The sequence below is a fragment of the Salipaludibacillus daqingensis genome (assembly GCF_029891575.1).
GTDB classification, from domain to species: Bacteria; Bacillota; Bacilli; order Bacillales; family Salisediminibacteriaceae; genus Salipaludibacillus; species Salipaludibacillus daqingensis.
Genome location: NZ_JARZHF010000004.1, coordinates 230687 through 288357 on the forward strand (window position 1 = coordinate 230687; position 57671 = coordinate 288357).

Below are 57671 nucleotides of genomic sequence, written 5' to 3' on the forward strand. Positions count from 1 at the left end.
CCACACAAAACGGCTTGAGTCTTTTGAAAAAACTGCATCGTGACAACATTATTAGGCTTATACTTTTCGGCAATCTCTTTTGTTTTCAAAAAATAAACAGCGGAAAACCAACCTTCTCCAACTCTTTCATCAAACTTAAATGTTTTATTTGTTAATCGCTTTATTTTCCCCTGTAGCTTCAAGCTAATTTCCTTCATTTTTTATCTCCTTGAACTTCCCTGTTCCATTTAATGGTAGAGGGTTTCTTTAGCATGCTCTTGAATCACAGCTTCCATAATTTCGGCAACATCATCTTCATTAACTGTCTGTATCCCATTTTTCAAAACAATAAATTGGGACCTTTCTTGTACTCTTAATAGGTGAATCCACTGCGGAGATACATGTTGAACCAAATTTTCCAAAGACATCTGTTGCATGAGAACATCCCTCCCTGGTTTTAGTTCGACCTCGCGTGAAGCGTGAAGCAAACGAAATCGATGTGTTTCATTGAACGCATGTAGATTCTTCGTTTTTCTCTTCATCACCTGAAAAGTAATCGCGGATCCCTATGAAATTTTTAATGGGCGATAAAACGGAATACCACTAACATTGTATATAAAAAAAGGAGAGATGTGTAGTCTAAATACTCCTTTTATCTATTTTGTTCCTTTTATTCATGTTTTGTCAAATAAACATCCCTCGGTTTACTCCCTCGAGAGGAAGAAACGATACCTCGAGATTCCATCACATCAATCAATCTGGCCGCTCGATTATAGCCCATGCGAAACCGCCGTTGCAACAAGGAAGCGGAAGCCGCTTGCTCTTGAAGAACAAATTCACACGCTTCTTCAAATAAATCATCTTCTGCTTCCGTAGCTATTTTTTCTTTTAGTTCTTCTTTTTCAAATAAAAATGGAAGTGTTGGTAATTCTTTAACATAATCAACCACTCGGTCTATTTCATCATCTGATACGAATGTTCCTTGAATCCGAACAGGTTTAGATGAGCCACTCTCTAATAGAAGCATGTCCCCTCGCCCTAATAATCTTTCAGCACCACCGGCATCAAGAATTGTACGGGAATCTGCTTGTGATGACACCGAAAAGGCAACTCTTGTTGGGATATTTGCTTTGATTAAACCAGTTATGACATCCACCGAAGGACGTTGGGTTGCCACAAGTAAATGGATCCCACAAGCTCTTGCTTTTTGGGCGATACGACAAATGGAATCTTCCACGTCTTGAGGAGAAACCATCATGAGATCCGCTAATTCATCCACTACGATCAATAAGTAAGGTAATTTCTCTTCTGGCTTTTCTGCTCTCTCCATTTTCTCGTTATATCGAGCAATATCTCTCGCACCTGCATTGGCAAAAGATTGATAACGCCTCTCCATTTCTGTTACAGCCCATTTCAACCCTTCTGTCGCCTCTTTTGGGTCTGTAATGACTGGAGCTGCTAAATGAGGCACATCATTAAATGGCGCTAACTCAACCATTTTCGGGTCAATTAATAATAACCTTACCTCTTCAGGAGATGCCTTGTACACAATACTTGTAAGGATCGAATTCACACAAACACTTTTCCCTGATCCGGTAGATCCTGCTATCAGTCCATGGGGCATCTTCTGTAGATCCGTAAGAACAGGATCCCCAGATATACCCATCCCCATCGCAACCGTCAATGGAGATTCAGCCTGATTAAAGGACGGATGCTCTAGGATCTCCCTTAAAAATACAGGCTCAGCCACATCATTTGGCACTTCGACTCCAATCGTATTTTTCCCTGGAATAGGTGCTTCGATTCGAATGTCTTTAGCTGAAAGACTTAACTTTAAGTCATCTGTTAAGTTGACGATTTTACTCACTTTCACTCCTGGTTCAGGTTGAACCTCAAACCTAGTGACAGATGGTCCTTTTGTTACCCGGACAACCTCTGCACGTATGTGGAAATATTCAAATGTCTCATTTAATTTTTCCGTCTGCTCACTAAGCCATAACTTGTCATCTTTTTCTGTTTTTACCGGTTCATTTAACAAGAGAAGAGACGGAAAAGAATAATTACCTTTCTCCTGATTATCAGTGCTTATCCTCTTTTCATCTGTCGCTCCATCCATCTGATTGTCCATAAAAATAACAGGAGACTCTTTTTCTTTCTCTTCTTCCTTTTCTATTTCCGCATGTTTTTGTTTCATCGTTTTCGATGGTGATTTTTCATTCAAATTCTTTACAAGTTGTTCCCCTTCGTTTTCAGATTTATCAACTTCCTTTTCACGTTTAAAAGGAATAATATTCTGTTTGGTTTCACTTGGTTGGTTGACAGGAGTGTTTTCACTTTTCTCCCGTCGAGTTAATCGAGGTACCTTTCCTTTCGAAACTTCAGGAACGTAAGTTGATTTTTGCTCCTTATTTTGATTTTCTTCCTTCTCACTGATATGAGAAGCTGTTCGCATATGTATTGGTTGGTAACCATGTATCGGAGATGGAATCTCTCGAACAGAAAAGCGATGACCTGTAAATTTTTCCTTATTAACTTCCTTTTTTTCCTTTTCTACCGTTGTTTGTATTTCTTTTTTATCATCTGTCGCATTTGTTTTTTTTGACGCCGATGGTTGTGCTTCCTTTACCTCATCTTTGATAAGTGGGAATCGAAACGATCCTTCCTTCGGATACTTACTAATCATTCTTACATTGTGTTCTTCTATATAATTTTCATTATTTCTAAAACCTTGTTTTGAACTTTCATAAAGCGGTGGACTATCTTCTCGTTTTCTTTCTAACGGTTCAGTATCCTCATCTGGAAATAACCATTTTTTTAGTTTAGAAAAATAATTTAATAACCGTGTTTCTTTCATTTATCATCACCTAATCCTTATCATGTTATCAATATACGTTCCACGTAGGTTCAACCCATAAGCTCTAAGCATTGTTCATTGAAACAATGAACAAGAAAAAAGAATCACCAAAGAGGCGATTCTTGAAATACTCTATCTTTATATTAACTTGCTAAGTAAAAAAATACATCAATCTTTTTTCGTTTCTTTTGGTTTTTTTCGGGCTAAAATAAAGATCGGTTCTAGTTCTCCGTTCTCATACATGAATGGCAAAGCTGTCAAAGGTATTCGTCCTTGTGAAAAAAATTGAAAAACCATTTGCGCTAGCACATCGTACCCTGTTTCATTTTGAATATCACCAAAGATAAGCACATCATGGTGAGGAATAGCGACGGTTAATTGACCTAATGTTTTTTCATCCATTTTTTTCAATAACACGTCATCAAGGATTCTACTCGCATCATAACCATCGTTCATACTTACAAAATAGAAGGTATTCCCTGCCACTTTATCTTCTCTCATCGTATGTGTTAGTGAACGAACATTAAATTGACTCATTTCTTGAATTTCGGCGAATGTTTTCCCTGCTTTTTCAAGCATTCCTTCATCTATAAGAGAATATGAATTGCCTTGGTCAACAGCGTAAAAGATTTTTGTTTCTGCCGTATGATCGGAATGAAGAAGCTTACGACCATCATTTGTTTCTGTTTCAAAAGAAGTCGTTCGGATGACAGGAAAAATATGTTGTTCATTCCCTGTAAGACTTACTTCAGCAGTTAATAACCTTAATCCTTCCGTGATCATTTTCATTGTTTCTTCCAAAGCTTGATCCTTATTTTTCTCAAACTTTGGTGTTAAATTATCTAAGTTAATTGTTACTCCTTTATCAACCCGCTTATCTATGATCCTCAATGTACCTTGTTCTCTATCGAAGGATGTAACCCAGTTTTCATTAGTAAGTTTTGCCTCAATTTCCCGTTTCATTTGGATCGGTTTCATTTTATTCCCTCCAGTTCATTCATTATTTTAACATGATGACAGTTAATCACCAATTCCTCTGCTTATAAAAATTGAAAAAACAGGGACACTGATGTGGCACCCTGTTTCCCTTTTTTATTGTTTTGCTTTTGTTAAGAAAGAATCAATTTCTTCCATTGTTTTTCGATCTTTACTCACAAATCGATCCACTTCATTACCTTCTTTAAACACAACAAAACTTGGTATTCCAAAAATGTCTAGTTCTTGACATAATTCAATAAACTCATCCCGATTAACTTTATAGAACTCTAATTCACTATGATTTTCCTCTAAAACTGGTAACAACGGTTCGATGATTGTACAGTCGGGACACCACCCTGCAGTAAACATTACTACTGCACCTTCACCTTCTATTACTTCATTGTATTGATCCATTGACGCTATATTTTTCATCGTGATTCCTCCTATGATTTATCAATTGTCATATCTCCATATTTAATACGATTCGTTTTTCGTAACCATTCTGAAAGGATGAAACTTAAGATAGCAGGTAATAAAAAATGTAACAATAAAATGCTTATAAGTACAGAAATATCCGTCCCCATTGTTCGGATCGTCATGATTTGTCCAACAAAACCGCTCGTACCCATTCCAGCCCCCGCATCATTGTTTTCCATATAAAAAACCATCGTCGATAAAGGACCTAAAATAGCTGCTGTGACAGTAGGGGGAATAAGTATATAGGGATTTTTTAAAACATTAGCAATTTGCAACATTGAAGTTCCTATTCCTAAAGCTAAAAGTCCAGACCAGCCGTTTTCACGAAAGCTACTTGATGCAAAACCTATCATCTGAGACGCACACCCAACGGTGGCAGCACCTGCTGCTATCCCTTCCAAACCAAGCATAATTGCAATTGCAGCGCTTGATATTGGAGCAGTTAAAGCAAGACCCATAAAAACTGCGACTAAAATCCCCATCATAAATGGTTGCTGTTCTGTCGCCCACATAATGAAAAGTCCAAACTGCGTTACAGCACTCGCAATCGGCGGACCAATTAACATCGCACTTCCTACGCCTGCGATAATCGTCACAAGTGGCGTAACAATGATATCTATTTTCGTCTCTTTCGACACCATTTTTCCAATTTCTGTTGAAATTAATGCAGCTAGAAAACTTCCAACAGGTCCTGCCAGCTCTCCTCCAGATGCACCGCTTATTACTGCAGCAAACAACACAAGTCTAGGTGCCCCTAGTCCGTAAGCGACAGCAACACCGATCGCTGGCCCCGATAAACTCATCGCCGTTTCTCCCATCTTTATAAGGACAGCAGATCCAGGTACTCCAAAACCAAGCATCTGTGAACCGATTGTTTCCATAATCAGTCCGATAATTAGCGATGAAAATAATCCAAGGGCCATATAACTCAACGTATTGATGATGTAATTATGAAACGTTGGTTCAATGCCTTTTCTTTTAAAGAAATCTCTCATCTCATACTCCTTACTTTTCAAGTTTAAGTCCAAATACTAAAGATTATAATAACACATCTCAGCATGTCATTTGTGCCGCTGATTCATTGGTTGTAAAATGGAAACATATAAATGGAGGGATTAATTTATGAACTTAACAGTATACTTAGCAGGACAAATTCACGATGACTGGCGCACAGAAATTAAGAAGAAAGCAAAAAACTTACCAATTCAATTTGTTGGACCAATGGAAAACCATGATCGTTCTGACAATATTGGGGAAGAAATCTTAGGGGAACAACCAAGTTCCATTTATAAAGACGAGGCTGCTTCAAAATTTAATAATTTGAGAACTCGTATTTTAATGGAAAAGTCAGATGTCGTTATTGCATTATTTGGCGAAAAATATAAACAATGGAACAGTGCTGCCGACGCTGCATCAGCAGTTGCTCTTAACAAACCACTTATTTTAGTTCGCTCAAAAGACCTTCATCATCCTTTAAAAGAATTATCTGAAAAAGCACAAGTCACTGTAGAAAATGTTGATCAAGCGATCCAAGCTCTTTCTTACATTTTTGAATCATAATACATCGACGTCACTAAATGGTGGCGTCTTTTTGTTATTAAAGTGATAAAGTTGGCCCAATAACATACTATTTATTTGGCTGAACATCGTCGTACGATCCAAAAGACCTTCGGTAAAAACTCCAATCGCCCCTTCATTACTTCGTACATTATGCTTTTTTGTCCAGACCTCCATTACCTCTCCTAACTCTAAACCATCATTCATTCTATTTTGCACGAATGATGGGAGAGGTATCCTTGCACCCGCTGCAACGAAAATATGCCCTTGTTTTGTTGCAAGCGCCCCCCAATTGCATAAATAAAGTTGGTCTTCTATCGTCATAACACCTCCCTCAAGTCCAATGCCTATATCAACAAGCTTATGCTCAACGAGATAGGTTGCGCGTTGAACTGCCCCTTGTTTTGTTTCCTTATCTGACATTGGTTGATTGGAGACATGAGAAGGTGCATTACACCCTTCCACGTTATATTTATGACCGAAAACAGTTTCAACGGATTTTATTTTAGCTGGATTCATCGAACCAACATAGATTTTTTGCAAAAATGTTCACTCCCTTATAAATAATGATCTTATAGTTATCGTGTTGTGCGCGGGAATAGCCATTTTGTGCGCGGAATTCCTGGTGTTTCGCGCGTTAAATGACGTTTGGCGCGCATAAATAGCCAATTTGCGCGCGATAAACCCTAATATTCCCATTATTAATCCAAAAAAGAGAAAGCCTCATTAACAAAATGAGGCTTCCAAAATCACTTAAACATTGTCACGAATGGTATTCAATGTCGTTTGATCAGTGTTTCTTACGAGCGTAGTGATCAATTCTTTCGCTGCTGCGTAATCATCGACATGAATCATAGATGCCGCTGTGTGGATATACCTTGAACAAATACCAATGACTGCTGACGGAACACCACTATTGGATATATGTACCCTTCCCGCGTCCGTTCCACCTTGAGAGACAAAAAATTGATAAGGTATATTATTTGTTTCGGCCGTATCAAGAATAAATTCACGCATCCCCCGGTGCGTAATCATCGTTCGATCAAAGATTCTTAATAGAGCCCCTTTACCTAAATGTCCAAACGCGTCTTTTTCCCCAGAAGCATCGTTCGCAGGACTTGCATCCAACGCATAAAAAATGTCTGGTTGAATCATATTTGCTGATGCTTGAGCGCCTCTAAGTCCAACTTCTTCTTGGACAGTGGCACCAGAATATAAGATATTGGGTGTTTTTTCACCTTTTAATTCTTTTAATAACTCGATCGATAGACCAACACCATATCGATTATCCCAAGCCTTCGCTAAAATCTTTTTTTCATTTGCAAGCTTTTCCATAGGGCAGATTGGCACAATCTGTTGTCCAGGTTTGATTCCAATCTTTATCGCATCTTCCCGATCATCTGCACCAATATCAATATACATATTTTTAATTTCCATTGGTTTGCTTCGTTTTGCTTCGTCAAGTAAATGAGGAGGAACAGAACCAATAACCCCAGTAACCGGTCCATTTTCTGTCATAATCTTCAGCCGCTGTGCCAAGAGGACTTGACTCCACCAGCCCCCTAGTGTTTGAAAACGGATCAACCCTTTTTCATCAATGGAAGTAACCATAAATCCGACCTCATCCATGTGGCCTGCTACCATCACTTTTGGTCCTTGTGAATCACCTCTTTTGATACCAAAAACTCCACCTAAACGGTCTTGAATCACTTCATCGCTATATTTTTCTAATTCTTTTTTTACGTAAGCCCTTACTTCATGTTCAAATCCAGGAGCTCCTGGAAGCTGTGTCAATGTTTCAAACATCTTATACGTTTCTTGTCTCATCAAAAATCTCCCTTCCATGGTTTTTCTATGTACTCATTCTATTTTAACGAAATGTCTGATCAGTTTCCACTTTTTTCGAAAACCGAAAGATCTCCCCACTCTAAATAAGTCTATTTATTTGCGGTTATAATAAATATTAGCCTCATTCTACCTCTCGATTTTAAGATTAGAAAACAAAAATTAAATCCTCCATCAAATTCTGTTAAAATGAAGGAGAGATAGTTGGTCATTTCTATGATGTTTCGCTATACTTAGTTATAGAAACATGTACTGATTTTATTTTTAATAATCGAAAGAAGGTGTCTTTCATGGGTTGGAAAAAGTTCGCAGCTGGCATGGGGGCTGGAGTTGCAGTAACCATTCTAGCAAAAAATCAGTTAGAAAAAACAGATGGAAAATTATCACCAGAAAAAGCGCTAAAATTAGTGAAGCGTAAAACAACTAACCTTGGAACGATTGAAGGCTCTTGGGTACATATGGTTACGGAAGAATTTGAACAAGATCATCTTTTATACGATGTGTATCGCGGAGGTATCACTTGTTCAGATGAATCAGGTAAAATGCACGCTTACGAATTTTTCGTAGACTCTTCTACTGGAACAGTATTGGCATTGAATGAACAAGATGCATAATGAATCCCTTACGGAAATCCTCCGTAAGGGTTTTTTTCGTTTTTATACCCACATTAAGTCAGACCTTTTTTCCTATTCATTAATTATTCACCTCATGTATAAAACGCTATTTTTTTACTCTTTTACTAGTATTTATTAATATTTATTTATTTTTAAGAAAATTCATAACTAAAAGTCAAACTAAATACCTGTATTTTCAAGTCGTTTTTTGTAGAATATTACATCCCAAAGTCCTAATCCTTTGATTTATCAGTACTTACGTTCTTAATTTATATTTAGAATATTATGAATAATGATTCTATAGTTTCAAGGGAATAACATATCGTAACTCGAAATAGTTTACTAGAGCAATATATTCAGTTTTGTTCTGAGATTAACTGAAAGAAGGAGGTGAGTCTACGTTTTAAGTTGCATGATTGTTTAAAAATGATTAGGAGGGTTTTACTTGAAATCTAGCGTCCATAAGAAAAGCATGTTATTTTTACTTAGTTTACTATTATTTGTATCCACTTTTGCATCAATGGGTTTTTCAAATGAAAAATCGTTTGAAAGTGTAACTGATATAAAAGGATCATTTGACTTTAACTCTGATGATGAAATTACCGTGATGGTTGAATTACATGAACCATCTGTAATTCAAGCAAAACATAAAGGGAAATCTCAGTCTAAAGGAAACATAAAAAAAGTTCGCGACGAGATTACTAACGAAATTCTTGAAAAGATTCCAACTAGTGAAGTAACTAGAGAATATGATTATTTATTTTCGGGGGCTGCTGTTACTTTAACAGAAAAAGATGTTCTTCAATTAGAGAGAATAGATGGGATTAAAGCTGTATACCCATCAGTGGAATATGAAGCAAATGAATTCGATCCAGAATTAATTTCAGATGAAGCATTTTCTCCTGCCATGATGGATAGTGCACCATTTATAGGTGCCAATGAAGCTTGGGAAAGTTTAGGGATAACAGGTGAAGGTGTTACTGTTGCTATTATCGATACAGGTGTTGACTATACTCACCCTGATCTCGCTCATGCATTTGGCGACTATAAAGGGTATGACTTTGTCGATAATAATGATGATCCTCAAGAAGGAGATGGACAATACCACGGAACACACGTTGCAGGTACTGTTGCTGCTAATGGTTCCATCCAAGGTGTCGCTCCAGATGCTAGTTTACTAGGTTACCGAGTTCTCGGTCCTCAAGGCGGAACGACAGCAGATGTTGTCGCAGGTATTGAGCTAGCAGTCGAAGATGGAGCTGATGTGATGAACTTGTCTTTAGGCGCTAACGTGAACGACGCTGACTGGGCTACATCTATTGCGCTAGATTGGGCTATGGCTGAAGGTGTTGTAGCTGTTACTTCTAACGGAAATAGTGGACCTAATAACTGGACAGTTGGATCACCAGGAACAAGCCGTGATGCGATTTCCGTAGGTGCGACTCAACTACCTTACGACTTTTATACCTCTGAGATCTTCACATCAGAAGGTGTGGAATATCCATCTGCTAAAATTATGGGTTACCCAAATGAAGAAGAATTACTTGCTTTGAATGAAAGTGAGTTTGAATTTGTTGATGTTGGTCTTGCTGGACCATCCGATTTTGATGAGGTTGACGTAGAAGGAAAAATCGCTTTAATACAACGTGGTGATTATCCGTTTGTCGATAAAGCAACGAATGCTAAAAATGCTGGCGCTGTTGGTGCCGTAATCTACAATAACGTGGATGGAGAGCAGCCTGAAATCCCTGGCATGGCAGTCCCTACGATTATGACAACATTAGCTGATGGTGAAAAGCTCCTTGCTGAATTAGAAGCTGGAAACAACACCATTTCTTTTGATATCGAATTTGATAGAGAAATTGGCGAAACCGTAGCAGACTTCTCCTCAAGGGGACCCGTATACGATACGTGGATGATTAAACCAGACGTCTCTGCTCCTGGTGTTGATATCGTAAGTACATTTCCTGGTGAAAGTTATGCATCTCTTCAAGGAACAAGCATGTCTGCCCCTCACGTCGCAGGTGCAGCCGCTCTTATTTTAGAGAAAAATCCAGATTGGAACACGGATCAAGTAAAAGCAGCATTGATGAATACTGCTGAGCCACTCGAAGATGCTGATGGGAATGTGTATCCGTTTAATACACAAGGTGCAGGTAGTATTCGAGTTATCGAATCATTAACTACCGAAACATTAGTAACACCTGGTTCTTATTCTTTCGGTGTATTTGAGAAAAATAACGGAAAAGAAACGGAAAGACAGCACTTTGAAGTGACAAACTTATCTAACGAACGAAAGAGTTATGACATGGACATTGAGTTATATGATGGTGAAGAACACATTAATGTCAATACGAGTAACAACCTTCAAGTACAAGCCGGAAAGACGCGTCAAGTAAATATGAATGTTCAAGTGAGCACGAATCAGCTTGATCCCGGTTACTATGAAGGAATGATTACGTTAACTCATGGTGATGAAGTGATTGAAGTTCCAAGCATTTTGTTCATCATGGATCCAGACTATCCTCATTTAAGCTATGGGGGATTAACAAATGTTAGTGACGACGGCATGATCGATTTTTACGTCAATTTAAATCGTGACGTCGATTATGTTGAGACGTACATTTTCACAGCAGGCTTAGCGCCTGTCGCCTTCGTTGAGACATTTACTGATTTACCACAAGGCGAGCAAGATTTAACAGCGGATGCTTCTGAAGTTTATAATGATCTTCCTTCAGGAGAATACGCCTTCGTTACCTTTATTGGTAAAGGTGATGTGGAAGAGGCATACATTCTTGGAGAATTCGAAATAGAAGAGTAATATTGTTAAAAGCAGTCAAAGGTTTTTCACCTTTGACTGCTTTTTTTGTTTATTCATTTGTGCGATCTCTCTCCACACTATCAAGCACTTCTTTGCCTGATGCGTCCCATTTTAATAATCGATATTTGTAATCATGGTAAAACATAAACCAAGATTCTTTTTCAATAGCTGGAATAATGAATTCTTGTTTTTTGGAAATGGAATCCATCGGATAGTCATCATAAGCAAGAACCCAAAGGACATTTTGATGAGCGTGTGTCGGCATGATGTCTGCCATATGCCAAACTTCTTGATCACCACGCTTTAAATGTAGAATACAATGTCCTGCGCTATGACCTCCCGTATGAATTAACCTAATACCAGGAACGACTTCCGCCTCTTCTTTAAAGGTCTTTACTTGATCGACAATTGCTTGCCAATTTTCTTTGAAATACGTATTTTTCGAGCGAATGTTTGGATGGCGAATATCGTCCCACTCTGTTTCTTGCACCCAAATGACCGCATTCGGAAAAGTTGATACGAACTGATCATTCTCCCACATCGTTAAGCCACTCGCATGATCAAAATGCATATGAGTCATGAGTACTTCATCAATATCGTGCCGTGTTAGATTCATCTGTTTTAAATTCTCTTCTACTTTTGATTCCGACGTCATCCCGAAATTTCTTTTAGCTTTGTCAGAATACTTATTGTTACCTATGCCTGTTTCAACTAAAAGGTTTTTCCCATCCACTTGAATGAGAATAGGATCTGATCTTAGCTCAATTTGATTTTTTTCATTACATGGGTATTTTCGTGACCATAGAGGTTTAGGAACAGGACCAAACATCGCTCCCCCATCCATATTTGTTACTCCTCCATTCAGCCACGTTAGTGTCACATCTTCAGCTATTTTCCATTGCTCCAACGCCATCAAGATCTCCACCTTTTTTCTATTTTTTTAAAGATGCCTCTAAACGAAAAATTCTCATCCCTTTTTTAGAAAATCGCTCTTCATACTCCGTCATTACGTTATTAGTCATGTCGCTATTGTGGAGATCTAAGCTGATATTTTTCAACTGAAAACCATAGTGAGTTAAACTCTCAATCGAGTATTCAAACAGCCCTTGATTGTCCGTTTTGAAATGAACTTCTCCATCTTTTTTCAAAATTTGCTCATACATACTTAAGAAATATTCATGCGTTAATCGACGTTTTGCATGTCTTTTTTTCGGCCATGGATCGGTAAAATTAATAAATACTCGGTCCACTTCGGAACTTTCGAAAAAATCAGCAATATTTTTCACATCTTCTTGTAAAAAACGCAAGTTACTAGGGGCTTCTTCCATTACTCTCTGCACGCCTGTTACGAGAACACTTTCATACTTTTCTATACCGATAAAATTCACATCAGGATTGGCTTTAGCCATTTTCGTTACAAATTGTCCTTTTCCTGTTCCTACTTCAACATAGATTGGGTTATCATTAGCAAATTTTTTCTTCCAGTTCCCACGCCACTCCGTAGGTGATTTCTCTACAATTTCTGGATGTTCCTCAAGCAAATCCGCTGCCCAAGGTTTATTTCTTAAACGCATAAGTTCTTTCACACTCCAATAGTTTTTCAAATCATCTCTCAAAAACTAGAATATCACAAAATCTCCCTTCTCGTTAGGGCTTGTTTTCGAACATTAATGTTATCTAATTACTTTCATGTGTAAATTTCCTATTTTAGGGAAGAGAATGAGAAAGAGTAATTATATTTACTCCTATGTAAATGTTATTAACCGAATTGTGAAGTATTCACAATGTAAAAATAGCAGTAAAATCAATAAATAATACGTGGAGGGATCGTCTAAATGGCTACACATCAAATGTTAGAACAATTTCAATCCATTTTAAAACAACAAAAACAAAAAGGTACAGCTACTAGGGAAGAATTTAATCAACTTAGAGGGATCATCAAAGTACTTCGTGATGAAAAACTTAATGAAAATTTCGACGGAACGATTCAAGAGATTCATGCATTCATTGATAAAGCAGATGAGACTGAAAACTTAACAGACCTAATTGAACACCATAAACTAAACATTTCCCGTTGGATTGAAGAAATTTCTTTATTAATCGATGGTGGAGGGAAAGTCACAATAGATTATGAACAGAGAAAAGGAAGAGAAGTATAACCTGTTACAATCGACTAGTATAAAATTTGTTAATTTTCACATCCTGTTTCCATAAGGGTTAAAAAAACTCACTGGAAAGGATGACCTTACATGTCGATTAATTACCATCATCAACTGGAATTGTTGAACGATATTTTAGAAAATCAGCTAGATGAAAAATACGGAAGTCATGACGAATTTCACCAATTGCAAAGTACGATTCAATCTCTATGGCAAAATCCTGAAATTCCTGAAGATTTCAAACAAACGTTATCTGCCATTGAACATTATGCCACTCAACATGATCAAGAAGGACAACGTGCGACGTTACCATCTTCAGAACTATTGCAGTGGATTCAAGAAATCGATCAAGTTGGCAATCAAACAATCGACCCCAATATAAACACCTGATAAATAAGAAATGGCTCTCACCAACGGTGAGGGCCATTCTTTTTAACTGGGTTTTTATCCAAGTTTTTTTCTTTATAAAATCTAATTAATGATGCCCTGCCTCTTGAAGGATTTCACTTAATAAATCCGTCCACTTCGTTATTTCGTGATATTCATGGCGCTGCCAATACCAAATAATATTATCAACACATTGAGAAATCATATACCACTGCATTCTTTTTAGCATATCGTCATTGATATGTTGCCCGTAAGTTTCAAGCCATGAAGACCAATCTTTTCTAGGAATATATAAATATAGGAGCGGTGCAAGGTCAAGAGCGGGATCCGCAACTTGCGCTCCGTCCCAATCAATTAAGAATAAATTATCTGTCCCGTTATGAATCCAGTTATTGTGATTCACATCCGCATGACAAACAACAAAGTTATTTTCACTATAAGATGGAGCATTATCTGTTAACCATTTCAAAGCATCTATAACGAATGGATCTTGAATATAAAGTTGTGACGTTTTTTGTTTCAAATTCAACCGAATATGTTCAGGGGTGAGTGGGAGATTCCCCATTCTTTTAAACATATCTAATAAATCTTTCGATTGATGAATCTTCGATAACAAAGAGGCTACACGATCATCATTCATCTCGTATGATTTCAGTTCTCGTCCGTCCACCCAACGTTGAGCAGTGATAACATCTCCGTTTTCTAGACGTTTCGTCCATAATAACTTTGGAACGATTCCTTCCGCAGAAAGAACGGCTAAAAACGGTGAAGAATTTCTTTTTATAAAGATTTTTTGTTTGCCTTGTTCAGCAACATACGCCTCGCCAGTAGCTCCACCAGCTGGTCGAAGTTGCCACCCTTCACCCATGAAATGTTCCAATCGTTTCACCCTCAATTTTCATTCTTCGATATTTCGCCCCGATGATTCCTCTTATACAGACAGCTAGCACAAGTATAAAAGTCTTTTTCCATTGTAAATAAGTTTTCGACTTTCTTCAACTTAAACTCGGATTTTTTTTATAACTAAAAACTCATATGGCTCCAATTCCGTATATTCTCCAACAATCTTCGAACTAGAAATTGGTTTCTGTCCAACATTAGATAAGAGGGCGTCCCAATTACCGAAAGAAGGTAATTTCATTTGAAATCGTTTTTTTGTTGGATTGACATAAATGCATAAATCTTTTCCGTCACCAAGCAATGTAAATCCAAATGTTGGTGCAGGGGTGGGTAAGACGTGCACCCTTCGATCAATTTCATTTTTGGATATCAGACGAAAAACAGGGTGTTCATTTCTGATTTTTAACAATCTGCGCACAAAGTCGATATGGTCCTCATTTTTTTCTCGTTCTATCCAATTTAATTGGTTCACAATGTCACCAGAAATATAGCTATTTCCATCTCCATCTTTGGAACGAAACCATTCTTGTCCAGCATGAATAAACGGTATACCTTGACTAACAATTGTTAAACCAATAGCTAGTTTAGCCATTTGCTTACGATCATCGTCTTCCTCTTCCTCATTTGATGTTAATAGTCGATCCCATAGTGTATGGTTATCATGACATTCCACATAATTTACGGTTTGATTTACGTCGGAAACAAATGGGGGAACCCACTCGTTCTCACTGCTAGACCCTTTCACAAGCTGTGGAAGGCGTTCAATATATTTCCCCTTCCCATTCACATAACCATAATCAAATAAATCAAAGTTGTTGCCTTTCACAGAATCACGGAAAAAGTCATTGAAAAAACGAACACCAGGGAGTTGATGAGATTGGTGACTTGTTGCTTTATCCATAGAGTCTATAGCTGTCGGAAGTTCCCAGCCTTCTCCTAATAACATAATTAAACCGTCTTCTTGATCACAGCGTTCCTTTATTTTTTTCATCGTTTCAATATCGATCGCACCCATTAAATCGAACCGAAAGCCATCGACTAAATATTCCGTTAGCCAATAATCAATGGAATCCAATATAAACTTTCTTCCCATTGCCCTCTCCGATGCAAAATCGTTGCCTACTCCTGTACCGTTACTAATTTCTCCATGAGCATGGTAACGGAAATAGTACCCTGGTACTAACTTCTCAAAAGACGATTCTTCCATAATAAACACGTGATTATATACAACGTCTAAAATAATAGAAACATTCCGTTCATGAAATGCTTGGACAAGTTTTTTCAACTCGGTTACACGAGAAAATGGATCGGTTGGATTGGACGAATAACTACCTTCTGGAGTTTGGTAAAATAATGGATCGTACCCCCAATTATACTTATTGTCTGGTTGAAGATCATCTACTCTTGCAAAATCATTCACAGGAAGAAGTTGCACATGTGTGACACCTAATTCAGTTATATAATCCAACCCTGTGGAAAAACCACGGCTCGTTTTTGTATTTGGTTCTGTTAGACCTAAATACTTCCCTTTATGAGTGACACCACTCTCTGGATGGACTGTTGCATCACGAACATGCAATTCATAAATGGAACTATCCTGCAAACGATCCATTTTCACTCTTTCCGTAATTCTAAAATTATCAGGATCCGTTTTAGATAAATCAGTCACGACAGCCGCTTGACTATTCGCGGTCAATGCCTTCGCATAAGGGTCAATAACGTCCAAAACTTCTCCATTTACGTTAATCCTATATAAATAAGGTAACCCATGACAGTTTTGATTTATTTCGTATTCCCAGACTCCTTTTTCTTTCCGTTTCATTACATAGGCTTTACCATCAAGAAGTAGATGCATCGACGTGGCTATAGGACTCCAGACTCTGAAAGTGGTAGCTTCCTTTTCATAAAGAGCTCCGTATTCTAAATGTGACGCATCGTATTCCATATCAAACCACGCCGTCCGAACAACAGCCCCTGCATAAACAGGTATATTTATACCGTTATACTTAAACATTAACTCTTTACCTAACGGCAATGGTTCAGCAGAATGAAATATTACCTTTCTATCATTGATTACTTCTTTGACCGATAACTTCCATATAATATTCGTAATTTCGCTTTCAACAATCATTGCTTCTTCATGATCATTAATCTCTTCAAAAGAAAATTCTCCCTCTAATTCAACGAGATGACAATCATTTATCCAAGCCCTGCACTTTTTCATGGTGCTCCCTCTTTTCTTTATTCAAAACAGTCTTCCACTTCTCTGAAATGTCAGTAACCTTTATTTGATAAGGTCAAACCTTGTATCTATATCTTTATATTAACAAGTGAAATTAATGATAAAACTTTAATTTTTAAAAAACTCACATAAATTTAACAACTTTTTCGCAATTTAACAAGGAACTTGCCTACCCTCTAGAGAATCTATAGTATATACATCTTTATGAGATTGCAGAACAGAACAACTTAATTTCATACATCTACTAATCCTTCATACCTATTAAAGATGTCATTCCATTTTTTACACACTCTCTTAATTAATCGAATCATCTTTTCTAACCTGTAAAAAAAGCCATTTTATCCTTGCTTCTATGCATAGGACTCCTTATTCTCTATTAAAGGATGTAATCAAATGGCTGCCTTTGTCAACTCAGAAAAGATAACCAAGCTTGTCTCTATCTAGAGAGATAAACGAGTAAAGAAAGGAACTTGCATATGAATTATCCCCTCTCAAACGAAGATATTTATTTATTTCATCAAGGTACACACCACCACAGCTACGAGCTTTTAGGTTGTCACCAGATGGAATGGAACGAACAAAAAGGTTTCCGCTTCCTTGTATGGGCTCCACATGCTCACCAAGTTTTTCTAGCCGGCGATTTTAATGACTGGAATGGTGAGTCTTATCCACTCGAGCGAGTAAATGAAGAAGGGTTATGGATTGGCTTCTTCACAAATATCCCCTCTGGCTCGCCTTATAAGTATTCCATTGTCCACCCTAGTGGACAACGTCTGCTTAAAGCAGATCCCTTTGCCAAACAATCAGAGCTTCGCCCAGCTACGGCTTCGGTTACCCCTACAGAAACATATTATGAATGGGCAGACGAAGATTGGCAACATATCAAGAAAAAATACAACCCATATCAATCACCGATTAATATTTATGAGGTCCACCTTGGCACTTGGAAAAAGAAAGGGGATGAGGTTCTTTACACGTATCGAGAATTAGCAAAAGATTTAATTCCTTATGTAAAGAAACTCGGGTACACACACATAGAATTGATGCCAATTTCAGAACACCCCTTTGACCTTTCATGGGGCTATCAAATCACAGGGTATTTCTCGATTACGAGTCGTTATGGCTCGCCAGATGATTTCAAATACTTTGTTGACCAGTGCCACCAACACGGAATCGGGGTCATTATGGATTGGGTTCCGGGACATTTTTGTAAAGACGAACATGGGCTCAGGCAATTTGATGGGGAACCATTATTCGAGTATTTAGATGATCGAAAAGCTGAAAAAACTTCTTGGGGAACGCTAACCTTTGATTTTGGTCGTCCTGAAGTACAAAGTTTTCTCTTATCCAATGCTATCTACTGGTTAAAAGAATATCACATTGACGGTATTAGAGTAGATGCCGTAGCTAGCATGATCTATTTAAACTTCGATAAAAACGATGGGGAAGAGAAAGTTTATAACTCATACGGTGGCGACGAACACCTCGAAGCTATCGCTTTCTTAAAAAAGCTTAACCAAGTCGTATTCGAGTATTTCCCTACTACATTAATGATGGCTGAGGATAGTTCTGATGTGCCGTTAGTTACTGCCCCGATACATGATGGTGGCTTAGGATTTAACTTCAAATGGAACATGGGTTGGATGAATGATGTTCTTGAGTATATGGAACACGATCCTCTTTATCGAAAGTGGAATCATAACTTATTAACGTTCTCTTTTATGTATACTCATACTGAAAATTTTGTGTTACCACTATCCCATGATGAAGTCGTGCACGGAAAGAAGTCCTTATTAAATAAAATGCCTGGCGACCAATGGCAGCAGTTTGCCAACCTACGGTTATTATACGGCTACATGATGGTACACCCAGGGAAAAAATTATTATTCATGGGTGGCGAATTTGGTCAATATGCCGAATGGAAAGATAAAGAACAATTAGATTGGCATCTATTAGACTACCCTTTGCATCATAGCATGTTTGACTATGTAAAAACATTAAACCATTTCTATAAATCTGAACCTAGTCTCTATGAATTAGACCATGATCATAATGGATTTGAATGGATTGATCCACATAACATCGATCAAAGCATCGTCGCCTTTATTCGCAAAGGGAAAGAGAAAAAAGACGAAAGAATTATCGTATGTAATTTCACACCTAATGTGAATTATGACTATAAAATCGGTGTGTCTGAACCTGGAGAATACGTTGAGATTTTCAATTCAGACAAAAAATCGTTCGGCGGATCCGATCAATTGAACAACGAGAAACACTTTAGTTTTGCTGAGAAATGGCATAATTTTGAACAACATATCAAAATTATGGTTCCCCCGTTAGCTATTGCTATATTCAAAAAAATAGATCAAGACACAACAGAGGAGGACAACTAAATGAAAAAAGAATGTGTTGGAATGCTGCTTGCCGGTGGCGAAGGGAAACGATTAGGATTACTGACGAAAAACTTAGCTAAACCTGCCGTCCACTTTGGTGGGAAATACCGAATCATTGATTTCACTCTAAGTAATTGTTCCAATTCAAGGATACACACGGTTGGTGTTTTAACCCAATATTCTCCGATGGTACTTAATAAACATATCGGAATTGGTAAACCTTGGGATTTAGATCGTCAAGAAGATGGAGTCGCGATTTTATCACCTTATACAGCTAAAAAAGGGGGAAGTTGGTATAAAGGTACCGCTGACGCCATTTCACAAAACATCCATTATATTGATCAATATGACCCTGAATTTGTTCTCGTTATTTCTGGGGATCATATTTACCAAATGAACTATGACAAACTCATTGAGCATCATCGAGAAAAACAGTCAGAAGCAACGATTTCCGTTATTGAAGTTCCTTGGAAAGAAGCTTCTCGATTTGGCATTTTAAATACGAAAAGTAATTTAGAAATCTATGAATTTGACGAGAAACCTGAAAACCCTAAAAATAACTTGGCATCCATGGGTATTTATGTTTTTAATTGGAAAACACTACGAAAATATCTCATAGAAGATTCTAAACTCAAAAACTCTTCTCATGATTTCGGGAAAGATGTAATCCCAGCTATGTTAAATGATGAGTTACCTTTATTTGCTTATCGTTTTGAAGGATACTGGAAAGATGTTGGAACGATCCAAAGCTATTGGGAAGCAAACATGGATCTCTTGGAAGAAGATTTATCTTTATCATTAAATAACAAAGAGTGGAGGACTTATTCACACGATACTAACTATCCTCCCCACTTTATAGATAAAAACGCGGTCATAGACAATTCCTTAATTAATTCAGGCTGTTGGATTTCTGGTAAAGTAACGAATTCTGTCTTGTTTGAACGAGTGGATGTAGGCGATGAATCTTCTATAAACGAATCTATCCTTCATCCTGCTGTAAGAATCGGAAAAAACTGTGTTGTTAATCGTGCAATCATTATGGAGAATGTCTCTATTCCTGATGGCGTAACAATTGATGGCTCCGAATTCGATGAACCCGTCGTCATAAACGATGAAAACATTTATGATTTCACGAACTAAATACAACGATTAATTTATGATACTGTTCTTTTCTTAAAAGAGTAATTGAAAGAGACTTTTATTAAGTAAACAAACGAATGCCAAAATAAAAACTGAGGGTGATAAAATGAATTCATTAATGGGTTTGATCAACTTAGAACATGAATACGATTTTTTAGAAGAACTAACCTATTTCCGCTGTGGAGCTGCTGCTCCTTTCGGAGGAAGATACCGTCTCATAGACTTCACTCTGTCTAACATGGTGAACTCAGGAGTAGAAGAAGTCGCTGTTTTCACAAACCATAAATACCGTGCGTTAATGGACCATATTGGAACAGGGGCAGACTGGGAGTTAGCAAGACGACACGGAGGACTTTTTATATTACCTCCAGACTGGAATGATCCAACCGATATTTCTCGCGGGGACCTTCGTCACTTTCACAACAATCGAGACTATTTTAAACGTTCAAAAGCAGACCATGTGATTATTAGTGGTAGTCAGTTTATTTCTAATAGCAACTATAAAAAAGCGTTCGAATACCATCTCGAACGTGATGCTGATGTCACGTGTGTTTCTACACATGTCGAAGAATTCAAACCTGAACATGTCTCTCAACTACGTATTGAAAATAATGACGAAGATTGGGTAACGAATTTTACAAATGACCAACAAAATCCTCACCTGTTTACAGGTGTTTATATTATTAAAAAAGAGATATTAATGAAACTTGTGGATGAATGTATTGCTTATCATAAAGATCATTTCTTTTTTGATGGGATTAAAGCCAACTTAGATAAATTAAAAGTTCAGTTTTACTCTTACGAAGGTTACTCGGCATTTATTAACTCCGTTGAGAGTTTTTATCGACATAATTTAAATCTTTTAAACCCTGAAAACTATAAATCATTATTTTTCAAAAATCAGTTTGTCCTAACAAAAATTAGTAATGAACCACCTGCAAAATATCGAAAAGGGGCAAATGTATCAGGGTCTATGTTCGCAAATGGATGTGTCATAGATGGAGAAGTCTCTAACAGTGTTATCTTTCGAGGCGTAAAAATTAATCAAAGTGCAAATGTTAAAAACTCTGTAATTATGCAACGTTGTACGATTGAAAAAGATGTATATTTAGAGAACGTTATTCTTGATAAAGACGTTCACGTAACTGCCGGACAAACGTTTATTGGCTCAAAAGAGAAACCTTTTGTTGTTGCTAAACGAAAAACTATTTAAAAATGTAATATGAGGTAAATACTAAATAGATGGCTCTGTTGTTGGTGAATACTATCCATTTTAGATCGAAGGTAGTTCACCAACCAGAGCCAAATAAATAAAGGAGAAGAGATTCTATTATGAAAAAAATATTATTTACAGCTTCAGAATGTACCCCTTTTGTGAAAACAGGAGGTCTTGCCGATGTCATTGGGTCTCTTCCCCAAGCATTGATAGAAGCTAAATTAGCTGAGGTACGAGTCATTTTACCTTTATACGATGAAATACCAGCTCAGTGGAAAGAAAAAATGGAGAAAGTAGCTACTTTTGATGTAAAAGTCGGCTGGCGAGACCAACAAGCAACGCTTTACACGCTGAAACACGAAGGAATCGTTTTCTATTTTCTAGCCAATACTTTATATTTCACTAGAAAAGGAATTTACGGTTACTATGACGATGGTGAACGTTTTGTCTTTTTCAGTCAAGCCATTATCGATGCATTTCCTTATTTAGATTACACGCCTGATGTTCTCCATGCACATGATTGGCAAACTGGCTTAGCTGTGGCATTCGCAAAAGTCGCACCCCCAACCCCAAATTTGCGTACAGTTTTTACGATTCACAACATCAAGTATCAAGGGATGATGCCACATCAAGCCTTTGACGATCTATTTCAATTACCCCTTGAGCACTTTGCAGGTTTCGAGTGGAACGGGATGATTAACTGCATGAAGGCAGGTCTTTTCCATGCAGATAAAATTACGACAGTAAGCCCTAGTTACGCAGAAGAAATTAAAGATCCTTATTATAGTGAAGGACTACACACGATTCTTCACCAACGAGCAAACGATTTATCAGGGGTTATAAATGGGATTAACACTAACGACTATCACCCATCTAAGGACCCTCATATCGCCGTAAATTACAGCCATTCTCGTGTGAAGAAAAAAGATAACAAAGAAGTCCTTCAAAAAGAGTTTGGTCTTCCCGTGAACAGAGATGTGCCAATGTATGTTGCAATATCAAGACTTGTAGAACAAAAAGGATTTCATTTACTAGAACGAATTTTAGATGAATTTTTACAAGAAGACGTTCAAGCTATCGTTTTAGGCACTGGGGAGCATGAGTTTGAACAGTCTTTCTCTCACTTAGCTCATAGGCATAGCGATAAAATGGTTACGTTATTAAAATTTGATGAAGGGCTAGCTAGACAATTATATGCTAGCGCTGACTTTTTTATCATGCCTTCGATGTTTGAGCCTTGCGGATTATCGCAACTCATTGCTTTGCAATACAAAACGGTTCCAATTGTTCGTGAAACGGGTGGATTAAAAGATACGGTTAAACCATTTAACGAAATCACTGGTGAAGGAAATGGGTTTAGTTTTTCCAACTATAATGCTCATGACTTGCTATCTGTCATGAAATATTCGTTAAATGTTTATCATAACTCCGATGCATGGCCTCGTTTATTGAAAAATGTGAATAAAAGTCAATTTGGCTGGAAAGAATCAGCAAAAGCTTACGCCGATATCTACGACTCATTTGTAGATGCAGGAAATAATGAGGAGTGAACGCAGAATGAACAAATACACCAAGGAAGCTTTTGTTAACCTTCTGGAAGATAAATTGACCAGAAAAAGAAGAATACACATGGAAGATGCTTCAGACAAAGATTTATACTACGTTATTGCATCGATTGTGAAAGATGAGCTAACCCCTAAATGGTTAGATACGCAAGAAAAATATAAAAGTAATGAAACAAGACAAGTCTATTACTTATCCATGGAATTTCTCATCGGAAGACTTCTAGAGAGTAATTTACTTAATTGTGGATTATTAGATGTTTGTAACGAGGCTCTAAGAGAAATAGGTCGTGACCCTGAAGAAATTTATAAAAATGAACATGACGCAGGACTTGGGAACGGTGGCCTAGGTCGACTCGCTGCTTGTTTTCTTGATTCCATTGCTTCATTAAATTTACCAGGACATGGATCAGGAATTCGTTATCGATACGGTTTATTTGAACAACGAATCATTCACGGTAATCAAATTGAATTGCCGGATTATTGGCTAAAGGAAGAATATCCTTGGGAAACGAGAAAAACAGACGAAGCGATAGAAGTTCATTTTGGTGGATCTGTTCATATGCATAAAAAAAGCGACGGAACGTTAGAATTCTCTTATCATAACACAGATAAAGTAATGGCAGTCCCATATGACGTTCCCGTAGTCGGATATCAAAACAATGTCGTAAATACTTTAAGACTTTGGAGTGCGGAACTTCCTCAGGATGAATCAGATTTTTTATCTGAACCATCGAGTCAATATTATCATCACTTAGATCACACTCATTCCGTTGAACAAATATCAGGCTTTTTATACCCAGACGATTCTAGTTTTGAAGGAAAAGAGTTACGTTTGAAACAACAATATTTTCTCGTTTCTGCAACAATTAAAGGAATTATTAATAAGTTTAAAGACGAACATAATCTTCCCTTAACATCTTTGCAAGAAAAAGTCGTTATTCAAATTAATGATACTCATCCAAGTTTAGCTGTCCCAGAACTAATGCGTATTCTGATGGACGAAGAAGGATTAAACTGGAAACAAGCATGGAATGTGACTACGAAAGTGATTGCTTATACGAATCATACAACGTTAAGTGAAGCTCTCGAAAAATGGCCAGTATCTATGATTCAAAACCTTCTTCCGCGAATTTTCATGATTATTAATGAAATAAACGAAAGATTTTGCCAAGGAATTTGGTTTGATCATCCTGAATTAAGAGACAGTATTCCTGAGCTAGCAATTATAGCTGATGATCAAGTTCATATGGCACATCTAGCTATCGTTGGTAGTTTTAGTGTGAATGGCGTTGCTCGCCTCCACACGGAAATATTGAAAACGAAGGAAATGAAAAACTTCTATACGTTATATCCGAGACGATTTAATAACAAAACGAATGGCATTACCCATCGTCGCTGGCTTTTACAAGTAAACCCTTGTTTATCAAAGGCGATTACCGAAGCGATTGGACCGCAGTGGGTCAAACAGCCTAACAAATTAATAAGTTTACTTAGATACTCTAACGATAGGCCTTTCTTAGAAAAAATCGATCAAGTAAAGCGAGAAAACAAGCAGGTGCTTGCTAATCTCATTCATAAACAAACGGGAGTAACAGTTGACGAAGAATCTATCTTTGATGTTCAAATCAAGCGTCTCCACGAATATAAACGTCAATTATTAAACATCTTTCACGTCATATATCTCTACAATGAGTTAAAAGAAAATCCATCATTGGACTTAACTCCTAGAACGTTTATTTTTGCAGCAAAAGCAGCACCTAGCTATCATTTAGCTAAAGAGGTCATTAAGTTGATTCACCATGTTGCGTCTATTGTGAACTTCGATAAAACTGTTAACGGAAAGTTAAAAGTTATTTTCCTTGAAAATTACAATGTTAGCTTGGCAGAAAAGATCATCCCTGCTGCCGATATAAGTGAACAAATTTCAACAGCTAGTAAAGAGGCTTCTGGAACAGGAAATATGAAAATGATGATGAACGGTGCACTCACAGTTGGTACACTAGATGGCGCCAATATTGAAATTAAAGACCTTGTAGGCGATGACAATATATTTATATTTGGCTTAAAAGCCGATGAAGTGTTGAACTATTATAAAAACGGCGGCTATGTTGCAAAAGATATTTATAATACCGATGAACGTGTAAGAAAAATTCTTGATCAATTAAATTACGGCGAATTTGGTGCTCATGAGATTGAATTTAAAGATATTTTCTATAATATCCTTTATCATAATGACCCTTACTTCGTTTTAAAAGATTTCGATCCTTATATCGAATCTCACGAGCTCATTGAGCGAGCATATCGACATAAAAAGTCATGGCAAAAAATGAGTGTTACAAATATCGCTTATTCTGGTAAGTTTTCTAGTGATAGAACGATTAAAGAATATGCTTCTGAAATTTGGAAAATCTAGGTGCGTTAGTCAACGAATTGTATACAATTCAATAGGAAAAAGCACTGATTGACGAGTTTTTTCGTCTTCAGTGCTTTTTCACTTGGAAATATACGCCGTTCATTCCCTCATTATTTTTTTTTTTCTACCTCATATGTACTTAAAGCAGAGCTTTTGATTACGATATTTCAGATTCCCAATTTTTAAGGATGTAATCTAGTTCCTCTTTTTCTTCGAGAGTCATTGCAGGCTGAATTTCAAAGAACTTTTCACTCCGGTTAAATGCAACGAGTTTCTCTCTCTCCCAGTGATTAATACCTGATTCCATCATGTCTTTCAATGCCGTTTTAAAAGAATGTGCAAATACGGTTACTTTCTCATTTTCCATAGAAAGCTCGACTCCCTTTCTTCCTGTCCAGTCAAAAGTAGCTCGCACGTAAATTATGTTTTGGAGTAGCTTGCCTGATTCTTCGTGTTGATTCATTAAATCGATCCCTCATTTTATAATAATATACGGTGTCACACACTTTTACTATCTTATAGGATCAATCAATCATTATCAATAGAAGAGTCTTCCGTTTCCTCATAAGGGGAACGATTATCTTGTGAACGATTTTGTGAAACCGTTAGACTATGTGAAAGGAGAAGATCAGCTATTTTCAATTGAATATTTTTTATCGGCGACTGATTTTTTAATAATTGTTCATGAAAAGATGTGAAACTTCTTTTATCAACGAATTGAACCCGCTTACTTTTAGGCGGGATATCAATGAAACTATCTTTTGCTAATACAACATGTTTAATAGGTAAAGTGATATCTTTTTGTTGTAAAATGGAATCAACAACCAACCTCATTCGATTCAATGTGATATAAGGATGAAGAAATCGTTCTTCGCTTTTATTTTCTTTCCTCTTCCAAAATCTATCTGTCTCCATCTCAAAAATTGTTTGATCTGTTCCAAGAAGTGGAGTAATTAAATAAATATCATTTGGCGTTAAAATGATAACATCCATATCAACCGGAGCCCTTTTCATAAGAAATACAGGCTGATAGAAAATAAAATACGTATCTGGAAGATTCTTCACTAAAAAACCCAAAAGGGAATCGTAATAATAACTGCGCTTCACATTAGAAACCTCTGAAACAGTGGAACTAGCCCAGTTCAATTGAAATTCAAACAATTCTTCACGAAACGATTTCTTTAACTGATCGATAGAGTGAACTGATAATTGTCGGTTTGTAGGTAAATTCATTTCATCTCTTGGTTGTTCGTGTTTTTTTCCTCGGAGTTTATTCCAAGACCTTTTTAACATCGTTTCATTCTCTTCTTCGTAAACATTCAAATTTGGCAAATGAGAAAATCCTTTTTTCCTCACTTCCCAATCTTGTTTTAATCTTTGCCAGCGCTCTTTTTTCAAGCGAACGTATCTGCTTGGGTACCGATAAATATCGATCTCATAACGTGACACATAGTCGGATAATTTTACGAGTTGCGCCATGCTTTTCACCCTCTCATCATGCTTATTACAATTGCTCTGTAAAAAAACTTTCGTTTAATATTAAAACTAAACAGGTCCTTTAGAGTAAATGAATCGTCGATATTTTTTCATACATCGGCTCTTGGGACGGGTGGATCTGATACAAACAGATACGGTCAACCAATTGCTCTCTCTTTGTTATGGAAGATGGAAATATCCAGCTTTCAGGTTTATTTTCAGCCAAGTTGCGCCATTTTTTTGCTAATGTCATGTGAGGATTGTAATCACGCTGACTTTTTGGAAAGCCAAGTAGTTCAGCTTCCTTTTGAATTGATGACTGAAGTTGAATAAGTTTATCTTGTTTTTCCATGCTGATATAAAAAACCCTAGGAGTTTTTTGATTGCCAAAAATATTCAGGTGTGAAAATGTTATTGGAAAAGCTTGAACCTTTGATAAAGTCGATTCAAGTTCTTTCCATAACTGTACCCTTTTTTCAGGCTCCCAACTACCTAAAAATAATAACGTTACATGAAAGTCCTCTTTGTTGACTATTTTTTTGTAATATTTGGGTAAATGAAACCCCTTCTGGATCGTTTCATATTCTATTTTATCTCGATTTGAGATAGGAATACCAATAAATGTATGGGGTTGATTCACTTGATTCACTCCTCTTTTTCCTCACTAGTAAGCTGTGATACAATATATATTAATCAGATCTACTTAATAGTCTTTATAAGAATATGTCAATATGCCACTCAGTCTTATAAACAAAAATGCAAAATGATTAAACCTACACAACCATCAGAAAGGATGACGAATTTCATGAAAGTTGTTAACAATATGTCCGAACTAATTGGTGATACTCCCCTCGTGAAGCTACAAAAATTACCTGATAAAAAAGGTGCACAAGTATATTTAAAACTTGAATTCATGAACCCGAGTGGCAGTGTAAAAGATCGCGCTGCTTTCAATATGATTGATCAAGCTGAAAAGAAAGGTCTAATTAATAAAGATTCAGTCATTATCGAACCGACATCAGGAAATACTGGCATTGGTTTAGCAATGACTGCTGCTGCAAAAGGGTACAAATCGATCCTAGTTATGCCAGACACGATGTCGAATGAAAGAATTAATTTACTAAAGGCATATGGAGCAAAAGTTGAACTGACACCAGGAGATAAAAAAATGCCAGGTGCCATTGAAAAAGCACATGAACTAGTAAAAGAAATCCCTAATAGCTATATGCCAATGCAGTTTGAAAACGAAGCAAACCCTGACGCACACCGATTCACAACGGCAGCAGAAATCATTGATGGCATGGATCAAATAGGGAAAAAGCTTTCAGCATTTGTTGCCGCTTCAGGTACAGGTGGGACGATTACTGGTACTGGTGAAGAACTAAAAAAACATTATCCCGATGCGACCATTCACGTCGTTGAGCCAAAAGGATCTCCTGTTTTATCAGGAGGAAAACCTGGTCCACATAAGTTAGTTGGAACGAGTCCAGGATTTATCCCACCTATTTTAAATCAAGACGTTTATGAAGAAATATTCAAGATATCAGATGGCGATGCTTATGAAATCACCCATCGTTTATCGAATGAAGAAGGGATTTTAGTCGGACCTTCTTCAGGTGCTGCATGTTTTGCCGCCTTGGAAGTAGCAAAACGATTATCTCCTGATGACGTCGTTGTTGCGATCGCTTGTGATACTGGTGAACGCTATCTTTCCACAGATTTATTTGAGGTTTAATACTACCTATAATGGCGCCTATGTTACCGTAGGTGCCATTTTTTTACTTTTAATCATCCATAGTGTGAGAAACGCTCCTACTAATGAAAGGACACCATAAAACAAATAAACAGATAAGATTGAATACCACTCCATAATAACTCCCGCACTAATACTAAAAAACCAAGCCCCCAGTCCATTACCGACTGCAGAATAAATCGCTACTGCTGTTGCCTTCACTTCTTTTGGTGCTAACTCCGTAACATACTGCAAAGCTGCTGGAACAAATAAACCTATACTGAACCCTTGAATGACTGTTGTCATGTAAATAAATTCAGGCGTTGGTCCAGTAAAGTAAAATAACCAACGAATACCTGATGCTAGAGCAGCGACAAATAAAATCACTAAGATTCCTCGTTTTCTAATCCAATCTCCAGCCCACCTCATGAAGGGGACTTCACTACCTGCCGCTAACAAGAAGGCAAATCCCACACCAGCCAATGAACCGCCACTAAATTGAATCAATAAACCAAAATAAAAATTATTTGCCATGATTGGTCCAAAGACTAAAAAGGTCACAAGAAGAAATACTAAAAAACCAGGAACTTTCACTAATTTTTTCATACCACCTCTAATATCTACTTTTTCCATTACGGATTCCTTAGGCATTCCTGCAGAGAAAATGGCACTTAAAAATAAGACAAACGCAAATGCATAAAAAATGACAGTAAGTCCCATCCAATCAGATAACATCCCCATAAACCAAACGGCCAATGCAAATCCTACTGCACCCCAAAGACGAATATTTCCATAGTCTCCGCCATTTTTAAAAACATAATTCATCGCCATACTATCAGACAACGGAATAATTGCACTTTGGAATACAGCTAACCCTGCTGCAATACTCACCAATACAAAGTATTCTTCTGCAAACAAATATGTAAAACCCATGCTTCCTGCTCCTATTACAGAAAACGTTAAAAGCATTCTAGGTCTTTTAGTATAATCACTTAAGATCCCCCAAACGGGTTGTGTTAGCAACATCACGATTGGTCCAATCGATGTAATCATCCCGATTTGCGAACCAGATAGTTGTATATCATTTTGTAAATAAACCGTTAATAGAGGAAACAAACCTCCAAATCCAAAATATGCAAGAAAATAAAAAACTTTCATATTAAAAAATGTACGTTGTTGTTCATTTATCATCGTCTATCCCTGACTTCCTTTTTTCTCTTCATTTATTAGTATTACTTGGCTAGTTCATATATTGCTTTTGTATAGATCGTTGTAATCATTAAAAGGTGGTCAATAGCTATATGTTCATCTGCTTGGTGAGCAAGATCTTTCTGTCCTGGAAACAACGGACCAAAAGCAACTCCTGCATCAAGTGACCTTGCATATGTTCCACCACCAATTGCCAGAAGTTTTGCTTCTTCCCCTGTGCTCTCTTTATACACGTTTGATAAAGTTCGAACTAACGGGTGTTTTTTATCAACCATATGGGGCTCACCATGAGAACCAATTTCCCCTGTAAATCCGTATTGACCCATTCCTGTATCAAGGTTCACCTTTATTTCTTCAAACGCTGCGTCCTTAGGATAACGCACATTCAAACCAATCGTTGCATGAGATCCTAGCTCATAATTCATCTTACCTAAATTAACGGTTACATTCCCCAGCTCTTCATTAGAATAAGAAAACCCTAACTTCTCCCCTCTAGAGTCGCCTAAAAAGAAGTTTACTAATGGTTGAAAGAATGCAAGTTCATCTTCATTTAATGATAAATCTAATAAAAATGTTGCTAATAAAAGCCCCGCATTTACCCCATCATTAGGTTCCATCCCATGAGCAGAAACTCCATGAACAGTTAATTTCAATAATCCATTTAGTGTTTCTGCACTGCCTTTACAATCCTTTTTCAAAAGGAACTGTTCAAAAGACTTTTTCAACTCTTCTTCATGAGCTTCTATATTATGAAGAAATGCGTTAGCTCTATCTGGAACCATATTTAATCTTTGTCCCGATTGAAAAGACTGAATAAATCCATTTTTATTTGAAAGCTTTTTAGTATAATGAAAATCACAAATCCCTTTTTCTGCATAGATAATCGGAAAATCTGCGTCTGGAGCAAAACCAAAGGTAGGCATAGTTTCATGTTTAAAATAATGGTCTACACATCGCCACTGACTTTCTTCATCCGTACCAACAATTAAACGGATTCTTTTTCCTAATGAAACGCCACTGTCTTTCAGAATTTTCATAGCATAATAACATGCCATTGTAGGACCTTTATCATCGATGGCTCCCCTAGCATAAATCTTCTCATCACGGATCTGTGCACTAAAAGCCGGTGATGTCCAGTCATCTCCTCCAGGAACAACATCAATATGACAAAGAATACCGACAACTTCTTCTCCACTTCCCCACTCAATGTGTGCAGCATAACCATCATATTCTTTCACTTGAAATCCGTCTGTTCTTGCTTTATGTAATAACCAATCATAGGCTTCTCGAATACCATCACCAAATGGCGCTAATCCCTTAGCCGTTGTTTCATCCAACACACTTTCTATTTGTAAAAATTGTTGGGTATCTTTAATTATTTCGTCTTGCTCGTTTTTTACATATGTATCCCACTTTTTCAATTCAATCGACCCCTTTATATACACTTCCACATAGTAGTATACGCCTTTCTTATTGCTCTGGAAAGAGAACTTTCAACCATGGTTCCTAGCTCCCTTTATCCCCTTAAATGATAGCTTACAAATTGAATGCTTTACTCAAAGCCCTTTTTTACGGTAAAATGTAAATAACACTTGTCAGCTACTCTAATAACCGTTATTAAGAAAAGAATCAGGTAACGTTCATTTAAAGGAGGGAAACGCATTGAACTTAAGCTCCATGATGGGTGCACAAGCTCAGCAAATGCATCAAACACTTAACAGTAGTTTATTAAAAAGCGCGTTATCCACTCAAGCTGCTACAAGTATTCAAATGCTTGAAAAAATGAATGAAGCACAAGAAAATCTCACTAATACTCGTCAAGCACCACACCCATCTTTAGGAAAGAACATTGATCTGAAGCTTTAGTCATTTGTTTATTTCAAAATTTCGCCCTGTTTTTTCCAACTTTGAACTTACCACAAAGGGTGAATTGATAAGGAGTGGTTTTTTGAAACCTTCAACTGACCGGATGTTGACTAGGATTAAATCCATCTACCTCTACATTAGAAAAAAAGGTAGCGTCTCGACTAGAGAATTAGTTGAGGAATTCGGCATCACCGAACGAACTGTACAAAGAGACTTAAATGTACTTGAATATAACAACCTTGTCGTCAGTCACGAAAGAGGTGTCTGGACAACAACCAATAAAAAAATCAAAGTTTCCTAAAACTTTGACGTATACTTATGTGACCAGGATCTAGTTCCTGGTTTTTTATTTCTTGAAAAGTGAAGCTATCGAATATGTGTCGTCGTCCCATATTCCATAGCTTTGACCTTTTTCAAAAATTAAAAATTTGTCCTCATCCACTAGTTATTCATTAAACAAAATAAAAAAGTAGCATAAGTTTCCTTATACTACTTTTCAAAACTATTCATTGCGAATACCCCTGTTGCAAATCAATTAATTCTTTTTCCGTTAATTCACGATAGTGTCCTTTCTCTAGTTCTAGATCAAGATGCAGAGAACCCATCCGCTTTCGTTCTAATTTGACGACTCTTTTCCCCTGTGTTTGAAACATGCGCTTCACTTGATGATACTTTCCTTCCTGGATTGTAATGTTTAATTTAGAAAGATCACCCTCAGTAATGATATGAATTTTCGCAGGTTTTGTCTCATATCCATCTTCAAGTGTAACTCCTCGTTCTAAAGCGAGAATATCTTCTTCCGACGCTGGTATATCAAGATAGACTAAATATGTTTTATCTACTTTCTTTTTTGGTGAAGTCAGCTGATGAGCAAGTTTTCCATCGTTCGTTAACAATAATAATCCCGTTGTGTCTTTATCTAATCTTCCAACTGGGAAAGGTTCATATAATTGATGTTTCGTTTCTAATAACTCAACTACAGTTTTCTCTACCTTATCTTCTGTTGCAGAGACGTACCCAGCTGGTTTGTTCATCATCAAATATATAAATTCTTTGTAATCTACTCGTTCTCCAAATATTTCGAGGAGATCATTTTCTGGATTTACATGAAATTTTCCGTCTTTTACCGTTTCACCATTTACAGTAAAAGCACTTTTTTTCAGAAGTTTTTTCACTTCTTTTCTGGATCCATAGCCCATACTGGCTAAGAGCTTATCTGTCCGCAAAATAACTTCCCTCATTTCTTCTACTCTTCTTCTCCAAACATATAATGCCTCGTCCTAATATTTACATTCAGAACAATGCCAACTGCAAGCATATTTGTAACGAGAGCACTTCCCCCGTAACTTATAAATGGTAAAGCTAAACCAGTAATCGGAACTAAACCAATTGTCATACCGATGTTCTGGAAAATTTGAAATACGAGTAAACCAATCACACCTGAAACTAAATAGGTACCAAATGTGTTGTTACACGTAAAGGCAATGATGACCATTCGATAAAGTAGTAAAAAGTAGACAACAATTAGCACTGTTGCACCTACAAAACCAAATTCCTCACCAATGACAGTGAAAATAAAATCGGTATGAAGCTCTGGAATTGCCCCACTTTGTGACTTCATCCCTGCTGTTAATCCACTTCCGTATAGCTGTCCTGCACCAATTCCTTGTAGCGCATGGTATAACTGATATCCTTCTGCCCCAATGTTGGCACTAGGATCCAACCAAGCATAAATACGGCTTAACTGGTGCGGTTTAATAACAGTCGAAAAAAGTTCAAAGAAATTGTTATGAAGCCATACTAGTAAACCTATCCCCATCACTACTAACGTAGAAAGAAGTCCAATCATTCGAAAGGTAACCCCTGCCATCAATATCATGATAAAAATAATTGCTCCAACAACTAATGCCGTTCCTAAATCCGGTTGAATTAAGATTAATGCGAATGGCGGAAGTCCGACAGCAAGAATTTTTCCCACGACGATACAATCTGATGTAAACGTCTTATCACGAGGGATTTTCGTTATGGTATATAGTAAATGAGCCAATGCTATGATTAAAAATATTTTCACGAATTCTGAAGGTTGAAAACGGAAGAGACCATCTATTCCAATCCATCTTTGAGCACCGTTAATTTCAATTCCCACAAAGTGAACGGCTAATAATAGAACCATGCCTAGAATATAGAAAGGAATGGAAAAATTCTTAAACATTTCATAGTCTACAAGCATGGCCCCCAACATTAAAATCGTTCCAATAGCAAACCAAATAATCTGTCGTTGAATAAAATATCCTGGCCCTACTGCATACTGATCCGCCGTTGCCGCACTGTATATCGCTAATAAACTAATACACATTAGAACGAATAAGAAAAATAATAATGTATAATCAAGTTGTTGAAACGCACTTTTACGTTCTTGCATGTCGCCACCCACCAAAACTTTCCATTTTTATTTGCTATACGAAGCTGAAGCACTTCCAATAATTTCATTATATTCTTCTTTTATCTCATCATCATACGATGATTCTTGCCGTTCTCGTTCGGTTTTACGGGAAATATTGGCTAATATCCCCATAGAAATAAACGTTATCATCAATGACGATCCTCCATAGCTCAGGAATGGAAAAGGAATTCCTGTAATAGGAAGGATACCATTCACTGCACCAGCATTGAAAATCATTTGTATCGCTAATTGGAAAACAAGTCCAAATGCAAGGAGACTACCAAATGTATCACGACATCTTGCACCAATCAATACCCCTCTTCCAATTATAAAGAACATTACAAAAAACACAGCGGCAATCCCTAGCAACCCTAACTCCTCACTAATAATTGCTAAAATAAAGTCTGTATGAGCTTCAGGAAGATAAAACAACTTCTGAACGCTCTGACCTAACCCTGCTCCTGAAACGCCACCGTGAGCAATTGCAATATATGATTGAACTAGCTGAAAACCATCCGTTTGTTCGAGCTCAAATGGATTCCTGTGCCCTAACAACCGGTTCAATCGGTAAGGAGCCGAGTTCGCATAATGATAGAGAGCCCACGTTGCCAATGAACCTAAAGATATAAGGTGAATCATTCTTGCCCCTGAACAAAAAGCAATCAATCCTGCTACAAGAACAATAGACGTTGCTGTTCCTAAATCTGGTTGCATCATGATTAAAAAGAAAAATACGATAACCACAATGAGTGGTGGCATAACACCTGTAAAAAATTTATTTATGTAAGCCTGTTTGCGAGAATAAACATAAGCTAAATAAATAATCGATCCTATTTTAACAAACTCTGATGGCTGAAGCGTAAATCCCGCAATATTTATCCACCTTGTTGCTCCGTTAACTTCATATCCTACACCTGGAATTAATATTAATAAAAGGAGTAAAAAAGACCCTCCGACAATAAACGGTGATAATTTACGATAATGACGATAAGGAAAAAACATAAAAAATATAAATAAAAAGCTAGAAATGATCAACCATTGAAGCTGTCGATCAAAGAAATGTGTAATGTTATTATAATGTTCATACCCTTGCACAAAACTTGCACTATAAATCATGACAAGACCAAACAACGCTAAAAAGGTAATGCTACCAATCAAATACCAATCTATATATAGTTTTTTTGGTTTTATTTGCTCCAAGGCGTTCACCTCCACAATACGATGAGCTGCGCCCATACTAATTCTTACATTATAGCAGATGCTGACATGGTCTAAAAGAGACTTGGGAACTGACATAATATTTTACACGATTCTATTTTTTTATTTAACACATATATTCATCTTATTCACGTTTTCGTGAATTGTTGGACTGCAACTACTCTCTTCCGGCGGAGTAACGATCCAAGAGGGATACCTCAGGACATGAGCCCAGGGAAGTCCATGGATTTCGCACGAAAGAAAGTGGGGATCTCCCGTAACTTTTTATTTTTCAGCGTAAAATAATAAAAAAACGCCCAAACCAAAATTGGCTGAACGTTTTTAATATAGTTATTTTCTTAATAGATTATCCTCGTAGCGCTTTTGCTACAGTTGCAACTCTTTTACCGAGTCTTCTCGCCATAACAAGTTCTCTTTCATCATGTTGGTTACTTCCATCCGGTCCTGCAACAGTAGATGCGGCATATGGAGAGCCACCAATTCCATCCGTTGTCATTTGCTCAGGATTTTCTCCATATGGAAGTCCTACGTAAATGAATCCAAAATGAAGTAGATTAATCATAGAAGTAATTGCCGTTGTTTCTTGACCACCGTGAATGGATCCTGTACTAGTAAAAATACCAGTTGCTTTTCCTTCCAATTCTCCATTCATCCACAAAGCCCCTGCTGAATCAAGATATTGTTTCATTTGTGCTGGCATAGAACCAAATCGTGTTGGAATTCCCCATACTACGCCATCTGCCCATTTCAAGTCATCATGCGTGGCAACAGGTACTTCTTCTTGCGCTTTTTGAGCTTGTACATATGCATCTTGACCTGACATCGCTTGTTTTACGACATCAAACTCTTCCACTCGAACCATTTTCACTTCTGCACCTTCTACTTCAGCGGCGCCTTCTGCGACTGCTTTCGCCATCGTGTAAATATGTCCGTAAGTACTGTAATAAGGAACCAAAACTTTTGTCATCAACGAAACACTCCTTCTAAATTTTGTAATTTATCGTTATCCTTGAACTATTATTCCTTTTAAAGGATAAAATAAACCTATTACCTTTTTAAATAAGCGATTTATTTGTTCATTACTTACCTTTAGTTAGTATCCTATCTTATCTACTTACTAAAGTCAAGTAAGTTGTGGTATAATGATAAAAGATATATGATTCCAAAGGGGTGATAGTAATGGTAAATATAAATATGTGCCCTAAATTTGAATCTGCTTTTCTATTACTAGGGAAACGTTGGAACGGGTTAATTCTGCGAGTCCTGCTACAAGGACCTGCAAGGTTTCGGGATATTTCGGCAAACATCCCTAGTATGAGTGATAAAATGCTTGTGGACCGGTTAAAAGAATTAGAACAAGCTGAATTAGTCAAACGCTCAGTCTTTCCAGAAACTCCTGTTCGAATTGAATATGAATTGACGGAGAAAGGAAAAGCTATTGAACCTGCTTTAGACGAAGTACAAAATTGGGCTGAAAATTGGATGAACTAAAAAAAGATGCGCGGAGGTTTTGAACCTCTACGCATCTTTTTCTAATTATTTTCATTTTTTTTCAAAAAGTCAAATCGATGACCTAAAATTTGTCCTGCAAGTCCTGAACGAATACTAATATTCATATAAACGACCGCTCCAGATAAAATAGTAACCGCTAAAATTAAAATAGCATCAAGTCGACTATTAATCGGGATCATTTGTTGAAAACCATAATTTAAAAAAGCTACAACAGCCCCCATGATAGCTGCAAACAAACTGATGAGGAGGAATCGTTTGATCATAAAACTGTAATTGTATTCTGCATATTTCCCAATCGCCCATATGTTCACACTAATCGCTATTAAATAACCAATACCGGTAGCAAGGACCGCTCCTTGTGCTGCAAAAAATGAAATCAGTATCGCGTTAAATACCGTCTTAAACAACAACCCGGCTATTAAAGCAATGACCGCATATTTTTGCTTGTTTATTCCTTGCAATAATGAAGAAGTCACTGCAAAGATTGAGAAGGCAACGGCGATAGGAGCGTATGACCTTAAAATATCTGAACCAATCGCTACTTCCTCCAAACCAAACAATGCCGCATATGACGGTTCCGCTAACAACATTAGTCCAATCGCTGCTGGAATCGTTAAGAAAAAGATAATTTGATACGTCTGCGTAATCGTTCGTTGAAGCCTATCTGTTTCATTATTTATAAAAGCACTTGTAACAGTTGGCAAAATCGTTAAAGACATCGCTGTTGCTACAGCAACTGGTATAAGGATTAGTTTGTGAGAAGTTTGTGTAAAGGCTGCATAATAAGTCTCGTAGACGGATTGAGTGAATCCTGCATTCCTCATCGCTTCGTTAAAGGTCAATAAATCAACGGTTTGATATAAAGGAATTGAAAGCCCTACTAAAGAAATTGGGATCGCATACGCAAACAGTTCTTTATACATTTTAGGCAACGGTATTTGGTGATCGACGGTACTTTGTTCGATTTGTTTCTGTAACCCAATCCACCGCTTTTTCCAATAATACAAAAGGACAGCTAATCCACCTAAAGCACCTACAAACGCACCAAACGTTGCAAAACCAACGGCAATTCCTAATTCTCCACCCATTAATTCAATAATGATGTATGTTAATGTAAGAATAAAAATAATCCGTATAATTTGTTCTACTACTTGTGAAATCGCTGTTGGTCCCATGGATTGGTGACCTTGGAAATAACCGCGAATCAATGCCATAATTGGTACAACGATTAGTGCTACACTAACCATACGAATCGTAAAAACCGCATCAGAAATGGAATTCCCTTCCAAACTATCTGGATCAAGCACTTGGTTAGCGATTGGTTCTGCTAAGAAAAATAAAGCTAAGAAAGCAAAAATACCTGTGATTGTCATAATGATGAGACCGGACTTTAACAAACGTTGACCAGTTCGATAATCACCAAGAGCATTGTATTTGGAAACAAACTTCGATACTGCTAATGGAACACCAAGCGTTGCTAAACTCAACATCACTGTGTAAGGCGTATATCCATAGCTGTATAATGCAATTCCATCGTGCCCCACAATAGCAGTAAATGGAAATATATAAATAAGACCAAGCATTTTTGAAATAAAAATACTTGCGGTAAGAATCATTGTACCTCGAATCAGTTGCTGTTCAGACATAGTTTTTCTCCTAATGTTAAATTCACTTTCTTTACTGATAGCATTTTATCATATTTTGGGATAAGTTAGACATGATCCAGAAAAAAAAGCGACTCAGTTTCCACTGAATCGCCCCATTTATTAGCCTTCGATTATTTTTATAAAAACATTTCGTTGGCGAGGTCCATCAAATTCACAAAAATATATCCCTTGCCAAGTACCTAAAACTAAAGAGGCGTTGCTAATAATTACAACTTGAGAAGCACCGACTGTACTAGCTTTTAAATGGGATGCTGTATTTCCTTCTAAGTGCCGATACTTTTCATGCTCCCAAGGATAAATTTCATCCCAGCGCATGATCATATCTTTTTTTACGTCTGGATCTGCATTTTCATTGATTGTAATTCCTGCTGTTGTATGAGCACAGTAAATATACACAACACCATCTTTTGTGCCACTTTCGGTAACGATTTTCTGTACTTCTTGAGAAATATCTTGCATTTCATCTCTTGATCCGGTTGAAAGAGCGAGTTTTTTTATCATCTTTTCTCCTCCTTGAATCATAACATTCTCAGTTATTACTTCGAGCATGATCATTTGTTGCTTTAACAGCGTTTTTCATGATAGCCAAAAGGTCTGCTTCTTCTAATACACGGAGCCCTTCTGCGGTTGAACCACCTGGTGAAGCCACTTGTTCCATTAACTCTTTCGGACTTGCTCCTGTTTCTAACATGGCGACGGAACCTTTAAGCATATAGGTGACAAGTTTTCTCGCTTGTTCAGGTTCTATATCATATGACATCGCTGCTTGTTCTAAAGCATCAGCAAACGAGTAGAGAAAAGCAGGTGCACTTCCTGTAATTGCTGTCATATCATGTACTTTCTCTTCTGAAAGTTCTTCAGACTCCCCTATGGAGGATAAGACCTTTGCAAGCACGTCTCGGTGTTTCTGTTCCACATATTTACCACACGCAAACGTCGACATGGATGCACCCACTTGTGCTCCTGTGTTCGGCATGATCCACGCAACAGCAGCCCCTTTTGGAAGTCGAGTTTCCATATACGAGGGGTCAATCCCTGCCGCAACCGTAATAATAAATTGGTTTTTTATCTTTGTTGAAAGCTCCCGAAGTAACATATCGTGTGTGTCAGGAGGTGTTGCTAAAACAATCACATCATGTCTATCTAATTCCATGGACCAGTTACCTGAGACATTCACATGATAACTTGACCTTAGTCGCTCTAGCTTGGCTTTGTTGTTCTCGTTTGTTACAGTGATTTTCTCGAAATCATTTTTTTTTGAAACAAGACCAGAGAGAATAGCCTCTGCCATTCTCCCTGCTCCAATAAAAAGTATATTCGTTTTACTCATTGTCATCCACTCCTTTAATTACGTTATTAACATAACATGAATCAATAGTAGTGACAAAATTAGCTCCTCTTATTATTCCTTTTTCTCCCAGCATTCCGTTCCCGTTAATCCTGGGATATTCTTAGCATAAAACACAGGATTTTTACCAGCGGAACGTTGCATCTCGTAATCATCGAGAACTTTAAGAGCAACTTTACCAATTAAGAAGATTACTGCCAAGTTTATAACAGCCATCATTCCCATGAATAAGTCTGCCATGTTCCAAACTAACATGACTTCAGCCAATGCACCGAACATGACAAATCCAAGAACACCAAAACGATAAACATAAAGCCATGCTGAGTTTTGTCTAATAAATTCAATATTTGTTTCTCCATAATAGTAGTTACCAATAATTGAACTAAAAGAGAATAACAAAATTGCAATAGCTACGAAGTAAGGAGCCCAATCTCCAACATGAACCGCAAAAGCAGACTGTGTTAGTACGATGCCTTCTGTTGACCCTGTTGTATATACATCTGTAAGTAAAATGACAAAGGCAGTAGCTGAACAAATAATAATTGTGTCAAAAAATACTCCAAGACTTTGCACGAAACCTTGTTTCGCAGGATGACTGACGTTCGCAGTAGCCGCTGCATTAGGTACACTACCCATACCTGCTTCGTTAGAAAACAGTCCACGACGTACACCATTCATAATGGCAGCACCAATACCACCACCAAGTACTTCTTGAAAACCAAAAGCGTTTGAAACAATCAACTGGAAAATAGCTGGTATCTCTGTGAAATTAGTAAAAACAATAAAAAATGCCACAATAAGGTAGATAACCGCCATGAAAGGAACGATCACTTGCGTCACTCTGGCAATTCGCTTAACTCCACCAAAGATAACTAATCCAGCAAAAAACATTAACACTAATCCGATAACAACAGGACTGACATTGAACGCATCATCAAACGATTGACTTATCGTATTCGCTTGAACTGCGTTGAAAATAAATCCAAAACAAAGAGTTAATAAAACAGCAAAAATAATTCCTAATCCTCTCTTTTTCAATGCTTTCTCGATGTAATATGCAGGACCACCTCTAAATTGTCCTCCATCTTTCACTTTATATACTTGAGCAAGCGTACTTTCAATAAAAGAAGTGGCCATCCCAATAAGTGCAACCATCCACATCCAAAAAATTGCTCCCGGTCCCCCCAGTGATATAGCAATAGCTACACCTGTTAAGTTTCCCGTACCGACTCTTGAAGCTGTACTAATTGTAAAAGCCTGAAAAGCAGAAATGCCATCTGGACTATCTTTTTTCTCAGAAATAACTCGAAACATTTCTCCAAATAAACGGAATTGAACAAAGCGAGTACGAACCGTAAAATACACACCTAAACCAAGCAACAATCCAATTAATATGTAAGTCCACAATAGATCATTACCAAAATTCACTACTGCGTCAATCCATGACGTTATTGTCTCAAACATAAACATTCCTCCTACTTATTATAATTTATTAGAATAATAACTCCCATGAGATAAAGTGAGACTACTTCATCTAATGGCAAGCAGAGATAACCCTGCTTGAAAGAATCAAGCCTGACTTTCGTTATTTTACCACTATTTCTTTTTAAAAAGATAAAAATATATAGAAATAGCTATTGTTTTACTATTCACATTTTTATAAATTTTTAATTTAAATAGACAATAAAAAAGACACTTCTGCAGTGCCTTTTAAGATTGTTATGAAATTCCATTGTTTGATAAGGTGAGATGCTTCATCGAAGCTGATGTTGCAATCTTGCTGTGGTGAAAGCGCCCAAATGTAGTTCGAACATTTCTCTAGTTTGACGAAGAGAAAAGGCTATTGAGAATTTCTCAACAGCCTGAACAGTAACTTTTCTATTTTTAATTAAGATATATTTTTTAATCGTTTTTCTAGCTGCTTTAATTTAAATTCATGTTTATTTGCATTTTCATATTGTTTAAGTTTTCTTTTTAACCGACTTTTAGTCCAAGAATAATCAACAATCTCTTTTTGATTCAGATACGAAGCAAAAAAGTCTACATTTCCGGAAGTATACTTATACTCGTCTTCTACTACTTCAAAATAAAGATCGAACGCTTGAAATAATGACGATCCATCAGGAACAAAGTCACCATAAAGATTCATACATTTACGATAATTATTCTCACGTAGTTTTGTTATGAATAACATTAAAAATTTATCTTCATTTCCTTCAAGTTGAAACCCTCGTCGTTCAAGTAAGTTCAAGAAAATTTTCAACTCATTATGGTAAAAGGAATATGCTTTTCTCATTTCCTTTGTCATACTCATATTTATACTAACCGTACCTTCAGAGCGAGAGTACAGCATGTTCAGCAGTGCACGTGACACTTCAGGTTTTAAAAGAAAAGTCGGATGAACCGTTCTCAGGTACTTCTCTACCTCCGTATTTAATAAAGATTGCATCTTTTCGTTCTTTTCCATTTCTAATAATGCTGTTCTTCTTTCGAAATCAGCATATTCTGCTATTCGCTGTTGTGTTTCTTGTGTCCAAACAGCACGCTTTGCCTCAAATTTATTTTTTAAATTTTGAAACATCTGCATCTCCTCCTTTCACGATTTGATAATTTTATCATTACTCATTTCTTATCCATATGCAGTGTATCATATTCAAAACAGAAATAAAATAGAGTTTTAATAAAAAATATGAACGATTTGTTACCTTATTAACTCTCAGCTATTCTGAATAGGCTAAATAGCTGAAAATCACAATATATCGGGTATTTTCAGATAATTTACATTCATATTACACCCCTTAAAGGAAAAGCGACTTGAACAAACGCCATGGAAAAAGTAAAATCAAAAAAGAAACGATATGTAAGCTTATAGAAGAAAGAGGTTATTTCATGAGTGATGTAATTATTATCGGCGGCGGTCCTTCTGGACTGATGGCAGCAGCATCTGCCGCTGAACATGGAGCAAATGTTTTACTTGTAGATAAAGGCAACAAACTAGGAAGAAAACTTGCTATATCAGGTGGCGGACGTTGTAACGTGACAAACAGAGCAGAAGCTGACGAATTAATCAAACATATTCCAGGAAATGGACGTTTCATGTACAGTCCATTTGCTATTTTTAATAACGAGAATATTATTGCCTTTTTTGAGGGGTTAGGTATCAAACTTAAAGAAGAAGACCGAGGCAGAATGTTTCCAGTTAATGATAAAGCGATTGAAGTTGTTAGGGTGTTACTGAATCGAATTCGTGCATTAAATGTTGAAATTCGCACAAAAACAGAAGTTAAAGAGGTTGTTTTTGATCATTCTAATCAAACAGTTACGGGAGTTAAATTAGCAAGTGGAGAAGTACTTTATGCGGATAATGTTATCATCGCAGTAGGTGGGATGTCAGTTCCACACACTGGTTCAACAGGTGATGGCTATCCATGGGCGAAAAAAGCGGGTCACACGGTAACAGAACTATACCCAACAGAAGTACCGATCACTTGCAATGATTCATTTATTCACAAGAAAGAACTTCAAGGTGTTTCATTACGAGAAGTTCGTCTTTCTGTTATCGATCCTAAAAAAGGAAAAGTAATTAAGGCACACGAAGGAGATATGATTTTCACACACTTTGGCATTTCTGGTCCAATTGGCCTTCGCTGCAGTCAATACGTCGTAAAAGCTAAGAAAAAACATGGGGTGAAAGTAATCCCAATGACCATTGACTTATTCCCATCTGAAAACGAAGGAGAGCTCCAGCAAAGGTTAATGACCGTTCTGAAAGATCAACCAAAAAAAGCACTAAAAAATGCTTTATCAGGATTTGTGCCAGAGCGTATGATTGCTACACTTCTAAAAAAAGCTGAGATTGATCCTTTACAAATTTACCATGATATTACGCAAGAGAAAATACGAACGTTAACAAGTGTCATGAAATCTTTCTCCATAAATGCTACCGGAACATTATCAATTGAAAAAGCCTTTGTCACAGGCGGTGGCGTGAGCGTTAAAGAAATCATTCCAAAACGTATGGAATCCAAGCTTGTGAAAGGGCTATTCTTTTGTGGAGAAGTTTTAGATCTTCACGGTTATACAGGCGGATATAATATTACCGTAGCTTTTTCAACCGGTTATACAGCAGGCAGAGCAGCCGCTTTAGGGGAAGATGCAAATTAAGTGAAGGAAATATTAGATGAGGTCCTTTAGAAACGTTGTAAGGTAATAAACAGCTGCTTTACTTCCATTCGTGCGGATGGGTTGCTTCTGAAAGGAACTATCCAACTCTCTTAGTGCCTTTCACCGGTGCCCCTCTCGCTCTTCGGATACTATCCTCATCCTTTACTTCCCTTCGCTCGGATGACAGCAACCGAAAGGAAATATCTAACTTTTTTACTTCCCCTGACTTCACTTCAATCCCATTTCCTTCATAAAATAAACAACATTCCTGCACTTATCAGCATATTTAATACGAAAAAAAGCCGGTTAAGTGAGAAAAACCTTTTCTCACCAACCGACTTTCACATAAAAAACAATACTAAATTCCATATAGTTTTAATTCTAATTCAAGACGTCGAAATTTATTTAATTAGCAACGATATTCACTAACTTTCCAGGAATCACAATTACCTTCCGGATGTTTTTCCCATCAATCTCTTCTTTTATTTTTGGAATATTTAATGCTTCTTGCTCTAATTCATCTTTACTAGCATTCTTATCAACAACAAGTTTGAAACGTAGTTTCCCATTTACTTGCACAACAACTTCCACATCATTTGTTTCTAACCAAGATTCGTTAAATACAGGCCAAGTGCTATAAGATAGCGAACTTTCATGGCCAAGTCGACTCCACAACTCTTCGCTTAAATGAGGAGCTACAGGGGCAAGTAGTTTTACAAACCCTTCCAGATGGCTAGTCGATAACTTTTCTTGTTTATATGCTTCGTTAATAAATACCATCATTTGCGAAATTCCCGTGTTGAAGCGAAGAGAGTCAAAGTCTTCGGTTACTTTCTTCACCGTTTGATGATAAACACGAGTCATCTCGTCTGATCCTTGTGCATCAACAATCTTTGAGTTTAATTGATCTTGATCATTAATCATCAATCTCCAAACCCGGTCTAGAAAACGACGAGCTCCATCCAATCCGTTTTCACTCCATGCGATGGATGCGTCTAATGGTCCCATAAACATTTCATATAATCTCAATGTATCTGCTCCGTGAGATTCCACTATATCATCCGGATTAACAACATTCCCTTTTGATTTGCTCATTTTTTCATTGTTCTCACCCAAGATCATTCCCTGGTTATAGAGCTTCTGAAAAGGTTCCTTTGTATTGACAACACCGATATCGTATAGCACCTTATGCCAAAACCGAGCGTAAAGTAAATGCAACACAGCATGTTCAGCACCACCGATATAAATATCTACTGGTAACCATTGCTCAATTTTTTTAGGATCAGCCAGCTGCTCATCATTATCAGGGTCAATATAGCGCAAGTAATACCAGCAGCTACCAGCCCATTGTGGCATCGTGTTTGTTTCTCTACGTCCTTTTTTACCTGTTTTAGGATCTGTTATAAATAACCATTCTTCATTGTTGGCTAACGGTGACTCCCCAGTTCCTGACGGTTTAAATTCATCCATTTCAGGTAACGTCAATGGTAATTCCTCTTCTGGGACTGGTTCCATCGTGCCATCTTCCCAATGGATCATAGGAATTGGTTCTCCCCAATATCGTTGACGGCTAAATAACCAATCACGTAAGCGATACGTAATTTGTCTTTCACCTTTGTTATTTTCTACTAGCCAATCGCACATTTTAGCAATTGCTTCTTCATTTTCCAATCCATTAATAAAATCAGAATTGACATGAGCGCCATCTCCAGCGTAAGCTTCTTTCGATAAATCTCCACCAGAAACAACTTCAACAATTGGTAAATCAAATGTCTTTGCAAATTCATAGTCACGCTCATCGTGACCTGGAACAGCCATGATGGCACCAGTACCATAGTTAACGAGTACGTAATCTGCAATCCATACAGGAACTTTTTCACCTGAAACAGGATGAATGGCATAGCCACCTGTAAACACACCAGTTTTTTCTTTCGCTAATTCCGTTCGCTCTAAGTCACTTTTTGTTGCGACTTTCTTCTGATATGCTTTCACAGCTTCTTTTTGCTCATCTGTTGTCACTTCATCAACTAGCGAATGTTCAGGTGCAAAAACAAGATACGTAGCACCATATAATGTATCTGGTCGCGTCGTAAATACGGTTACTTGCTCACCCGATTTTTCAAGCTTAAAATGCACGTCCGCCCCTTCAGATCGACCAATCCAATTTCGCTGCATATCTTTAATGCTTTCAGGCCAGTCAAGTTCTTCAAGGTCATCTAGAAGACGATCTGCATAAGCTGTAATTTTCAACATCCACTGTTTCATCGGACGTCGTTCTACAGGGTGATCACCACGCTCACTTTTGCCGTCAATGACTTCTTCATTAGCCAAGACGGTTCCAAGGGCTGGACACCAGTTGACGGCCACTTCATCTACATAAGCCAATCCTTTTTTATACAATTGCAAAAAGATCCACTGTGTCCACTTATAATAGGATTTATCTGTTGTGTTAATTTCTCGATCCCAGTCATAAGAAAAGCCTAATGCTTTGATTTGACGACGGAAGTTATTAATATTCAGTTCCGTAAACTCTCGAGGGTGTTTTCCTGTATCTAACGCATATTGTTCTGCAGGAAGACCAAATGCATCCCATCCCATTGGGTGAAGAACATTATACCCTTGCATTCTTTTCATTCGAGAAACGATATCTGTTGCTGTATACCCTTCTGGGTGACCAACGTGAAGACCCGCTCCTGATGGATAAGGAAACATATCTAACGCATAAAACTTCTTTTTCGATGGATCCTCTGTTGTTTTAAATGTTTTATTTTCTTCCCAATAATGCTGCCATTTTTTCTCAATTTGTTGATGATTGAAAGACAATGCAACAACCTCCTTATGTATTCTCTTTTAATTTAGCACACTAACGTCAGAAAGCAAAAAAATCCCGTCACTAGCTGTCACTAGGGACGAGAGTTAAAAATAACTTCCCGCGGTACCACCCACGTTAGTGCACAATCGCACTCACTCAAAAGCCATTAACGCTGGCATGACGACAAAAGGTATCCCATTCGTTTCCCTTTTGCAACTCCAAGGTGAGTTCATAATTATCTATCGTTAACTTCCACCATCTGTTAACTCTCTGAGCATAGACAAATTATTACTAATCCTTCTCCTCATTTTTACACGTAGCTTAAATATATCATTAGTGCCTATTGTATGCACGGAACGTGAAACTGTCAAGATTGCTTCCTATTAGAATATCCTTTCTTCTATAGATTTATACTTTCTTCGACTTTTCAATGAATCCTATTACTTCCGGAATAGCAAACAATGAAACATAAGTTTATGAAACGGATTTCTTCCCTTCATCTCTCGTAAATGAAAGATGTGGAATGCTTCGGTCAAATATTTTTGTCATAACAAACGGAATAAGAAACAATACAACAAGCGTGTAGAATAATGCCGACATTCCGAATGTATCTGCCATGATCCCTCCAAATAAAGGACCGATCAATCTTCCTCCTGTCGCCACACTATTAACAATTCCTTGGTAGAATCCCGCTTTTCCTTTCGGAGCTAATTTAAATGCGATCGTTGGCACTGCAGGCCAAACAAACATTTCTCCTATCGTGAGAATAACCATCGCCACCACAAAAGCGGTAAACACCTCTGCTTGCGCAAGGACGAAAAATGCAACCATAAATATACTAACGCCAACATATATCTGAGCTTTCAAAGAATGGACCCATCTGGTTATAAAAAATTTAATGATTGGCTGACAAAAAATAATCATTCCTCCATTAATCGTCCATAACAGACTATAGTAACTTAACGGAATACCAAGATCTTGCGTATGAGCAGATATAGTTGAAGGCCACTGAGCATAAGCAATCCAACAAACTAAAAATCCTGCGCACAATAATAATAACGCATGATACCTCTTCTTATTTTCTATTTGTTCACTCTGTTCAAATACATTTGTTGTCGTTGTTTGCGCTCCTTCCACTTGCAAATGTCGAAAAGAGAAAAAAGCCAATAGAAAGAACCCGACATACATTAATCCGTTACCGATAAAAACAAAATCAAATCGAAAACTGGCCAAAAAACCACCAATAGCTGCTCCTGTCGCTACTCCAACATTTTGCGCCACATAAATCGCATTAAATGGTCTTCTCCCTCCTTCTGGCCAAACAGCTCCTGCTAGGGCATACATGCATGGAATCATCATGCCTGCTCCAAATCCTAGTCCTATAAGTAACAAAACATATGCAGTGAAAGATTGATGAAGAGCGGCTAACGAAAACGCACTAGTCATCGTTATACTAACACCAATCATAATCGTTCGATAACCACCGATGCGATCAAATAATTTTCCACCAATTAGATTGCCAATGACACCTGCCGATGCGTTAACCATCAGAACACTTCCAGCAACAGTGAGAGATTGGCCAAGCTCCTGACTCATATAGATCGTATTTAACGGCCATAAAAAAGATGCCCCAGTAACATTAATAGCCATCCCAATGACCAGTATCCAAATAGCTTTGGGCATATGTATCCCCCTCGATATTTCGTCTTCCTAAATAAATAGTAGTGGATCATTACGAAATAAGCAATGATTCATAGCCTATTTTTTAAAAATAGTTAGCCATGTAATGGTTCATTTTAAACTAACAAAATCTTCACAACCTTGTCCTCTTCTCTTACAAAAACTCATTTTTCCGAACGTTCGATTATGATAGGATAAAGAAAACAACGATAAAGGTGGAAAAAACAATGATTGATTTAAGAAGTGATACGATCACAAAACCTAGTCAGCTCATGCGAGACATGATGGCACAAGCTGTTGTCGGTGATGATGTCTACCGTGAGGACCCTACGATAAATGAACTTGAACAATACGCCGCGCAAATGGTTGGAAAGGAAGCGGCACTCTTTGTAACGAGTGGAACGCAAGGAAATCAAGCAGCGATTCTGACTCACTGCCGTTCAGGTCAAGAAGCGATTATGGACGAAGACGCACACGTATTTGTATACGAAGGTGCAGCTATATCAGCTTTTGCAGGCGTACAATCAAAAACATTACATCATCATCGAGGACAAATGTCACTAGATGAGATAGAAGAAGCCATACGAGCAGACGACGTTCATTACCCTGAAACAGGTTTGATTTGGCTTGAAAATACACATAATCGAAGTGGCGGTTCTGTTTTACCAATCGATCACTTGCGAGAAGTTCACCAGTTAGCTCAAAAGCATCATATTCCTGTACATATGGATGGAGCTCGATTATTTAACGCTTCGATTGCCAGTAATACTTCATTGCACGAGATAACTCAGTATACCGATTCTGTTCAGTTTTGCTTATCAAAAGGACTTGGTGCACCTGTCGGCTCTATTTTAGCTGGTGACCAAAACTTCATCGATAAAGCAAGAAAAAAGCGCAAAATGCTAGGTGGTGGCTTACGTCAAGCTGGTGTGTTAGCCGCTCCTGGTTTACTAGCTTTGAAATCAAATATTCAAAGACTTGCTGATGACCATCACCATGCAAAACGATTAGCAGAAGCGATCAATACGTATACTGATTTGTCAGTCAATCATACTGTAGAAACGAACATTATCGTTGCTGATACGAATCATTCTAAATGGTCCGCTCCTCAATGGGTGAAAGAAATGGCAGATCGTGGTGTAGCAATCATTCAATATAAACCGAAAGCTCTTCGATTCACGACTCATTTAGACGTATCAAGCGATGATATCGAAATGGTGATTGAAAAGCTTAAAGAATGTTCAAGAAAGGTTGCTGAATAAACGATGTCAGAAGAAACACCACTTCTTTTTGGAGAAAAAAGATATTACACGTGGAATCACCATCTGAAGTCTCAATACGGAGAAAAAATATTTAAAGTCCCTTTAGATGGAGGTTTTAACTGCCCTAATCGCGACGGACATGTTGCTAGCGGTGGATGTACGTTTTGTAGCAAACGTGGCTCAGGCGATTATGCGGGGGATCGCAAAGACGATCTTGTTACGCAATTTCATTCCATTAAAGAGAAACTTCATCGAAAGTGGAAAAAAGGGAAATATATCGGTTACTTTCAAGCTTATACAAATACCTACGCCCCCGTTGAAGAATTGCGCGACATGTTCGAAGTTATTTTGAAACAAGATGATGTGGTCGGTCTAGCTATTGCCACAAGGCCTGATTGTCTTCCTGATGATGTCGTTGACTATTTAGCCGAATTAAATGAAAGAACATACCTTTGGGTCGAATTAGGCCTGCAAACAGCACATGATAAGACGGGAGAATTAATCAATCGAGCCCATAATTTTCAGTGTTATAAAGAAGGTGTCGATAAACTTAGAAAACACGGGATTCGAATTTGTTCCCATATTATCAATGGGCTTCCGATGGAAACTCATCAAATGATGCTCGATACGGCAAAACAAGTCGCTAAACTTGATGTACAAGGCGTAAAGATTCATCTCCTTCATCTCCTTAAACGAACAGCTATGGTGAAACAATACGAGAAAGGTTTACTTAAGCTGATGGATAAAGTCGACTACATTAACCTTGTTTGCGATCAGTTGGAAGTCCTTCCTTCTTCAGTGATCATCCATCGCTTAACAGGAGATGGGCCTGCTGATTTAATGATTGGCCCGATGTGGAGTTTGAATAAATGGGAAGTTTTAAATGCGATTGATGCTGAATTAGCTCGTCGAAACAGCTGGCAAGGAAAGTATGCAAACGAACATGTAAAGGAGATTAAAGCTACATGAAACTCAGTGGGATCCTTCCATTTGCTAGAGAACTTCTGCAAAAATCTATCCCTGAAGGTGGTGTTGCTGTCGATGCAACCGCTGGAAAAGGGAACGACACAGCATTCTTAGCCAAACTCGTTGGAGAAAACGGATTTGTCTATAGTTTTGACGTTCAAAAAGAAGCCATCGAAGCAACAAAAAATCGAATGAAACAAATGAACCTTGAGAATCAAGTGAAGATTATCCATGATGGCCATGAGAAGATAGAAACACACCTTTCTCCTAATCACCTTCAAAATATCGATGGCGCGATCTTTAATCTTGGCTACTTGCCAGGAAGCGACAAATCTATCGTCACTTCTGCATTCACAACGATTACAGCCTTAAACCAACTATTACACCATTTGAAAAAAGAGGGCATCGTTGTTCTCGTCATTTATCATGGACATGAAGAAGGAAAGTTAGAAAAAGATAACTTGCTACCATTCGTAAGTTCTTTACCACAAGAAGAGTTTCACGTCATGGAGTATCGATTTATCAATCAAAAAAATGATCCCCCTTTTATCATTGCCATTGAAAAAAGATAAGCAAGAGAGATAGTCGCTATCCGACTTTCTCTCTTGCTTTTTTATTCAGTATGCTGTACTTATAGATTATTTAAATCACGTCTTACTTTTTCTACGATACATCCACCCATTTAAATAAAAAAATAACGTTCGTGGGCCGCCACTTCGTATTAACCTCTTCCCCTTTTTCTTTAGTTCTGGATCTTGTTTTACTTTATCGTCAGCAAGATAAATTGCAATTAAACCATTGTTAATGAGTCGGTGAAATTTCCCATCTGGTAACGTCGCCAAAGAGCGATTCGCTTCTTTAAAGAAATGTTCCATTCTCGATAACATTTCTTCTTCGTTTTTATAGTAAAAACAAAAGTTTAAATCTCCTCCAACTCGATCTTCTTCTTGATCGATGAAATAATCCATCAGGATATGAAGTCCTTGTACCCAAGGGAAATAGCCTTCTTTAATCAATTCAGCCTCTTCCTTTGTCATATCGTGTTTTGCAGCTGAATAAGATGTCAAACAAAAAATCCCCAGAGTAGAACCTGAACTAGCAGAAAACTCATACCATGTCATAGGATCAACGTTATTTTCATATTGTTGAAACCAGTTTCTTAGACGAACGACCCTTTCTTCTTCCTTCACATGTTTATGTACTTGCAAATCGCTATAAAGATTTGCTAAGGTGACATTTTCTTTTTGCACAGAGGAATAGGAAGGAAATGATGATATGCATTCTTGACACGTTCGTACTAAATCAGCTAAATAACCTCCATCATTTTTTTCATCTCTATATTTATAATAATCTTTTATCTGTGCTCCAATCGTTAATGCATCAGGCATGGACTGATGTAACGAACGAAAATCTTCAGGATTAAGTGATGTGCTTCGATCACATAGATTATCTAAATAGTCGCTAATCGTCTGATAAGCAACGATAAAGCGAACCGCTTCTCGAAACTGTTTCCCTGCTAGAATGGCATAAATTGCTCCACCTTCACAGTGAAAGGTTTTTGTATCAATACTCATTAGTGCTTGTGTTCTCAGTTCAGGATCTGGGATCGCTTCTGCTTTTTCACGCCACCCATTTAGATATTCATGAACGGTTGGCAGTACATGTTTATATACTTGGTACATTAATGCCCAAGATGTTGTTGGAATTCTCACAAAAAATCCTCCGTCATCCTTTTAGTTATTTGTTTACATGCATCGTTACAAATCCTAGCATATGAGCCATAACTTGACTTTTCTCTGGTTCGTTAAGAACTTCGTGATATAACCCTTCCCATTCTTTGTAATACTTATCACTTATATCGACTCGATTAAACCACTCTTTCACACGGAACTTACTAACAATTCGATCGTCGCCTCCTTGCATCACAAGCAATGGTATTTCAGGGAAGGTGTCAACATGCTGGTGTGCAAATTTAATGGAGTTTTCCAATTCACGATACCAACGAATACTTACTTTTTTTATTAATAGATTATCTTTTTCATCTCTAGCTCGCATTTGTGGATCTCGTGTACCTGAACCAGGTTCTAGCGCTGAATTAAACCGAAGACTTGGTGTCACTTTATTCAACATCAATGAAACTGTCTTTTTGCTAAAAGGAGTTTTATTAAATAGTCCAAAGCAAGGCGAAGATAAGATGACCATATCTGGTAAATAATTCACGTCTTCTTTCATTAAAGTTCTCGTTGATATCAACCCACCCATACTGTGCCCGAAGAGAATTGTTGGAAGGTCGTATTCTTTCGCTTCTTTTAACCATTTATTAACTGTTTCTATGTATAAATCAAAAGTTGGTACGTGTCCACGTGGACCTGGCGTTGTTCCCTGTCCTGGGAGATCACCCATAATCACATGATAATCCATTCTATTTAACTGTTCAATTATCCACTTATATCGGGCGTGGTATTCTCCAGCTCCATGAACGATTACAAAAACACCTTTTGCTTTAGTATGATCCACTTCCCATTTCCACATCATGTATCCCTCCGCGGTAAAAATATAAAAAGGTAGTAAGTTATTTCCTATTATCTTCTCGTTGATTGAAAGGTTCGTCAAGTATTTGCATATATGAATCCTTCCAATTCATCTTCGATTTTTGGTAAACTTATCTTGAAAAGATTGAAGTGAGGAGAGTGACAGTAGTTGAAAATTTATCCATATAAAGGCCATATACCATCGCTTCATTCTTCTGCATTTGTTGCAGATGGAGTCATTATCACTGGTGATGTAACGGTCCATGAACATGCAAGTATTTGGTTTAATACGGTAATTCGCGGGGATGTGTCCCCAACAATCATTGAAAAAGGTGTCAATATTCAAGACAACAGTACATTACACCAAAGTCCAGATTTACCTTTGATTTTAAAGGAAGGTGTGACGATCGGACACCAGTGCCTTTTACACAGCTGTACGGTTCAAAAAAACGCTTTAGTTGGAATGGGATCAACCATTCTTGACGGTGCCGACATTGGTGAAGAAGCTTTTATTGGAGCAGGTAGTCTTGTCCCACCTGGTAAAAAGATTCCACCAAGAACATTAGCGTTAGGGAGACCAGCAAAAGTTGTTCGAGATTTAACGGATGCAGACATCATTGATATGAATAGAATTCGTAAAAGTTATGTGGAGAAAGGTCAGTATTATAAAACGATCATTGAGGAAGAAAAAAAGAAAAATGACTAATGGGAAATGATTTTTTTCTTGAAAATTGAGAAGGTCGCATGGTGATTGGTTTGGATCCTCACGTGACCTTCTTTTTTAGTTTTTATTTTATTAAGTCAGTGAATGCGCTCCTCTCTTCGGACCGTCTTTCCCTTTTTTCACTCAAAGACGGTCTCATGCGCTCCTCTTTTCGGACCGTCTTTCCCACTTTTCACTCGAAGACGGTCTCATGCGCTCCTCTCTTCGGACCGTCTTTCCCACTTTTCACTCGAAGACGGTCTCATGCGCTCCTCTCTTCGGACCGTCTTTCCCTTTTTTCACTCGAAGACGGTCCGAAAACTCTTTTTCATGCAATCGTCCCATAATTTCAACTTCCGTTTTAAGATTCAGGCGATATTAACTAAAAAAACATATGAAACGATAAAAAACGAATGGAGACATGCCCCATTCGCTTTTATTTTCATATTATTTTTTTTCCATTTGTAGTGCTTCTTGTTTCATAATTTCTGCTTTATCTGTCGCTTCCCATGGAAGGTCGATATCGGTGCGACCAAAATGACCATAAGCAGCTGTCTGCTTGTATATAGGACGACGAAGGTCGAGCATTTTAATAATTCCAGCAGGACGAAGGTCAAAGTGTTTACGAACAACTTGAACCAATACTTCTTCACTTACTTTCCCAGTATCAAATGTATCAATCGCAATGGATACAGGTTGAGCAACACCAATCGCATAAGCTAATTGAACTTCACAACGATCTGCCAAACCAGACGCAACAATATTTTTAGCTACATATCTAGCTGCATATGCTGCAGACCGATCCACCTTTGTAGCATCTTTTCCAGAGAAGGCTCCTCCACCATGACGAGCATATCCTCCATAAGTATCAACGATTATTTTACGACCAGTTAACCCTGCATCTCCTTGAGGGCCACCGATAACAAATCGTCCTGTCGGATTAATGAAATACTTTGTTTCATCATCTAATAATTCTTTTGGAACAACGGGTTTAATAACGATTTCTTTTAAATCTTCTTTAATTTGATCAAGTTCTATTTCTGGATGATGTTGTGATGAAATAACGATCGTATCCACACGCAGTGGATTCTGGTTTTCATCATATTCAACAGTAACTTGTACTTTTCCGTCTGGACGAAGATATTTAATCGATCCATCTTTTCGCACTTCACTTAAGCGGCGTGCAAGTTTGTGTGATAATGAGATCGGCAATGGCATAAGTTCTGGAGTCTGATTATCTGCATAACCAAACATTAACCCTTGATCACCCGCACCAATTGCTTCAATTTCATCATCTGACATTTGACCTTCCCTAGCTTCTAATGCTCTGTCTACCCCTTGAGCTATATCGGCCGATTGCTCATCAATCGATGTAAGAACAGCACAAGTTTCATAATCAAATCCATATTTTGCACGAGTATATCCGATTCCTTTTATTGTTTCTCGTACAATTTTAGGAATATCCACATAAGTAGATGTTGATATTTCTCCTGCTACAAGAACTAATCCCGTGTTTACAGATGTTTCACATGCTACCCGTGCATTTGGGTCGCTTTTCATAATTTCATCTAAAATGGAATCAGAAATTTGGTCACAAATCTTATCAGGATGACCTTCTGTTACTGATTCTGACGTAAATAACCTAGTTTTACCTGCCACAAATACGTACCTCCCCTGTATTTTACCCCATAATAATATATAAGATGAGCTTCATCATCGACGGTACTCGTTCTCCTGGCAGAATGGTCCAAATCAACGACCTTTCAAAATAAGAATACGTTTCGTGTTACAAAATCGTTTCTATCTAAGCTAAACACGAAACGAAAAACTCTTTCTTATTTCTTAATACAAAAAACCTTCTCCCCATAGAGGAAAAGGTTACGATCCATTCGCCTTTCACCTCTTATCAACCAAGACACACACACGTGTCCTGCAGGTTAGCACCGTTCACCTTTTTAGATGTGGTGATGGTTGCTGGGCTTCGTCGGGCCTGTCCCTCCGCCTACTCAGGATAAGAGTATCCGTTCGCCAAAATAATACATGATATCTCTTACTATGTCAAGATTTCCAAGCAGGAAAGTTTGCTCACTTATTCACAATTATGACAATCTGTTGACGGTTTCCAAAAACTATATCCTACTTTCAGGAAATATATTAAGATATAACTATACAAAGCACATCTACTTCACACTCCCATTTTTAAAATTTAACTTCCTTCAACATGAGCTACTTCTCCCGTCACAAAGCGCTTTTCATTCAACTGTCTAATTGTTATATCTCAGTCAAATGTTAATTTATTTCTACAATTCCTCAATTAGTATGTTCCATTCATTTCAATGTGTTATACTATTTTAAAACGAGAAAATAACAGCGCTTTCACTTCTTAATTTAGACAACTTAAATCTGTTTCCTCATTATGAATGTACCCAGTCATCTGTCTGTTTCATTTGGTCAATACTTCTTCATTGTTCATATAATTAGTTCATTTTATAAATATATTCTCCTAGTCGTTTGTTCAAATGATGAATACGTTCATCAGTTTAAGAAATATAAATTGAATGAAAAGAAAGGGTTGATGATCATGAGTATGGTTCATTTCGAAGCTGAGTTAAGTCGTGTTTTGCAAGGAGAAAATATTCACAAAGATTTGTCTGTGGCTCAATTGATTGAAAAGGGATTAGAACGTGGAGAAGGAATTCTAACGTCCACTGGAGCATTCCGTGCGACGACTGGCAAATACACTGGGCGCTCACCGAATGATAAATTCATCGTAGAAGAATTATCAACGAAAGATAAAATATGTTGGGGAACTGTAAATAAAGGCGTTACAACCGAAGTATTTGAAAATCTTTATGATAAAGTATTAACATATTTATCTGAACGGGATGAATTATTTGTCCGCCACGGATTTGCAGGGGCCGACAAACAATACCAACTTCCTATTAGAATAGTAAATGAATATGCTTGGCATAATTTATTTGTTCGTCAACTATTTATCCGACCTAATGAAAACGAGTTAACTAGTTTATTACCAGAGTTTACGATTGTATCCGCACCAGGATTCAAAGCCAACCCTGAAGTCGACGGAACGAATTCTGAAGCTTTCGTTATCGTTTCTTTTGACAAGAAGACGGTATTAATCGGTGGAACAGAATACGCTGGAGAAATGAAAAAGTCCATTTTCTCTATTATTAATTACCTCCTTCCAGAACAAGATATTTTAACGATGCACTGTTCTTCTAATGTGGGAGAAGAAGGCGATGTCGCTTTATTTTTCGGATTATCTGGAACAGGAAAAACCACGCTATCTGCGGACCCTTACCGCGCTCTTCTTGGAGATGATGAACATGCTTGGTCTCCTAATGGGGTCTTTAACATTGAGGGTGGTTGCTATGCGAAGTGTATTAAGTTAACGGAAGAAACCGAACCTGAAATCTACCGAGCGATTCGATTCGGATCCGTTCTCGAAAATGTAGTCGTTGATGACACAACAAGAGAAGCTGATTACTTTGCTTCAGACTTTACAGAGAATACAAGAGTTG

At 37.5% G+C, this 57671-nt stretch carries 51 protein-coding genes, 1 riboswitch and 1 other annotated feature (2 of these 53 running past the window's edge); of the genes, 20 read left to right on the forward strand and 31 right to left on the reverse strand.

Annotated elements, in window-relative coordinates; genetic code table 11:
- The 6 genes from QDN89_RS09820 to QDN89_RS09845 form a co-directional block, all read right to left on the reverse strand.
- Positions 1–197 carry the 5' portion of a nicotinate phosphoribosyltransferase gene (locus tag QDN89_RS09820; RefSeq protein WP_280769955.1) on the reverse strand. It extends 907 nt beyond the left edge of the window, so 197 of the gene's 1104 nt are visible here — the first part of the coding sequence; the start codon lies at positions 195–197; its stop codon lies off the left edge, out of view.
- A gap of 30 nt (positions 198–227) precedes the next feature.
- A complete protein-coding gene (locus QDN89_RS09825; RefSeq protein WP_280769956.1) occupies positions 228–416 on the reverse strand; it encodes a hypothetical protein in 189 nt (62 codons plus the stop codon).
- A gap of 233 nt (positions 417–649) precedes the next feature.
- Positions 650–2833 (reverse strand): DNA translocase FtsK, encoded by a 2184-nt coding sequence (locus QDN89_RS09830; RefSeq protein ID WP_280769957.1) that lies wholly within the window; start codon positions 2831–2833, stop codon positions 650–652.
- 168 nt (positions 2834–3001) lie between these two features.
- Positions 3002–3811 (reverse strand): DUF1444 domain-containing protein, encoded by an 810-nt coding sequence (locus tag QDN89_RS09835; protein WP_280769958.1) that lies wholly within the window; start codon positions 3809–3811, stop codon positions 3002–3004.
- Positions 3812–3925: 114 nt separating this feature from the next.
- Complete coding sequence (locus QDN89_RS09840) at positions 3926–4243, reverse strand: thioredoxin family protein (protein WP_280769959.1); 318 nt, start codon at positions 4241–4243, stop codon at positions 3926–3928.
- An 11-nt stretch (positions 4244–4254) separates the two neighbouring features.
- The gene (locus QDN89_RS09845; protein ID WP_280769960.1) at positions 4255–5283 is read right to left on the reverse strand and encodes a PTS sugar transporter subunit IIC; all 1029 of its coding nucleotides are present in this window, start codon (positions 5281–5283) and stop codon (positions 4255–4257) included.
- A 127-nt stretch (positions 5284–5410) separates the two neighbouring features.
- Here QDN89_RS09845 and QDN89_RS09850 point away from each other — a divergent pair, with 127 nt between their 5' ends.
- The gene (locus tag QDN89_RS09850) at positions 5411–5848 is read left to right on the forward strand and encodes a YtoQ family protein (RefSeq protein ID WP_280769961.1); all 438 of its coding nucleotides are present in this window, start codon (positions 5411–5413) and stop codon (positions 5846–5848) included.
- Here the strand turns inward: QDN89_RS09850 and QDN89_RS09855 are convergent.
- Together QDN89_RS09855 and QDN89_RS09860 are read right to left on the reverse strand one after the other, a co-directional pair.
- A complete protein-coding gene (locus tag QDN89_RS09855) occupies positions 5843–6388 on the reverse strand; it encodes a DUF84 family protein (RefSeq protein ID WP_280769962.1) in 546 nt (181 codons plus the stop codon). The genes QDN89_RS09850 and QDN89_RS09855 overlap by 6 nt on opposite strands.
- Before the next feature lie 210 nt (positions 6389–6598).
- Positions 6599–7672 (reverse strand): M42 family metallopeptidase, encoded by a 1074-nt coding sequence (locus QDN89_RS09860; RefSeq protein ID WP_280769963.1) that lies wholly within the window; start codon positions 7670–7672, stop codon positions 6599–6601.
- A 308-nt stretch (positions 7673–7980) separates the two neighbouring features.
- Here QDN89_RS09860 and QDN89_RS09865 point away from each other — a divergent pair, with 308 nt between their 5' ends.
- Positions 7981–8304 carry a PepSY domain-containing protein gene (locus QDN89_RS09865; RefSeq protein ID WP_280769964.1) on the forward strand — a complete coding sequence of 108 codons (324 nt, stop codon included), beginning with the start codon at positions 7981–7983 and terminating at the stop codon, positions 8302–8304.
- 445 nt (positions 8305–8749) lie between these two features.
- On the forward strand, positions 8750–11125 hold the full coding sequence (locus QDN89_RS09870) for a S8 family serine peptidase (protein WP_342394376.1): 2376 nt from the start codon (positions 8750–8752) through the stop codon (positions 11123–11125).
- Between the two features lie 49 nt (positions 11126–11174).
- Here the strand turns inward: QDN89_RS09870 and QDN89_RS09875 are convergent, their stop codons facing one another.
- Together QDN89_RS09875 and trmB are read right to left on the reverse strand one after the other, a co-directional pair.
- Positions 11175–12032, reverse strand: coding sequence for a YtnP family quorum-quenching lactonase (locus QDN89_RS09875; RefSeq protein WP_280770113.1), 858 nt, complete (start codon positions 12030–12032; stop codon positions 11175–11177).
- A gap of 25 nt (positions 12033–12057) precedes the next feature.
- On the reverse strand, positions 12058–12699 hold the full coding sequence (trmB, locus tag QDN89_RS09880; RefSeq protein WP_280770114.1) for a tRNA (guanosine(46)-N7)-methyltransferase TrmB: 642 nt from the start codon (positions 12697–12699) through the stop codon (positions 12058–12060).
- Positions 12700–12960: 261 nt separating this feature from the next.
- Between trmB and QDN89_RS09885 the strand changes: the two genes are divergently transcribed.
- Both QDN89_RS09885 and QDN89_RS09890 read left to right on the forward strand, forming a co-directional pair.
- Entirely contained in the window at positions 12961–13284 is a 324-nt protein-coding gene (locus QDN89_RS09885; protein ID WP_280769965.1) for a YtzH-like family protein, read from the forward strand.
- 90 nt (positions 13285–13374) lie between these two features.
- The gene (locus QDN89_RS09890) at positions 13375–13674 is read left to right on the forward strand and encodes a YtzH-like family protein (RefSeq protein WP_280769966.1); all 300 of its coding nucleotides are present in this window, start codon (positions 13375–13377) and stop codon (positions 13672–13674) included.
- Positions 13675–13759: 85 nt separating this feature from the next.
- Here QDN89_RS09890 and QDN89_RS09895 read toward each other — a convergent pair whose 3' ends face one another.
- Both QDN89_RS09895 and pulA read right to left on the reverse strand, forming a co-directional pair.
- Positions 13760–14560, reverse strand: coding sequence for a phosphotransferase (locus QDN89_RS09895; protein WP_342394377.1), 801 nt, complete (start codon positions 14558–14560; stop codon positions 13760–13762).
- A 111-nt stretch (positions 14561–14671) separates the two neighbouring features.
- Positions 14672–16795 carry a type I pullulanase gene (gene pulA / locus QDN89_RS09900; RefSeq protein WP_280769968.1) on the reverse strand — a complete coding sequence of 708 codons (2124 nt, stop codon included), beginning with the start codon at positions 16793–16795 and terminating at the stop codon, positions 14672–14674.
- Positions 16796–17289: 494 nt separating this feature from the next.
- Between pulA and glgB the strand changes: the two genes are divergently transcribed.
- The 5 genes from glgB (at position 17290) to QDN89_RS09925 (ending at position 25540) form a co-directional block, all read left to right on the forward strand.
- Positions 17290–19206: a 1,4-alpha-glucan branching protein GlgB gene (gene glgB, locus QDN89_RS09905; RefSeq protein WP_280769969.1), complete on the forward strand. Its 1917-nt coding sequence runs from the start codon at positions 17290–17292 to the stop codon at positions 19204–19206.
- The gene (locus QDN89_RS09910; RefSeq protein ID WP_280769970.1) at positions 19207–20346 is read left to right on the forward strand and encodes a glucose-1-phosphate adenylyltransferase; all 1140 of its coding nucleotides are present in this window, start codon (positions 19207–19209) and stop codon (positions 20344–20346) included.
- 106 nt (positions 20347–20452) lie between these two features.
- A complete protein-coding gene (gene glgD / locus QDN89_RS09915; RefSeq protein WP_280769971.1) occupies positions 20453–21559 on the forward strand; it encodes a glucose-1-phosphate adenylyltransferase subunit GlgD in 1107 nt (368 codons plus the stop codon).
- Between the two features lie 119 nt (positions 21560–21678).
- Positions 21679–23112, forward strand: coding sequence for a glycogen synthase GlgA (gene glgA, locus QDN89_RS09920; protein WP_280769972.1), 1434 nt, complete (start codon positions 21679–21681; stop codon positions 23110–23112).
- A gap of 7 nt (positions 23113–23119) precedes the next feature.
- On the forward strand, positions 23120–25540 hold the full coding sequence (locus QDN89_RS09925; RefSeq protein ID WP_280769973.1) for a glycogen/starch/alpha-glucan phosphorylase: 2421 nt from the start codon (positions 23120–23122) through the stop codon (positions 25538–25540).
- A gap of 157 nt (positions 25541–25697) precedes the next feature.
- Here QDN89_RS09925 and QDN89_RS09930 read toward each other — a convergent pair whose 3' ends face one another.
- The 3 genes from QDN89_RS09930 to thpR form a co-directional block, all read right to left on the reverse strand.
- Complete coding sequence (locus QDN89_RS09930) at positions 25698–26003, reverse strand: hypothetical protein (RefSeq protein ID WP_280769974.1); 306 nt, start codon at positions 26001–26003, stop codon at positions 25698–25700.
- A gap of 65 nt (positions 26004–26068) precedes the next feature.
- Positions 26069–27019, reverse strand: a complete 951-nt coding sequence (locus tag QDN89_RS09935; protein WP_280769975.1) for a hypothetical protein — start codon at positions 27017–27019, stop codon at positions 26069–26071.
- 79 nt (positions 27020–27098) lie between these two features.
- On the reverse strand, positions 27099–27656 hold the full coding sequence (thpR, locus tag QDN89_RS09940; protein ID WP_280769976.1) for an RNA 2',3'-cyclic phosphodiesterase: 558 nt from the start codon (positions 27654–27656) through the stop codon (positions 27099–27101).
- Positions 27657–27821: 165 nt separating this feature from the next.
- On the opposite strand from thpR, the gene cysK reads away from it, so the two are divergent.
- Complete coding sequence (gene cysK / locus QDN89_RS09945) at positions 27822–28751, forward strand: cysteine synthase A (RefSeq protein WP_280769977.1); 930 nt, start codon at positions 27822–27824, stop codon at positions 28749–28751.
- Positions 28752–28769: 18 nt separating this feature from the next.
- Here the strand turns inward: cysK and QDN89_RS09950 are convergent, their stop codons facing one another.
- Positions 28770–29939 carry an MFS transporter gene (locus QDN89_RS09950; protein ID WP_280769978.1) on the reverse strand — a complete coding sequence of 390 codons (1170 nt, stop codon included), beginning with the start codon at positions 29937–29939 and terminating at the stop codon, positions 28770–28772.
- A gap of 41 nt (positions 29940–29980) precedes the next feature.
- On the reverse strand, positions 29981–31384 hold the full coding sequence (gene pepV, locus QDN89_RS09955) for a dipeptidase PepV (protein WP_425335393.1): 1404 nt from the start codon (positions 31382–31384) through the stop codon (positions 29981–29983).
- A gap of 235 nt (positions 31385–31619) precedes the next feature.
- Here pepV and QDN89_RS09960 point away from each other — a divergent pair, with 235 nt between their 5' ends.
- Positions 31620–31823 (forward strand): putative motility protein, encoded by a 204-nt coding sequence (locus QDN89_RS09960; RefSeq protein ID WP_280769980.1) that lies wholly within the window; start codon positions 31620–31622, stop codon positions 31821–31823.
- Between the two features lie 82 nt (positions 31824–31905).
- Positions 31906–32124, forward strand: a complete 219-nt coding sequence (locus QDN89_RS09965; protein ID WP_280769981.1) for a DeoR family transcriptional regulator — start codon at positions 31906–31908, stop codon at positions 32122–32124.
- A 205-nt stretch (positions 32125–32329) separates the two neighbouring features.
- On the opposite strand, the gene QDN89_RS09970 is transcribed toward QDN89_RS09965, so the two are convergent.
- The 4 genes from QDN89_RS09970 to wrbA form a co-directional block, all read right to left on the reverse strand.
- A complete protein-coding gene (locus QDN89_RS09970; protein WP_280769982.1) occupies positions 32330–33064 on the reverse strand; it encodes a pseudouridine synthase in 735 nt (244 codons plus the stop codon).
- A gap of 5 nt (positions 33065–33069) precedes the next feature.
- Positions 33070–34245 carry a rod shape-determining protein RodA gene (rodA, locus tag QDN89_RS09975; protein WP_280769983.1) on the reverse strand — a complete coding sequence of 392 codons (1176 nt, stop codon included), beginning with the start codon at positions 34243–34245 and terminating at the stop codon, positions 33070–33072.
- A gap of 27 nt (positions 34246–34272) precedes the next feature.
- The gene (gene ftsW, locus QDN89_RS09980) at positions 34273–35475 is read right to left on the reverse strand and encodes a putative lipid II flippase FtsW (protein ID WP_425335394.1); all 1203 of its coding nucleotides are present in this window, start codon (positions 35473–35475) and stop codon (positions 34273–34275) included.
- Between the two features lie 355 nt (positions 35476–35830).
- A complete protein-coding gene (wrbA, locus tag QDN89_RS09985) occupies positions 35831–36451 on the reverse strand; it encodes an NAD(P)H:quinone oxidoreductase (RefSeq protein ID WP_280769985.1) in 621 nt (206 codons plus the stop codon).
- Between the two features lie 212 nt (positions 36452–36663).
- On the opposite strand from wrbA, the gene QDN89_RS09990 reads away from it, so the two are divergent.
- The gene (locus QDN89_RS09990) at positions 36664–36975 is read left to right on the forward strand and encodes a winged helix-turn-helix transcriptional regulator (RefSeq protein ID WP_280769986.1); all 312 of its coding nucleotides are present in this window, start codon (positions 36664–36666) and stop codon (positions 36973–36975) included.
- Positions 36976–37016: 41 nt separating this feature from the next.
- Here the strand turns inward: QDN89_RS09990 and QDN89_RS09995 are convergent, their stop codons facing one another.
- The 5 genes from QDN89_RS09995 to QDN89_RS10015 form a co-directional block, all read right to left on the reverse strand.
- Positions 37017–38642, reverse strand: coding sequence for a putative polysaccharide biosynthesis protein (locus tag QDN89_RS09995; RefSeq protein ID WP_280769987.1), 1626 nt, complete (start codon positions 38640–38642; stop codon positions 37017–37019).
- Between the two features lie 120 nt (positions 38643–38762).
- Positions 38763–39164, reverse strand: a complete 402-nt coding sequence (locus QDN89_RS10000) for a secondary thiamine-phosphate synthase enzyme YjbQ (protein WP_280769988.1) — start codon at positions 39162–39164, stop codon at positions 38763–38765.
- A gap of 28 nt (positions 39165–39192) precedes the next feature.
- On the reverse strand, positions 39193–39993 hold the full coding sequence (gene proC, locus QDN89_RS10005) for a pyrroline-5-carboxylate reductase (RefSeq protein ID WP_280769989.1): 801 nt from the start codon (positions 39991–39993) through the stop codon (positions 39193–39195).
- Between the two features lie 72 nt (positions 39994–40065).
- Entirely contained in the window at positions 40066–41481 is a 1416-nt protein-coding gene (locus QDN89_RS10010; RefSeq protein ID WP_425335388.1) for an alanine/glycine:cation symporter family protein, read from the reverse strand.
- A gap of 418 nt (positions 41482–41899) precedes the next feature.
- The gene (locus tag QDN89_RS10015; RefSeq protein ID WP_280769991.1) at positions 41900–42592 is read right to left on the reverse strand and encodes a hypothetical protein; all 693 of its coding nucleotides are present in this window, start codon (positions 42590–42592) and stop codon (positions 41900–41902) included.
- 308 nt (positions 42593–42900) lie between these two features.
- Here QDN89_RS10015 and QDN89_RS10020 point away from each other — a divergent pair, with 308 nt between their 5' ends.
- Positions 42901–44175 carry a BaiN/RdsA family NAD(P)/FAD-dependent oxidoreductase gene (locus QDN89_RS10020; RefSeq protein ID WP_280769992.1) on the forward strand — a complete coding sequence of 425 codons (1275 nt, stop codon included), beginning with the start codon at positions 42901–42903 and terminating at the stop codon, positions 44173–44175.
- 405 nt (positions 44176–44580) lie between these two features.
- Here QDN89_RS10020 and leuS read toward each other — a convergent pair whose 3' ends face one another.
- Together leuS and QDN89_RS10030 are read right to left on the reverse strand one after the other, a co-directional pair.
- A complete protein-coding gene (gene leuS / locus QDN89_RS10025) occupies positions 44581–46998 on the reverse strand; it encodes a leucine--tRNA ligase (RefSeq protein ID WP_280769993.1) in 2418 nt (805 codons plus the stop codon).
- Positions 46999–47077: 79 nt separating this feature from the next.
- Positions 47078–47301 (reverse strand) — a binding site (T-box leader).
- 160 nt (positions 47302–47461) lie between these two features.
- Positions 47462–48670 carry an MDR family MFS transporter gene (locus tag QDN89_RS10030; RefSeq protein WP_280769994.1) on the reverse strand — a complete coding sequence of 403 codons (1209 nt, stop codon included), beginning with the start codon at positions 48668–48670 and terminating at the stop codon, positions 47462–47464.
- A 224-nt stretch (positions 48671–48894) separates the two neighbouring features.
- Between QDN89_RS10030 and ltaE the strand changes: the two genes are divergently transcribed.
- The 3 genes from ltaE to mnmM are packed head-to-tail and all read left to right on the forward strand — an operon-like array spanning position 48895 to position 51467.
- A complete protein-coding gene (gene ltaE, locus QDN89_RS10035; RefSeq protein WP_280769995.1) occupies positions 48895–49929 on the forward strand; it encodes a low-specificity L-threonine aldolase in 1035 nt (344 codons plus the stop codon).
- A gap of 3 nt (positions 49930–49932) precedes the next feature.
- Entirely contained in the window at positions 49933–50898 is a 966-nt protein-coding gene (gene mnmL / locus QDN89_RS10040; RefSeq protein WP_280769996.1) for a tRNA modification radical SAM protein MnmL/YtqA, read from the forward strand.
- A complete protein-coding gene (gene mnmM, locus QDN89_RS10045) occupies positions 50895–51467 on the forward strand; it encodes a tRNA 5-(aminomethyl)-2-thiouridylate-methyltransferase MnmM (RefSeq protein WP_280769997.1) in 573 nt (190 codons plus the stop codon). The genes mnmL and mnmM overlap by 4 nt, the downstream gene beginning before the upstream one ends.
- Before the next feature lie 75 nt (positions 51468–51542).
- Here mnmM and QDN89_RS10050 read toward each other — a convergent pair whose 3' ends face one another.
- Positions 51543–52607, reverse strand: a complete 1065-nt coding sequence (locus tag QDN89_RS10050) for a tetraprenyl-beta-curcumene synthase family protein (RefSeq protein ID WP_280769998.1) — start codon at positions 52605–52607, stop codon at positions 51543–51545.
- Positions 52608–52632: 25 nt separating this feature from the next.
- The gene (locus QDN89_RS10055; protein ID WP_280769999.1) at positions 52633–53430 is read right to left on the reverse strand and encodes an alpha/beta hydrolase; all 798 of its coding nucleotides are present in this window, start codon (positions 53428–53430) and stop codon (positions 52633–52635) included.
- Positions 53431–53595: 165 nt separating this feature from the next.
- Here QDN89_RS10055 and QDN89_RS10060 point away from each other — a divergent pair, with 165 nt between their 5' ends.
- Positions 53596–54132, forward strand: coding sequence for a gamma carbonic anhydrase (locus tag QDN89_RS10060; protein ID WP_280770000.1), 537 nt, complete (start codon positions 53596–53598; stop codon positions 54130–54132).
- A gap of 444 nt (positions 54133–54576) precedes the next feature.
- Here the strand turns inward: QDN89_RS10060 and metK are convergent, their stop codons facing one another.
- A complete protein-coding gene (metK, locus tag QDN89_RS10065) occupies positions 54577–55788 on the reverse strand; it encodes a methionine adenosyltransferase (protein ID WP_280770001.1) in 1212 nt (403 codons plus the stop codon).
- 241 nt (positions 55789–56029) lie between these two features.
- Positions 56030–56147: riboswitch (SAM riboswitch) on the reverse strand.
- Positions 56148–56710: 563 nt separating this feature from the next.
- On the opposite strand from metK, the gene pckA reads away from it, so the two are divergent.
- Positions 56711–57671, forward strand: partial view of a phosphoenolpyruvate carboxykinase (ATP) gene (gene pckA / locus QDN89_RS10070; RefSeq protein WP_425335389.1) — the 5' portion only. It continues 623 nt past the right edge of the window; only the first 961 of its 1584 coding nucleotides appear in the window; the start codon lies at positions 56711–56713; its stop codon lies off the right edge, out of view.

Coding starts and splice junctions, on each gene's coding strand:
- mnmM (WP_280769997.1), top strand. CDS start 50,895: ATGAAACTCAGTGGGATCCTTCCATTTGCTAGAGAACTTCTGCAAAAA.
- trmB (WP_280770114.1), bottom strand. CDS start 12,699: ATGCGTTTAAGAAATAAACCTTGGGCAGCGGATTTGCTTGAGGAACAT.
- QDN89_RS09845 (WP_280769960.1), bottom strand. CDS start 5,283: ATGAGAGATTTCTTTAAAAGAAAAGGCATTGAACCAACGTTTCATAAT.
- ltaE (WP_280769995.1), top strand. CDS start 48,895: ATGATTGATTTAAGAAGTGATACGATCACAAAACCTAGTCAGCTCATG.
- QDN89_RS09840 (WP_280769959.1), bottom strand. CDS start 4,243: ATGAAAAATATAGCGTCAATGGATCAATACAATGAAGTAATAGAAGGT.
- QDN89_RS09885 (WP_280769965.1), top strand. CDS start 12,961: ATGGCTACACATCAAATGTTAGAACAATTTCAATCCATTTTAAAACAA.
- QDN89_RS10020 (WP_280769992.1), top strand. CDS start 42,901: ATGAGTGATGTAATTATTATCGGCGGCGGTCCTTCTGGACTGATGGCA.
- QDN89_RS09935 (WP_280769975.1), bottom strand. CDS start 27,019: ATGGCGCAACTCGTAAAATTATCCGACTATGTGTCACGTTATGAGATC.
- QDN89_RS09995 (WP_280769987.1), bottom strand. CDS start 38,642: ATGTCTGAACAGCAACTGATTCGAGGTACAATGATTCTTACCGCAAGT.
- QDN89_RS09930 (WP_280769974.1), bottom strand. CDS start 26,003: ATGAATCAACACGAAGAATCAGGCAAGCTACTCCAAAACATAATTTAC.
- QDN89_RS09825 (WP_280769956.1), bottom strand. CDS start 416: ATGCAACAGATGTCTTTGGAAAATTTGGTTCAACATGTATCTCCGCAG.
- QDN89_RS10015 (WP_280769991.1), bottom strand. CDS start 42,592: ATGTTTCAAAATTTAAAAAATAAATTTGAGGCAAAGCGTGCTGTTTGG.
- QDN89_RS09970 (WP_280769982.1), bottom strand. CDS start 33,064: ATGAGGGAAGTTATTTTGCGGACAGATAAGCTCTTAGCCAGTATGGGC.
- QDN89_RS10010 (WP_425335388.1), bottom strand. CDS start 41,481: ATGTTTATGTTTGAGACAATAACGTCATGGATTGACGCAGTAGTGAAT.
- QDN89_RS10055 (WP_280769999.1), bottom strand. CDS start 53,430: ATGATGTGGAAATGGGAAGTGGATCATACTAAAGCAAAAGGTGTTTTT.
- QDN89_RS09860 (WP_280769963.1), bottom strand. CDS start 7,672: ATGAGACAAGAAACGTATAAGATGTTTGAAACATTGACACAGCTTCCA.
- QDN89_RS09890 (WP_280769966.1), top strand. CDS start 13,375: ATGTCGATTAATTACCATCATCAACTGGAATTGTTGAACGATATTTTA.
- pulA (WP_280769968.1), bottom strand. CDS start 16,795: ATGAAAAAGTGCAGGGCTTGGATAAATGATTGTCATCTCGTTGAATTA.
- QDN89_RS09950 (WP_280769978.1), bottom strand. CDS start 29,939: ATGATAAATGAACAACAACGTACATTTTTTAATATGAAAGTTTTTTAT.
- QDN89_RS09925 (WP_280769973.1), top strand. CDS start 23,120: ATGAACAAATACACCAAGGAAGCTTTTGTTAACCTTCTGGAAGATAAA.
- QDN89_RS09910 (WP_280769970.1), top strand. CDS start 19,207: ATGAAAAAAGAATGTGTTGGAATGCTGCTTGCCGGTGGCGAAGGGAAA.
- mnmL (WP_280769996.1), top strand. CDS start 49,933: ATGTCAGAAGAAACACCACTTCTTTTTGGAGAAAAAAGATATTACACG.
- glgA (WP_280769972.1), top strand. CDS start 21,679: ATGAAAAAAATATTATTTACAGCTTCAGAATGTACCCCTTTTGTGAAA.
- glgB (WP_280769969.1), top strand. CDS start 17,290: ATGAATTATCCCCTCTCAAACGAAGATATTTATTTATTTCATCAAGGT.
- QDN89_RS09990 (WP_280769986.1), top strand. CDS start 36,664: ATGGTAAATATAAATATGTGCCCTAAATTTGAATCTGCTTTTCTATTA.
- QDN89_RS10030 (WP_280769994.1), bottom strand. CDS start 48,670: ATGCCCAAAGCTATTTGGATACTGGTCATTGGGATGGCTATTAATGTT.
- rodA (WP_280769983.1), bottom strand. CDS start 34,245: ATGCAAGAACGTAAAAGTGCGTTTCAACAACTTGATTATACATTATTA.
- QDN89_RS10000 (WP_280769988.1), bottom strand. CDS start 39,164: ATGATAAAAAAACTCGCTCTTTCAACCGGATCAAGAGATGAAATGCAA.
- wrbA (WP_280769985.1), bottom strand. CDS start 36,451: ATGACAAAAGTTTTGGTTCCTTATTACAGTACTTACGGACATATTTAC.
- QDN89_RS09850 (WP_280769961.1), top strand. CDS start 5,411: ATGAACTTAACAGTATACTTAGCAGGACAAATTCACGATGACTGGCGC.
- QDN89_RS09830 (WP_280769957.1), bottom strand. CDS start 2,833: ATGAAAGAAACACGGTTATTAAATTATTTTTCTAAACTAAAAAAATGG.
- proC (WP_280769989.1), bottom strand. CDS start 39,993: ATGAGTAAAACGAATATACTTTTTATTGGAGCAGGGAGAATGGCAGAG.
- QDN89_RS09865 (WP_280769964.1), top strand. CDS start 7,981: ATGGGTTGGAAAAAGTTCGCAGCTGGCATGGGGGCTGGAGTTGCAGTA.
- cysK (WP_280769977.1), top strand. CDS start 27,822: ATGAAAGTTGTTAACAATATGTCCGAACTAATTGGTGATACTCCCCTC.
- glgD (WP_280769971.1), top strand. CDS start 20,453: ATGAATTCATTAATGGGTTTGATCAACTTAGAACATGAATACGATTTT.
- QDN89_RS09835 (WP_280769958.1), bottom strand. CDS start 3,811: ATGAAACCGATCCAAATGAAACGGGAAATTGAGGCAAAACTTACTAAT.